This window comes from Chitinophaga silvisoli, from assembly GCF_003412465.1.
Taxonomy (GTDB): domain Bacteria; phylum Bacteroidota; class Bacteroidia; order Chitinophagales; family Chitinophagaceae; genus Chitinophaga; species Chitinophaga silvisoli.
Genome location: NZ_QTJV01000010.1, coordinates 403,699 through 461,369, shown reverse-complemented (window position 1 = coordinate 461,369; position 57,671 = coordinate 403,699). Strand labels below are relative to the sequence as shown.

Genomic DNA, 57,671 nt, shown 5'->3' with positions numbered 1-57,671 from the left:
CCGGTATTGGATCAGTCCAAATTCCCTTCTGCTGAGCATGTAAAGAAAGGTGCTTATGTACTGAAGGATACAGAAGGGGAATTACAATTGATCCTGATCGCTACCGGTTCTGAAGTTTCCCTGGCACTGGCTGCGCAGGAGCAACTGGGCAGGGAAGGGATTTCAAGCAGAGTGGTGAGCATGCCATCCTGGGAACTGTTCGAGGAACAGGATGCGGCTTACAAAGAAAGTGTATTGCCCAAAAAACTTGTAAAAAGAATATCTATCGAAGCCCTTACCCCATTTGGCTGGGATAAGTATGTAGGTACAGAAGGAAAGGTGTTAGGCCTCAATCGTTATGGTGAATCCGGACCGGGAGAAGAAGTGCTGAAGGAACTGGGATTCTCTGTGGAGAATGTAGTCGCTGAGGCAAAGAAACTGATCGGTTAATGGCAAGCATATGAAAAAAAGGGAAGGCATCTTTTAAGAAGGCCTTCCCTTAATTTATTTTATCAAATGCGTACTTCCCCTTTATTTTCCTGTTGAGAAAGATCCCTTTTGACTTCGACGACTTCATTTGCAAATACACTTCTTCAGGCACATCAATATAATCATATATCGCTCCCGATAAAAAGTGAACCCGTAGCCGATGCGCTCCAGGGTCGTAGGTCATATATGCAATAACGGATGAAGGCATGATTTTTTGGGTAAAAAGATTATGCCAAAACCAAAACATAATAATATGGCTACGAAGACCCGAAAAAAGACAAAAGATCTGTCCGCATCCTACAATCGTTTCAAAACGTACGAAGGAAAACAATATACCGGTGTACAAATCGGCAGAGGTCACCACTGGCATTATGACCAGGGTGACTGGAAGGAAACCAAGATCACGCCTGATCTGTGGGAGATCTCCTACGCTGTGACCAAGCGCCGTACCGGCCATGCCCCTGAAGGCTCCGGAGTGCCTGTAGGTACCGGCTATCACTGGTATATCCTGGCACATCAGAATGTAACCAAGCTGAATGCAAACGATTATTCCACCTCCATGACCGGCCTGAAATTCAAGATGGCACACAAAAGAGCTGATAAAGGTAAGTGGAATATCTCCGGCCCCACCCAGCGAAAACACCTGGTTAAATTCCTGAAAGAAATTATCGATCAGTTAGAAAAAGAACCGATTCCTCTTGCATTTGAATACGAAGGTGTCAAATACAAAGGGGAAGGTGTACCCATATCACAAACCTGCGAAAAAGGGATTTGTTATGAGGTGGATATTACCCTGAACGATGAAAACCTGGGGATCCTTCGCTATGCAAAAAGCGGCTGGAAAATGGATCTGGTGGAAGATAAGAAACTGGTGAAAGTCATCGGGGATATTGTAATGGAATATTTTGATGAACTATGAAGCCGGGCAAGATTTACATTGGCACTTCCGGATGGCATTATAAGCATTGGAAGAAACGCTTCTATCCTGACGAAGTAAAGGCGGCAGACTACCTCTCCTACTATGCGCAATTTTTTGCCACTGCTGAAATCAATGCGAGTTTTTACCGGCTTCCATTGGTATCTACCGTGCAGGAATGGGCGAAGACTGTTAATAGCCGTTTCCGTTTCTGTCCTAAGATCAGCCGGTATGTCACACATACCAAGAAGCTCAATGACCCGGCACTCACCCTTCCCCGCTTTTTCGATGTATTTGATGCCGTCATCAAAAGATTGGGACCTGTATTATTACAGCTACCTCCTAATCTGCATTTCCATGAAGAAAGGGTAAAAGCTTTCCTTGATGCACTTACTGCCTACAAAGGCTACCATTTTGCGCTGGAGCCACGTCATGAAAGCTGGATGACACCGGAAGCCATCCAACTCTTAAAGAAATATAAGATTGCCTTTGTCATTGCCCATTCCGGCGGTCGCTTCCCCTCCGGTGAATTTGTTACGGCAAAAGATATTTATATCCGGTTTCACGGGCCAAAAGGTAATTACGCTTCAGGTTACTCAGCATCGTTTTTACAGGAATATGCAGATAAGATCGTACAATGGCAGCAGGCAGGACATCACATCTGGGTATTCTTCAATAACGACGGCAATGCGTATGCTATTAAAAATGCCCTCACACTCATCGATAACATAAAAAAAACGCCACTACCTTGAAAGGTAGCGGCGGTTCATTTTATCAACCAAAATCAAAATCAAAAATTTATATACTAGTACTTTTGATCTACATTTCTTTCATCCACACTGATCCCTTCACTCATCCATCTTGGCATAGGTTTCTTCATCAGGTAATGATCAAAGAAACCTTGCATACGGATAGTAAAATCCTTCTGTGCAGGCAATTCCTCCAGCGTATGATTAGCTCCCTTATAATTTAGTAACCAGGCCGGACGTTTTAATCTTCGCAAACTCAGGAAGAGGTCCAACCCATGCGTAAAAGGTACCGCTCCATCTTTGTCATTATGGAAGATCATTATTGGTGTATGTATCTTATCAGCGTTAAAAATGGCTGAATTATTTATATATCCTTCTTTGTCTTCCCACAGGCTCTTCCCCATCCTGTACTGCTCCGATTCAAACTTAAACAGGGAAGGCGCGCCATTTTGTCTCACCGCTGTGTAGTTATAGGTCATGTTTACCACACCTGCGCCGATGTTCGCACATTTAAACACATCAGTCCTTGTCACCAGGTAAGCGGCCTCATACCCGCCAAAGCTATGTCCCTGTAAGCCAATTGCCTCTTTATCAGCAATTTTTCTTTCAATCAGGGCGTTTACTCCACTTACGACGCAATTGTACACACTTTCTCCCGGTTTTCCAATGATATAATGCACATCCGGACGAAATACTAAATAGCCCCTGCTCACATAAGTACTGATATTGATCGTACTGCTGGTATATTCCGGTACAATATAATCATGCAAATCCTGGCTATGGGTCTCATAAAAGTCCACAATCATCGGGTACACCTTACTGGAATCATACGCTTCCGGCAGGTACAACAAACCTTCGTCATTTTTTCCATCAAAAGTTTTCCATTTCACCACTTTTGCTGATCCCCAATTGTAATCCTTCTGTTGTGGGTTGATATCTGTCAGTTGCTTTGAATTCTTAAAATTAATATCCCCGTACCATACATCCGGGTTGATCTGGTAGTTTTCCTTTGTAAAGATGCAGGAACGGCCATCACCTGATATAGAACTGATCTTTACTGAATAATCAGGATTTTCCACCACTTTTTCCACCCTGGCCAGTGATTGCAGTTTGTACACACCTCTTGCCTTGGTCTCTTCATTGAAGCTACGCAGCAGGAGTGGCTTGCCCAGGTTCATGTTTTCCATGTATTCAGCACCGTGAAGACGCAGTACAAGTTTATGCTGACGGCCATACTGCCCCGTCAGTGAATAAGGCTTACGCTGGCCACTCATATCCACTGCCCACATATCATACCTGTCATAAATCACAGCAGTATTGCCGCCATCCAGCCAGCCTGCCAGTCCGTATGCAGGATTACGCCCCGGCTGGTCCCATTCTTCATCATTCACAGGGAAACCAATCCCCTCAGAGATATTCACAAATTGACCTGTACTCAGATCGATCTTTTCCCAGGCCTTATTTTTATTATCGTAGTAGATCGAAAACTTACCGTTCGGGCTCCAGCTTGGTGTTTCATAACTATCCTTTGCAATCAGCTTTCTTTCTCCACTATGTACATTTACCAGGTAAAGATCTGCATTGCTGTTATAGCGGTAGTCGATATCTACTTTATAAGGTGCCGGATCTAAGGCTATCACATAATCAAATGTTTCGCTGGAGGGGGTTACCAGCTGGCCGGACATCTCCGGGGCTAATTCCACCACTGTCTTTGTATCGATGTTGTAGACGAACTTCGCCTGGTTCATCATGTTCTTGTCATACACCCCCCTGCGTTGCAAACGCTGTGTAACAGGTTCGTTCCACGTCCACAATTCCAGCTGGAAACCTGTATTCTGTGGTTGCGGACGCATGGCAGGTTGCTCTGCGCGCATTACATCCAGTATAAACTGTTTGGTCCCTGGTGTAATCGACAGGGCCTGTTCTGACAATTTATAAGCGGCAGGTACTTTGATATCCCTGTAGTCCAGGAGAAAGGTAGTCTGTCCCGTCTTCAGGGAGTAGTAATACAGTTTCCTATCGGACAGGATCGTTCCACTCCCCTTATCCCTGTTCAGGGAATAGTCATCTACAGGACCATTAAAAAGTACCTTGTGCTTTCCTTTTAAAGGGCCGGCCAGCAGCTGGTTACCTTTGATATAGATTACATTGCCATCAAGGATATTGCACCTTGTCACATCTTTCAAAACAATGCTGTCGCCGGTATTGAGGTCTACTACCACCTGCTTATCCGGTGTATTGTAACTCAGGGTATTGCTATTGTCACTGCTGAGGAAATAACTACTCCTGGTCCAGTACTCCTCATGTCCGTCTTTCAGTCGTCTCAGTATGGTGGAATCATTTCTGGTGTACTTCATCCATTTTCCCTGGCCGATAAACTCAGGACTACCCATATCGCTGAAGGTCGTCGTTTTGCCGCTAGCTGTATTGACCAGGTATTGCAAATGTTCCTCATCTCCGCTGTAGCGATACATCATCCATTGTCCGTCGTAAGACAGGGATGGCGTACCTAATCTTTTCCATTGTGCATACGCTGTCGTATCGATTGTTTTCTTCTGCGCGACGGCCACCTGCATTCCCAGCAGTGCTGCCAGCATTAATTTCCCTTTCATCAATTTTCATTTTTTAACAGGTCAATTACGTAGCTCAGCTCATCCACCAGTTTGCTTGGGCTACCGCCGTAGCCTTCTGAGGTCCAGCGGATCACACCATTCTTCAGCACAACCTTGCGTGGAATACCGGATGATTTGAACACCGGTGCCATAGAACTGAATACCTCATTCTGTGCACCCTTTTCAGTGATTTCATCCAGCAATACATTGAAGCGGAAACCTGATTTGCTAATATAGCTCCTGATTTCCTCTTTATAATTTTTACTTGCAGCCTGCGTAGCAATAAAGTAGAAGGCTACCTTGTTATCTTTCGCATATTTGTCTACCGCCATCTGCATACCAGGGAACGCTGATTTACAAGGCGTACACCAGGTAGCCCAGAAGTCAATTACTACAATTTTATCTTTGAAATCTGTAGCACTATTCACTGTCTTACCATTTAAATCCTTCAGTTTAAAAGGCGTATATGGTGCATTGATCAGACCTGCTTTTACCTGGGCCCTGAATTTCTCCATATCAGCAGCAGGTTTCAGGCTTTCCATGTAAGCATCAAAGCCATCTGCCTTACCATTCTTTGCTACATATTCCTTCTTCAGCCTTTCGATCATGGCAGGTGTAGCTGCATTATTCCTGATACCCATTTCCAGTACCGCTCCTACCTGCGCACCATTGCCTGTATGCTCGAGGATATCGATATGCGCATCGTTCAGTTTAGCATTGGTATAAATGAATGCCGGGGAGATCATCTTCACATAGGTTAGCGCCTCTGCATATTTACCCATCTTAGCCAGCATGCGTGCATGTGCGGCCAGCTTTTTATCCAGTTGGCTCAGGGCAAATTCATCGGCCTGTTGCGGCGTGAAACGGAGATTTTCATTGTAGGAACCATCATGTACCTTCGCAATCGCCTCAGTGATGATAGCCTTACCTAAAGGATAGATACTATCCAGTGGCATGCTGTTCGTCATGAAATGGCGTTCTACATTCCAGCGGTAGATCTCTGCCAGGGAAGCGAAGTCCATTTGTGGCAGCAATGCAATCAGCTTGTCAAATTGTGCTTTTGCCACATAGCCAACTGCCAGTTCCCTGTAGATGCTATAATACATAAATTGCTGTTCTGCACCGGAGTCCCTTCGCATTTCAGCTACGGGAAAGTCCTGCAGGAATTTCTCCATTCTGCCCAGTTTCGCATCGCTCTGTTCACTGGTATAAGCCGCTGTATAAGCCAGGTGGCGTGCCAGGTGACCATGAGGATATTTGGAAAGGATCAGTGCTTTGACAGAATCACCTTTGTGTGTGTCTTTCAGGTCAAACTGGTAAGTGCTATAGATCTGGTAATAGTTGGATTCATCGATGCCGGGTAAGCCTGCCAGGCGAACCAGGTTTCTTTCTACTTTTTCATTGTATTCATCTCCCAGGCTTATTTTCAGCATAGCCAGGTAATCTCCTGAGTAGCGGGGCATGTACTGTCCGTAGATTTTCATTTCCTTACGGATCCACATTTCCAGTGCTTCATCGCTGATATTAAATTTTTCGAAGTATCCCTGCGGTGCGTGACCGAAGGAAGGTTTGCGGAATAAGCCCCACGCCAGTGCTCCACCAGGCAAAGCCATTCCCTGTTTATTGACAGTGGTTTCTACAAAGCCATTATCATTGTTGTTATCATAAGCAGCGATCTGGCCATCCTGCTCTACATAAAACTTAAATGCTATGAACGCACAATTTTCGGGCACATAATATTTAGCATCATAAACGCCATTGTGCAATTGCAGGTTCACATCATTAAGTCCCCATCTGTAGTTACTGAAGGTGTATACCATACCGCGGATGTGATCCTTCCCTGCCAGTGGACCACCAGCGGGGTTGTAATGAATGGTCAGGGTATCGCCGGCTACCGGCACACCACTTCTTTGTAATCTGCTGCTATCTGTCTGGCTAAAGCCCATTGATGGCATTGCCAGCATCATAGCCAGCGCACTGATCCATGTATACTTCATTGTCGGGTTGTTTACAAGGTGGATCGGAGAGAGCTGTGACACTCCCTCCTTCACACCTTATTGTTGGTTGGTTATTGTTATTCTGGATTTTGTTGAATTTCCGGATTAAGCAGAATATACTTGTTGGCAATCGGGAAGACATAACGGTTGCTGTTTGGCAATAAGGTAGTGGTAACACCTTTGAAATCCCGGGTAATGGTGATCTGGTAAGCCGCGTCTTTGTTCAGGCGTTTCTGGTCAAACCATCTGAGACCTGTGCCGAAGAATTCTCTTCTTCTTTCAGCGATCACCAGTTGCATAGCTTCTGCACCATTAGCTGCACTTACAGCTGTATAGTCAGTTGTAGCAAAACGTTTTTCACGGATGGCATTGATCATGCTTACAGCAGTGCCGGCATCGTTGGAACGTGCTGCTGCTTCTGCTACGATCAGCATCATTTCAGGAACGTTTGGTCCCTGGTACATTTTGCTGTACTCACGGGTATAGGTATATCTCCAATAGCCGTAGCCGGTAAAAGCAGGACCAAAAAAGCTGCCCGGTCTTACAAAAAGTTTGTACCGCAGGTCACTGGTACCCAGCAATGTGAGCAGCGCAGTGTCCAGCTGGATGCCCTGGTAATAACCATTGCTTACCTTAGAGAAGATCACTTCAGGATCATTGAGGCGTTGCGGGAAAGAAGCAGTGCTGGTCTGGTAGTTGCGCAGGTCCAGCAGGCCATTTTGCAATGCCAGCGCTTTTTCCGCATAACTGCGGGCTTTGTCAAACTGTCTTACACTGAGGTATACTCTTGCGAGTACCGCATAAGCACCTGCTTTGGAAGGACGTGTGTTATAATCAGGCAGATCAGGCAATGCAGCTACTGCTGCCAGCAGATCGTTCAGGATCAGGTCATAGGCATCCTGTACAGAACCTCTTTTCAGACTTGCATACAGGTTAGTGCTGACAACCATCGGCACACCCAGGTCAGCAGCTGCTGTGGTGCTGTCATATTGTTTAGCATAGGTATTCACGAGCACCCAATAGGTAAATGCGCGGTGTACCTGTGCTTCGGCATAGATCTGTTTTTTATCGGCATCAGTACCTTTTTCGCTGGTCAGCACACCTTCCAGCGTCAGGTTACTGTTATAAATAGTTTTGTACATTTTATCCCAGTCAGCATCAGCCTGTGTATCAGACCAATATTGACTTTTCCACTGGTAAGCATTGTAATTGATATCCGTCATCTGTGTCTGCTTGTTAGCATCCAATACACGGGTATCATCACAGGAATAGATCTGTAAACCAAATACACTTTCCATTTCACCGGTGTTATCCATCAGCGCCCTGTAATCGCTGGTATAGGTCATAGTACGTGTACCAATCTGGTCGATCTCCACGTATTTGCGGCAACCTGTGGCTAACAGTGCAACCGCTATATAGAAAATTACTTTTTTCATTAGAATGATGCATTAATGTTAAACAAATAGCTGGTCACCGGAGGAGCGCTGTAAAACTGGCTGCTGTTATTCAGGTACTGCGGATCATACTTCTCCTTATTCGCCACCCAGATCATGCCCAGGTTGCGCACATTACCACTGATGGAAAGACTCTTGATCACTTTCTTAGGCAGCATAGACTGCGGGAAATGATAGCCCAGGGAAATCTGCTGCAGGCGGATATTATCTCCACTTCTTACCAGTTTATCAGAGAATTGGTAACGGCTGAAGCTATTGTAGTTCAGATTATCCAGACCCGGTACGATGGTATGCGCCTCATCACCTGCAGTACGCCATCTGTGGGCAAAGTCTTCCTGACGACCCAGGGTACCATAGAAAGAAGAGTATTGCGGATAACCATTGATAGAAGGCTTGATGAACTTACCACCAAAGTAATAAGCGATCTGTACCTGCAGGTCAAAGTTTTTATACCTGAAGCTGTTGTTCAAACCACCAAAGTAAGGCGCTGATTTCACACCTACGTATTTCATATCTGCCATACTGAAAGTAGATGGAATTGCTTCTGTACTCTTAATAATTTTATTGTCCTTGTCGAGGATCTGTGTCTGACCGGTTTCGTCCAGACCTGCTGAACGATATACGAACATACCTCCCACCGGGTAATTATTTACGATGGCAGAGCCACCTAACAAATTGTATACAGCGAGATTATCATATCTGCTATCTGTCACTTTATTATTGCTGTATGCAAAATTGAATCCGGTGTTGAAGGTGAAATCTTTCTTATCCAGCCAGGTAGCATTCAGCGCCAGTTCAATACCATGGCTTTGCATTTTGCCGGAGTTAAAGTAGAGATAAGACCAGCCATAAGTACTGTTATAAGGTTGGTTTACAGCGATACCGTTGCTCCATTTATGATATACATCGATGCTCGCAGTAAGGCGGTTATTCCAGAAACCAAGATCCAGCCCACCATTCAGGGTACGGGTAGTTTCCCATGTCAGGCCCTGGTTAGCAGGATTACTGATGGTACCATAAGGCAGGTTGGTATTAGGATCTGTATTGCCCAGGTTCACGATTGCCTTGTTGTAACCTGACAATGGCACCGCACCACCAGTACCCAGTGTAGCTCTCAGGCTCAGGTTGCTCAGCCATGAATAGGGTTGCAGGAAAAATTCCTGTTGTGCATTCCACTTGGCACCTACAGACCAGAAAGGTTTCGCACGTTTACTGCGGTCTATACCTAAGAGGGTATAATCATCGAAACGAACACTACCAGATACATCGTACTTCGATTTGTAGTTATAGGCAACATTACCGAAGTAGGACAGGTAACGGTTTCTTTGCTCTGTAATGCTACTTACGTTATTACCCAGCTGTTGTGTATAACCATACATGGTCATATTATATACAGTAGGATTGACTGCACCAAAAGTATTCGCATCTGCATCATAACCATAGCGGGTCACATTGTCACCCTTCGTATAGGCCTGACGGATTTCAGTACCCGCCAGCGCATTAATATGATGATCCGTATGAATCGCTTTACTGAAGTTCAGTTGACCGCGCAGGGCATATTCGCTGTTTAACTGGTTTGCGAGATAGTAAGTACCACCATAAGGAATGCTATACACGGGTCTGTGTGTAGTAGAAGATATAGTGGTATAGGTGTTCATGAGCATGCGGCCTGCATAACTATCTATTGTATTGATCGTGCTTATTGTGCTGTTAAAGCGCTGGTACTGGCCAGATACAGCTGCATTGAGCCATGGAGTAAGCTGCACATTGATACCTGAGTTGAAACGGGCAGTAGTAGTTCCTGTCCTGGTATTACTATAGTTCAACTCCTGAATAGCGTTATAGGTAAAGGGTAAATAGCCAATATTTGTAAGACTGTCACTGAACTCAGGGCGGAATAAAATACTACGTTTAATCAGGCTACCGTCACTATTTACCAGCATATCGTACGGACGCAGGGAGGTTGTGGTAGCACCCAGTGCATCCATTGCAGCCAGGTTGGTAGTCAAATTACTGATCTGGTATTGGATATTCGTAGTGAGTGTCACCCTGTTGTTCCAGAATTTGTTGGTCAGGTTGGCAGTCAGGTTGGTATTGTTACCATTGTTACTTTTATAGATAGGATTATCCCTGTTATGGTTAACAGCGATGTAGTATGAGTTCACTTCATTTCCACCGGATACAGATAAGTTATACTGTTGGGAAATCGCTTCGCGCAACAGGTATTTCCTGATCTGTCCTTCGTTATTACGTTTAGAGATTTCGTCAATAGCAGCATTTGCTTCTGCCTGTGTTACTTCGCCACGCTGTGCTTTGAAGAGCCATTCCTGTACTTCACTTGGATTTTGGGTATACAAAGGCTGGTAGTAAGGGCTTTGCTTACTATCGGTAATGAATCCTTTATTCACCAGGTCCTTTTCCAGGTCCACATATTCAGCAGTGCTCATCCAGTGTAATTTGGAGAACTTAGGTGCAGAGGCCATACCGACAGTGGTAGAGAAATTCAGTGTAGGTATGCCTCTCTTACCATGTTTTGTTGTGATTACGATTACCCCATTTGCACCCTTAGCACCCCATACGGAGGTCGCTACGGCATCTTTCAGGAAAGTAATCTGATCGATATCCGCAGGATTGATAGAGGACAGGATCGCATTGTTCGACATAAGGGAATTACCTCTTGTAGTCAGTGTCTGCTTGTCGCCGATAGCTACCATTGGGAAACCATCTATTACAATCAGGGGTTCAGAACCGGTAGCATATGTATTGGTACTCCTGATCTGTACAGTACCTGCGTTAGGATCTACCTTTACACCGGCTACTTTACCTTCCAGGCGTTGCAGGATGTCGACAGCAGGTACTTTTGCCAGGTCCTCTGCAGTGGTCACACCATAGGAACCGGTGGCTCTTTCTTTGGAGATGGTCTGATAACCTGTAGATACGCTCACGGTTACTTCATCTACATTGATCACCTGTCTTTTCATGGTGATATCCAGTTTGGTACTGTTGCTAATCTTTACCTCCTGGGGTTCAAAACCCACGAAAGTAACCACCAGTACATCACCCACATTGGCATTCAGGTCGAAATAACCTTTGCTGTTGGTGATTACAGATACAGGACCATTTTTCACTTTTACCGTTGCACCTTCGAGCGGATAGCCATTCTCTGCATGCACAATACCTTCTACAGGTACAGAAGTAATCACTTCAGGTTCACCTGGCAGTTTCACTTTTTTGCTTACAAAGATGGTCTGCTCACGGATCAGGTATTGCAGGGATTGATTTTTGAAGATCTGGTCCAGGAACTGGTTCAGCGGCATATTAGTGGCTGCAACCGATACCGGGGCAGCTTCAGATAATAACTGACGGTCACAGAATACAAGGTATCCTGTTTGAGTACGTATAGTGGAAAATGTTTTCTCCAGCGGAATATTATTGCCGGACATTGTCACTGATTGAGATCGGCCATTTGCATATACCCCCATGAATGCAATGGTCATTAATACGATGGTTAGCTTCATAACTAACATGATTTTGGCAGACAACCGGCTTCCATAAAGCCGGTAAAAAGGCATGACACGGTCGGCCCGGTCACAAAAAGCAATTTTTTGCATACCTTGCATTTGGTTTGGTTGATTGAAAAATTCAGTTGTCCCTAAATAATTGTCTATTCAGTGCATCCAGACCTTAACCGCTCAGAATCCTACCTCTGGGCGGTTTTCAGTTTAGACGGACTTATATTGAAAAACAATTCACATGTTTGTGGTGTTCACGGTAACACGATCAGACGTTTACCCTCAATTTTAAAATGCACTCCTGACAATTTTAATCCTTCCAGTACCTGTGCCAGGCTTAGATTACGACCAATTTCGCCGTAGAACCTGGTGCCTGGAATTCCCTGTTCATAAACGACCTCGATATCATACCATCTGGCCAGCTGGCGCATGACCGCCTCTACTCCCAAATCATCAAAGTTGAAGACCCCATCTTTCCAGGCTGTAACCTGGGCTGTATTTATATGACTGTTCACTGTTATGCCATCGTTGACCTGTGCCTGTTGGCCCGGTTGCAATACAACCGCGGAGGCACCTTTGTTCACCCTGATGCTACCCTGTATCAGCGTGGCGTTGATTTGCTTTTCGTCGGTATAGGCATTGAGATTAAACTGTGTGCCCAGTACCTGTACTTTTAGCTGGTCTGCTACTTCTACCACAAAAGGATGTTCGGCATCTTTTGCTACATCGAAGAAGGCTTCACCGGAAATCGTAACGATTCTTTCCCTGCCATTAAAAGCAGTAGGATACTTGAGGGAACTCCCTGCATTGAGCCATACAGTGGTGCCATCCGGCAATACCAGTTTGAACTGCCTGGCATTGGGCGTACGGATCATATTATAGCTCGTGGCGGCAGCTTTTTCTGCATTGTAACGCAGACTACCGTTTTGTAAGGTTACCGTGGTACCATTCTGGTTGGCAATCACCCCATTGCCGGTGCTGTCGAGGGCTATGACCTGACCATTGGCAAGGGTGAGCACGGCCCCGTTTTTGCCGGGCTGAACATCATTCACTTTTGCAGCTACGATGGGTGGTATGGATCTGCGTTGTGGTTTAAAAACATACCAGGCAGTGGTGCCCAGCAGAATGATGGCCGCAGCGGCAGCGGCACGGCGCAGGATTGGCATTTTCCTGACTACCGCTTTTTTATGTTGTAAACGCTCCTCCAGTGATGAGAGGAATGCCGGCGACGCGGGTACATAATCCACCTCCCCTGCCTGTTGCAGGATACGATGGAACGATGCTGACCCTACCTCAGCATACCAGCTAAAAAAAGCCAGCTCTTCCGTTTCGGTCAGTGTACCGTTCCTGTATTTATGAATCAAATGGATGATCTGCTCGTCGCTCATATACTAGAGACGAACTCGTGAAAGATTCGTATACGCCTTTTTTTGATTTTTTTTTTAGCGCCCCCTGGACCAGAGGATCAGTAGGAAGGTAAAAACGCCACCATGCTCATTCAGGAGCTTTTTGAGGGTATGAAAGGCCGTGTAAAAATGTTTTTTGACGGTCACGACAGCTATGCCACATTGTGCTGCTATTTCTTCAAAACTAAGGCCCTCCTGGGTGCGGAGCAGGAAGATTTCCTTTTTCTGGGGATCGAGGGTATCGATAGCCCGGGTAGCAATGTCGTGGTATTCTTTGTAGACTAACTGGTGGTCGCCCCCGGTGGTGGCAGCATCCTGCTGGTGCACGATGGCATCTATGGCTTTCAGGTGCACTTTTTTCCGTCTTAAATGATCGAAAAGAAGGTTTTTGGCTACCCGGAAGGCGTAGTCTTCGAATGAACGAACCAGTAATAGTTTCTCTTTTGTTTTCCAGATCCGGAGAAAGGTCTCCTGCAGGATTTCGTCACTTTCCTCCCTATCCTGGGTGATGAAGGTAATGGCTACCTGCAGACGGGGGTAATGATGGGTATATAAATAACCATATGCCAGCTGATTACCGTCTGCCGCTTCCCGTACCCATGTTGTGAATTGATCCGTCAAATGAAATATGAAAGAAATTATTGTGCAAGATACATCTAAAATGATTGTTGTAATAATGAAATCATATAGATATCCTGCTCATAAGCCGGGGGTATTCCGCCAATAACCCGCCTCTTTTAGAATGCGGGTCATAGGCGGCTTATAGGCGGATTACCTGCGGGTTATCTGCGGAATATCCCTATTGAAAGGTACAAGGAACGGGCCTTTAGGTCTATCTTTTCCCCGGACTTCCATCAGGCCGGTATTGTACCCAATACCTGTCGATACACCTCATCGAGCGCTGAATTCATTAACTTGCGGATATGAATCAACAACCTGAGCTTAGAACCGTTAGCGTAACAAGATATGTAACGCCGCTTCGGGAAGGCGGCTCTCTCCCCGCCATCGCCGAGGCTGATGATGGCTTTTTATACGTACTGAAATTCCGGGGAGCCGGACAAGGTATTAAAGCCCTGATCGCCGAATTGATAGGAGGAGAAATTGCCCGCGTAATAGGGCTTAAAATGCCGGAAATCGTATTTGCCACCCTGGATAGTGCCTTTGGCCGTACCGAACCTGATGAGGAAATACAGGACCTGCTGAAGGCCAGCGTTGGCCTGAACCTGGGTGTCCATTACCTTTCCGGTTCCGTCACCTACGATCCGGTGGTTACTAAAATAGAACCAGCCCTGGCTTCCCGTATTGTATGGATGGACTGTCTGCTCACCAATGTAGACCGTACCCCCCGCAACACAAATATGCTCATGTGGCACCGGGAGCTTTGGCTCATAGACCATGGCGCATCCCTGTACTTTCACCACAACTGGAGTAACTGGGAGGAGTCAGCCAGGAAACCTTTTGTCCAGGTCAAAGACCATGTACTTTTGCCACAGGCCAGTATGATTGCCGAAGCTGATGCCCAGCTGCGTATCCTGCTCACACCTGAAAAGATCAGGGCTATTGTCAACCTGATCCCTGACGAATGGTTGCAGGAATGGCCTTCCGGCGAATCGCCGGAGCAGGTGAAACAGGTGTATTATCAATTCTTAACCACACGCTTAGCTGCGTCCGAAATATTTGTAAAAGAAGCACAACATGCAAGAGAAGCACTTATATGAGTATGCTGTCATTCGCGTAGTTCCCAGTGTAGTACGCGAGGAGTTCCTCAATATAGGTGTGATCCTGTATTGTAAACAACAGCGTTACCTGCAAACCCTGTATACTGTTAATGAGGAAAAGATCCGATGCCTGGCACCGGAATTTGATATGGAGGAACTGAAGGCCTACCTGGCTGCCTTTGAAAAAATTGCGGCAGGGGTACCTGAAGGAGGCCCTATTGCAAAACTGGACCTGCCCTCCCGGTTCAGGTGGCTCACAGCTACGCGAAGCACTGTCATTCAATCATCTAAAATTCATCCGGGACGCTGTGGAGATCTCCCCGGAACATTGCAGCGCTTGCATGCACAATTAGTTTTATAATAAAAAATTATTTACTACGTTATAATACAGCGGTGGCTGAAAAGTAAATTTATGGGAATATCCTGAGCGTAATTTTGTTTACATCATTCTCAGCTTATCCCCTTTACTTTTGATCCGGCCGCTGTACTGTTTTATTCCATATCTCTTATTGACCTGATATTACAAACCTATCCATGAAACTTTATTGTTTATACTGCATATCGATGCTGATGGCGATCTTGTCTGTACATGCACAGGATACCATTCCCCCTGCACCTGTTGGCAGCACTATTTACCTGGTCAATGATGTCTGGCTCATGTCTGCCGCTGACAAGTATGGTCCTATGAAATGCGATCATACTACCATCAGCGCCTCCGAACAATTTGTAGTTGTAGATGCCGGCGACAGCACTATTGCCCTGCAGGGTAGCAATGGCCGCTATGTGACCGCAACCAGTCCAATGCGCTGTACCAGTACAGTCATAGATCATAATGCCCGCTTTAAATGGGTTGGCCTTGGTACTAATACTGTGGCGCTGCAAAATCTAAAAGGAGAATTTGTGTTCATGGAAAGCAGGCTCCTGAGCCTGAACTGCAGTGGCACTGCAATTAATGCCGGCAGCACCTTTACCTGGAGCGCCGTCTCCATGTCGCCACAGGAAGAGAAATCGGAAACTGCCAACCTGAATGTATTCCCGAATCCCGCTTCCGGCAATGTCAATATCAAATACGCCCTGCCAACGGCAGCCGAAGTATTGATTGAGTTTTACAACAGCAGGGGTGCTTTGGTGAAATCTTTCCTGGGTGGATTACAGGAAGGAACGACCCGGCTAAATGTAGGCATTGCCGACCTGGAAAAGGGCATGTATATCGTACGGCTGACTTCAAAGGGTATTAAAGAAACGAAGAAGTTAATCGTTCAGTGAGCCCTCATACATCACGCCTACACGCAATGCCTTGAGACCGCTCAGCCCCTGAAGGTCTTCCAGCACCAGGTATTCAAGATCATTACAGAGGGTATGTTTTTCCTGCAGGTATTCAATGAAAGGCAGGTAGTCTTCCACATCCTTGTCATCGAAATAGATCAGCACAATTTTATCAGGCTGTGTCAGGCGTTCTTCTGTATTCCTGATGTGCACTTTATCAATCCGTTTCTTGATCATCTGGTAACGGATGTTGTAAGCCCCTTCCACATCAAAGCGTCTTTCGTCTGCCCTGAAACTGATATCGATAGTATGATTATGAACGAAAATGAGCTGGGTGGTGCGTAATACCTTTGGCATTTCCGGCAGCAGGGAACGGGTAATGCGGGCGATGGCTGCCATACTTGACAATTGCCAGAGACGCAGGTTCTTTAAGTGAAAATGATTGAAGGGATGATGTGGCGCTATCGACTGACCAATGTATGCATCGTACTCTACCCCATCTGTCCTGAACTTTTCAAAATAGCAGGGGTACAGACTCTGTAACTGGTTTTTCTCATGTTCAAAATATTCATTGACCGCTTCATTGATCATCTGCATGGATACTTCCAGTGCATACTTTTCGCCGGTAGTGCTGTTGCTGAAAGCATCCAGTACTTTCAGGTATTCATCTACGAGGCGTTTAGTGTCCGGGTGCTGCCCGGCAAGGTGATTGAGGAAAGGGGTCGTTTCCTTTCTCAAAAAAGTATTTAGTTTATCTTCATCATTGGCATACAACTGGTCCGATGCCAGGATCTCCTGCCATTTGCAGCATTTATAAATCATTTCTTCCAGCAGTGAAGACGGATAGCTCTCCTGTAAGGTGGTCAAAGTACCCCTCAGCAATGACAGGTGAGCATCCAGGTCGGCTACAATCGCCTTGTTCCGCTCTATGGTAGAGTTACGGATATCTACGGCTCCATATAATGGATAAACATTGTCAAAATGGATACTGAATTCCTTCTCAGGTAAATGACGTTTTCTATCATGCAGGTATTGCCAGGCCACTTCATTGAATTTCCATTGCACTGCTGGCTGGATAGAAGTGAACTTTTCTTTGATGATGCATTCTATCTCGTAGTTGAACTCATCTATATAAATCTGCAACAAGCGCCCAATGGCTGCCATAGCAGGTTGTAACAATACAACTATCTTCTCATCAAAGCTCGCGTCTTTCCAGGTGTGAATGGCCACGACACCTACCGGTGTATGATTGTGAAAGACCGGTATCAGTGCGAGAGAGCGTACCCCCAATTTGCGAAAGTGATCCAGGTAATCATGTCGTTGTTGCTTTTCCGAAAAAATATCCGGGGAGAAAAAGAAAGATGGATTGGAGAAATATCCTTTAGCCTGCCTGCGGAATACTTCGGGAGATACGCGCCCCTCGCCCCATACTTCGAAGAGGATGCCGGTACCACCTTTGACATAGCCATATACAGGTTCATTGTTGACTCTTACAAAGGGAAAGAGATCAAACTCAATCTGGTTATTTTTCACCAGCGTCTTCAGGGATTTGATGACGTATTTATAGTTCTCATCGTCATTGGCAGGCGTGCGGTTCAGGCGTACTTTCTCAATATTTTCAATTGCCTTTTCGGCAGTAATATCTGTGAGGTTCAGGATACAGATTCCTCTTATTTTAAAGAGGGAAAGGGGCAGCATTTCCAGCAGGATATCATAGCCTTCCCCTTCGCTCATACGCATATAGAGTTCACTGAAATCCAGTTCGGGCAAGGGACCTTTGGCTGTCACTTCCAGGTAATCCATATTGATCCGCATGGCATAATATTGCAGTAGGCCGGTAGAGATATTGACACCGGCATGTACATCGGGCAATTGCGTGGGGGCCTGGAAGTTATACAGCTTCTGCAATAGGAATGAGTATAATAACTTAAGCCGGTCGCGATCATAATCCTCCTGGGTTTTAGTCGTGACGTAGATATCATGGTCATTCCGGCGGTTGCGCATCAGTTCATAAAACAGGGTCGTACCATAAAAGATGACAGGCTGGAAAGGCATATTCATGGCCCATGCCAGCACCTTTTCATCCGTCATGGCGGGCGAAAGGCAGGCGTACACCTGTTCCAGAAAAGGCTCGTATTTATCGATCTCCGCCAGGGGGATCTCTTCCTGTGAGAGGTGGTATTGCTCATAGGTTGCCAGCACCTGCTCATACAGGGCTTTCTTTACCGTTTGTTCGTTGTTGATCCTTTCACGAAGGTGGTTGATAAACGGCTGAAATGAGATGGCAGTATCCAGTTCGATGCTGGTTACCTCAATCCCCGATACATCCAGAGTTATTTTTTCCATTGCACTTTGAAGATAGCGAAAACCTATATACGTATAGCAAATTTGGCACCATACATTCAATCTTTCTTATCTTGCGCATATGAAATCACCTATCCTTCTTATCCTGCTCATAAGCTTATCCTGGCACAGCATCGCCCAATCCAGGCAGGGGTATTTTCCGCCCCGGAGCGAATGGCAGCAAAAGGCACCTAAAACCCTGGGCCTTGACCCGGTAAAACTCGATTCGGCCATTGTTTTTGCGATTCAAAATGAATCAAAGGCACCAAGAGATATGGCGCTGGCACAGGCTATTTCTTTTGGGAAAGAACCATTTAGTGCAGGCATCGGCCCCTTTGCAGAACGCGGCGCAGCAACCGGTATCATTGTTTACAAAGGTTATATCGTGGGTACCTGGGGCGAACCATCCAGGGTAGATATGACGCATAGCGTGACCAAGAGCTTTCTGAATGCGGTGATTGGCGTAGCGGTAGATAAAGGGCTCATCCATAGTGTGAACGATACGGTGGCAGATTACGTCCCTCCTGTCGAGGTGTATGGCAGCGGGGAATTGATCTATCCATTTGCCAGCCCACATAACCGTTCCCTGACGTGGGATGTTATGCTCCGCCAGACGAGTGACTGGGAAGGCACCCTCTGGGAAAAACCTGATTGGGCAGATAGACCGGAAGGGAATTATAGTGAATGGAAAACCAGGGCCAGGCATACCCCCGGCACGGTGTGGAAATATAATGATGTACGAGTGAATGCGCTGGCACTGGCAGCGACGAATGTGTGGCGGCAGCCATTGCCACAGGTCCTGAAGGTACAAATCATGGATCCGATTGGGGCATCAAATACCTGGCGATGGTATGGATACAAAAACTCGTGGATTGTGCTGGATGGAACAGCTGTTCAGTCTGTAAGTGGTGGTGGTCACTGGGGTGGCGGTATGTTTATCAATGCTTATGACATGGCGAGGTTTGGTTTGCTGACCTTACACAGGGGCAACTGGAACGGGCAGCAGTTACTCTCCGAACAATGGGTGAAACAGGCACTGACACCAACGACTGCGAATACAGGATACGGATATATGAACTGGTTCCTGAATACGGATCAGAAAATGTTGCCCAGTGCGCCGGCAAGTGCTTTTGTACATGTGGGGAATGGAAGTAACCTGATTTATGTAGACCCGGAGCATGATCTGGTAGTGGTAATGAGGTGGATAGAGTACAAAGCAATGGATGAAATGGTCAGGAGAGTTTTACTTGCTCTTTAATATTGGTTGTAATATTTCAAGTTGTCCATCTACAGGCGCTTCGATTTTTAAACCTAAGATCTCAGCTACCAGCGGATACACGTGTATATTGGCAAATGTACCAATCCGCTGGTGTGCTTTGAAGGCAGGGCCCCAGGCCATGAACACGGCATTCATGTCAGTCAGGTTATTATCAAATCCATGATGACCGGCATGCTGTTTTTTTATGGTGGGTTGTGCGAAAATATAATAGGGGTCAGGGACTAAAACGATATCACCGATACGGTTATATTTATCTTCAGTACCATAATGCCATCTTGCCTGCATTTCGTTTTTCCTGTATACCCTGAAGTGTTCTTCATGAGATTTGTAGTAGGCATATGCTGCATTTACTTTTGCAGTATCATCGCTATAGAGCATCACCTTCTCCCCTCCCCAGGATATTTTCAATCCCATATCTTTCAGCTGGATCAGGTTTACTGTATCTACAGCAGCCATACCATGGTCAGAAACTATGATATAATTAACCGGCAGCTTCAGTGCACTTACAGCCTTCACCATTTTTCCGATGCTTTCATCTACAAATTGCACCTGTTCTTTTACCTGTGCCGATTCAGGGCCATAGTTGTGCCCGGCGTGATCCACTTCAGGGAAATAGAAAGTGATCAGGTGAGGCCGCTGTGCTTCCGGTAGTTTCAGCCAGTTTACGACAGATTGAATACGACTGTCGATGCCGGTTTTCTCCTGGTAGCGATAAGAATAAGTAGGGCGTATATTTTGAATAGGACTTTCCGAACCTACCCAGAAATAACTGGCGCTTACCATATGTTGCTTCTCTGCCAGCACCCACAGCGGGGTTCCGCCATACCAGGTACCATCCTGCACGGCATCCCTGTTTTTCATTTCGTAGGACTGTTTGCGATTCCTGTCATAAAATGAATTATCCACCAACCCATGATGAGAGGGATATAATCCTGTGACCAGCGTATAGTGATTCGGGAATGTAAGGCTTGGATAGGAAGGCTGCATAGCTGTGGCTTTCACGCCTTCGCCGGAGAGTGCTAATAAATTCTTTGCCTGGTACTTCTCTGCATAATCGTACCTGAAACCATCGATAGAGATCATGACGACATAAGGCTTGGCTTCCTGCTCTTTACTGTTGGCTCGTCCTTGTACAATCTGCTGGGTCGTATCCTGTGCAAAAGCGAACTGCATTGATAACAAAATCAGCATCGCCAGGGCAATGTGTTTCATACTGGTTTAGATTTCCTGAGTTGCAAAGGTCGGGAGAAAATGGTAATTAACCAGTTAAATCAGGTTAAGGTATGTTTATTTTGCATTCGTTTGCAAATTCCCTATTTTTAGAATGACTATACTGAAGAGAACTGCCATAATTATTTGAAAACCTTTAAAAATTCCGGTAAACCTATATCAACTTCAGTCACCCTTAAAATTAACCACATGATCCTACGATCTGCTATTTTGGCGATCAGCGCATGCTGTATTGTCAATAGTTATGTACAAGCGCAAAACAAACCTTTTCCACAGGCAGTCAGCTATGCCAATTGTATTAAACCCAGTAATGTGACGCAGGCTTCGATGAATGCAAGTGTCGCAAGTTATTACGACTATTGGAAATCAAAGTATGTAAAAACATTATCCACGCTTCCCGGCGGCTATTATATCAAGGGAGAGATCAGTGGAGATGCAGACGGCTACACGCCCCTGGGTTCCTCTGAAGGCCAGGGTTATGGTATGGTGATCACCGTACTGATGGCAGGTCATGACCCCAATGCAAAAACCATCTTTGATGGTTTATTTAAAACAGCCAGGGCATTTCACAGTTCTATCAATTCCAATCTCATGGGTTGGGTAGTCGCTGATGCCACAGGGGCACAGGGCCATTTTGACTCTGCTACAGATGGAGATATTGATATCGCGTATTCGCTCATTCTGGCCCATTACCAGTGGGGTAGCAATGGAACGATCAACTACCTCAACGAAGCAAAGAAAATGATCACAAACGGGTTAAAAGTAGCCAATGTAACCAGTACGAACCGGCTGAACCTGGGCGACTGGGATGGCAAGAGTGCACTTAATACCAGGCCGTCTGACTGGATGTTGAGTCACCTGCGGGCCTTTTACCAGGAGACGGGAGACGCTACCTGGCTGAACCTGATCAATAACCTGTATAGCGTGTACAATTCTTTTACAGCTACTTATTCTCCTAATACAGGACTGATCTCTGACTTTGTGGTAAAGAATCCACCGGAACCTGCTCCGCAGAATTATATCGATGAAGGACCGCAGACAAATGAGTACAATTACAATGCATGCCGCGTACCATTGCGGGTAGTGATGGACTATGCGATGTATGGATCTGCCAATGCATATACGCTGGCGAATAAAATGGCTGCATGGATTATTACCAAGACGGGTGGAAGCCCTTCCGCTATCAAGGATGGATATAAATTAAATGGCACTACCACCGGTTCCGACCCTGAGGCTGTTTTTGTAGCGCCATTTGTAGCTGCGTCAGTAGTGAATAGCAGCAATCAGTCTTTTTTGAATAGCGGCTGGACGTTTTTGACGACTAAGAAATCGGGGTACTTCAGTGACTCCTACAGTTTACTTTGCCAGCTGTTTATTTCCGGCAACTGGTGGAAACCTGAGGCTACTGCAGTTACCTGTGTACCTGTAAGTGCAAGTGCGGATGATGGGAATGTAGCAGCGAATGTGCTGGATGGGAGTCTGAATACAAGATGGTCTGCATCAGGCGACGGGCAATATTTACAGTTTTGCCTGGATGCTGCTACCACTGTGACAGGTGCGGATATTGCATTCTACCAGGGGAATACAAGGGTAGCTACTTTTGATCTCCTGACCAGTACTGATGGTAGCACCTGGGCAAATGCGGCTACTGGTCTCAAGAGTAGCGGTACTTCGCTGGCATTGGAGAGTTTTAGTATCACACCGGTAAATGCGAAATATGTTCGTATTCTGGGTCATGGAAATAGTGTGAACGCATGGAATAGTATTACCGAGGTGAAGATTAAAAAAGCCGGCAGTAGCAAGACGCTGGCTGTTGCGAAAAAAGCGGCTGTCACCTCAGAACAATTATCTGTCGTCAATGCCTATCCAAATCCATTTTCTCAGGATATGACGGTACAGTTTACACTGCAGGATGCAGGGCAGACTTCACTGGTCGTGTATGCAATGGATGGACATGCCGTGCAGGTACTTGCAAATGAGATCTTGAGTGCAGGGCAGTATGTACGTACTTTTAACGGAGCGAAGATACCTGCAGGTGTGTACTTATTGAAACTTGTCCATAACGGGAAAATGATCAATAAGAAGATTGTGAAGCATTAAAGATAAACAAGGCTGCTGCACCGGACAGCAGCCTTGTTTTACTACATAGGTACGTAAGGGAATCGATACAAGCCTTCAAAAGGTTCGGTCTCTCCTATTAAACGGTTCGTACCACCCGCTACAGTGTCTGTGAATGGGGTGAATGCCACTCTTTTTACTGTCATGGTCTGGTGATGCCAGGCAGCAGGACCCGCAGATAATTTTTCCGGATCCGTTAACCAAGGCGAATTTGCCAGTGGTGCGGATGGGAAAGATAAACCGAATGAGAACCTGCCGGCGATATCAGGTACGAAAGAATTATTGGTCTGAATCAATACACCATCGATGTAGTATTCCACCCTGTTTGCATACCAATCCATTCTGAATTCATGGTATGCATCGTCCCATACATCTTTGCCAATGGATGCACGCATTTCAAGGAACTCTTCCATGTTAGGTACGCTGACTGGATTTAGCGTAAAGCCCACACCTTCACCCAGTTCACCTTTTGAATTGATGATCTTCAGCTGGTCCCTCCGGGGTTGTTTCAGATACTGGACATCATTACTGAACTTTGTCCAGCTGGTAGCCAGTTTCGGCGATGCAGGTGTATTCAGCTGCCAGGTACCGTTGACCACGTCCGTGTCATTTTGAATGATCACTTTCAGACCGGCGTAAGGATACAAATAAGTAGCCTGGAGGAGCTCACTCATTGTATTAAAAATATACACGGCGTTATTGGCAGGGAGCTCCATGCCAAATTCGTTCTTCTCTCTTACATAGAAGCCCTCTGGGTCCAGGGTAGATCCCTGGCCATGTAAACCATTGCTAAGAGCTGTTTGGTAATAAGGATCCTGGAACCTGGCAGTGGCATGATGATAGAGCCTGAAGAAAGGAGATACACCAGTCAGTTTGGGTAATTTTGCTTCTACTATAAAACGGCCATAACCATAATATTTCTTTGATGTCACAGCAGCGCCTACACGTGTTTTCCAGGATTCGCCCAGCAAGGGATCACCGGGCACCTCATGTTTCTTCGTTGTACCATTCGTATCAAGCCCCTGCACAAGGCCGTTATACCAATCCCCGTGGGCTTCCAGGGTGAGCAGGCCATCTTTGAAATAAACATTTTGAGGCACTACCCCACCATCTGCACCGCCATCCCTGTTTTCACCTAAGGCATTATATTCCGACTGAAATGCATCCACGGGATCATAGGTCTCAGTGGGCTGGGTAAAATCAATATCATAGGCACTGCCGGCTTTGGTCACAGCGTTTACATAGATCTTAACAGGTGCAGTTGTTTCATAATTATTCATTACATAAAAATTATACCCACCTGCAGGCAGTGTTTGTGGCAGTGTAAAGCTTATCTTATTTTCATTTACTGCGATTAGATTTTCGTGTGGTATGGCTAAAATACTTGCCGTATTGCCGGTACTCTGCAAATAACCTACGGGAGCACTTAGGTTATAAAAAGTACCATCTGTGAATGGGCTCACTAAGCCTGCTACATACAGATTTCTGAAAATCCCCTTTCCATTGTAACCTGTCCCTACACTGGCAGCACCGACTGTTAATGGGGATGCCGCACTGAGAGTCGGGAAAAAAATCGCGGCGTTTGTAACGGTATTGGTTATAGTATTACCATTCAGATAATTATAGTACAGGGACGTTGGATTATTGGGGTTTGAGTTTGGATTGGCATAATGTCCTACCAGCACATTGTTCCAGCTATCAGGAACAACGGTTCCTATCGCTGTAACAGTTACTGTTGAAGAATTGTATTTATGCTGGAACACTACTTTTTTGCTGGTATTGTCTACATACACCAACAGGCCATTGCCACTTGCATCCATTGAGGACAGTAAGGGCCATGTGCCGCTTGTGCCCAGATCTGCTGATGCTACATAAAAATAAACACCAAGCCCATAATTATAGGAGGCGTTGTTAGTGACGATGGCAGGTATGTTCAGATCAGGTACAAACATTTTATCCGTCTGGCAATCGATATACATACCTGTATATCCCAGAGCTTTTTTAAGTATAGCATTACCTGCCACCTGGAGATTGCTATGGCTACCCAGCAGATCCCTGAAATCGTTTTCTACCGAATAAAATGCTATACCATCCGGAGGTACCATACCTGTGTAGAAACTTCCTTCTGTTTTGACACCATCTATCCTGGAATTAGGCATGTATTCATTACCGGCAGGGGCAAACACCAATTCATTTGGCGTGTTATACACCACATCCAGCTTCCCTCCAAACACATTCGCGTTTGTTAATCTGAATACATATGGCGTATTATTATCCAGGCCTTTTATAGTTACCGGGTTCACCACCGTACCATTCGTCAGTACAAACAGGCTGTCTGTAACCAGTGTATAGCTATCAGCATTATCCGGCGCATCCTGCTTGCGATAGCTCAGGCTCAGTGTCTGTGGACTACCCGGTGCATTGCCTTCGGCCCACTTCACTTTTTTCAGCTCAATATTCATTTACTAATTTTTAAATTTATACATAGTCATCAATTTCTACATCTTCCATTGCGCCAGGGCTGCCGGTTACCGAAGGTCTGATCATATACAACCTGAACCATGCATTGGTTGTATCGTCATACTTCTCGTACACCTCACCACCCTGCGTAATGGAAGGACATATCACCTGTGTACCTTTGCCTGCGTCAGGGTACTGGGCATTCAAATAATCATCAGACAGGGAAATCGTTACATCCGTTCTCCATATTTTTTTCATGGAGCCTGCTATTTCCAGGAAGCGCTGGTAGAGTGTATTGAAAGCTTCAAAATCAGCCTTATTATCCAGCAGCGTGCGCAAGCCGGCGATATTATCAATGCCGATTGCATCTTCGGATCTGTGAAGGAAGCTGTCCATCCAATCCCAGAACTGATCCTGGGTAGGATAAGCACCTGTCTGAAACCATCCTTTTAGTTTATTACGTTCGCGTATTGCCATGTTATTTTATTTTCATGATGTAGAGAGTAGCGATGTATGGCGGGCGGTTTTCGTGCGGTTGGTCTCCACCTGCAGTAGCCATACCCGCATTATAGTTTCCGGCAAGCGGGAAATAACCTTCTGAGATACTATATATCCTTGTCAGTAAACTTCCGACCTGCTGACCTGTAACACTAAAGTTGTGTGTATGTTTAGGCATTTGCGACTCCGTCAGGGTAATGGTTTCAGCACCACCGGTTTTACCGACAGGACTATAATCTGTCCTGCTGGGGTCGTAACCAACGGGGAATCTACCCATCCTGTTTTTCGTACCATTGTTACCGTTACAGATCGCCCAGCCGTCTCTTTCGTTGATACCTAAACCGGTATTGGTGAAATTCGCTGATATGTATGTTGCATCACAGTCTACTTCAATAATATCCCCTTTCTTCCAGAGGCTGTTCAACTGTTGTGTAAATGATGCCTTCATGTTTGCAATCGTATCGCGCAGGCTTAGCAGGGTTTCTATCCGCTGCAGGTTGCCATAGTCAATACCACCGCTGGCAAAGCGGGCTCTCCTGGTGAAGTATACATTGCGTGTGATCTGATCGGCAAAACGCCTGCTTTCAGTAATTTCTTCTATTATCCAGGTAGACTGTTTCGGTCCTCCTATAAATGGCAGTAACTCCCCTTCATAACTGATCCATCCATCTGCTACATTGTTGCCTACTTCTTCCATGCCTGATACGATCACTCCACTCCCGATCAACCTGGAGATGCCTGCCAGCGAATCGTGGTAGGAAGACTGCATAAAGTCAAGCGTATACTGGGTCATGGGGAAACCACCCAGGTTTGTTAATTGTTCTATTTTGTTCATACTTTTTGAATTTTGTAGGCAATACCAGCCAGCTTATAGGTATCAATCAGTGCCGACATTTCAGCATCATTGTAGGGAACAGTGCCGGGCACCAAAACATAAAAGTCCACAGGTTCGTTGCCAATCTCAGATTCTGTAAAAATGTAAATGGGTTGTGCTTCTGATTCGGTATACAGGAATTTGGGCTTGGATTCCTCCTCCTGGTAGATCAGTGTCACTTCATTACTCACCGCATCTGCAATCCGGATGCCCCTGTTTGAACGGTCATACCTGTCATTCAGCAATTTCTCCATATACACTACCTGCGGTGTAATACTCAACCTGTACAGGTTCGCATCACGGTTACGCCTGTATTGCTGATAGAGCATATTGACAGGATAGGTGAGCGCATGCAACCAGGCAATGTGTACAACCTTCCTCAGGCGGGGTGGCATCAGTAACCTGACCAGCTTGTGATAGTTGATGTCGAAGATACTGCTCATTTGATGGTGCTTTGAGGGATAAAGGTGATGGTGAGGTCTTCTTCTTCCTGTACACGCAGGTAGCCGGCATCGGGGTTATACATCACAGGGATCGCTGAATAAGCCAGTGTACCATATTTGGCCTGTGCCTGTACGATATGTGGGATGACAACACCGTCCACCTGCTGCAGTGCATCGACCAGGTATGCAAGGACCAGCGTACCGTTGAAGGGCAAATTTTTCAGGTAATCCCTGATACGGTTACCTACCGGGTCAGGATTAGTTCCATCCAGCCGGGAGCCGTCACTACCCAATACCAGGGGATTGTAATAGATGATCAGTTCCAGTTTGAGGTTATCAGGCGGTAAGCTTTCCACGACAAGTGGTGTGATGCCGGCATCTTTAATCCTGTTCATGTATGTTTCGAATGATTCCAGCTGCTGGGCTGTAAGGGCATTCAGGTCGCCATCCACGATGCGCGCTACTTTCAAACGTAAGCCTTTGGATTGTTCTACGACTGCGCTGAAAGCAATGATCTTTTGTTCAGCAACCTGGTCGTCAGAGAGTGTTGAGTTATCATAATAATCCTCTTCGTAAGCCAGCTCTGATCCATACTGAAAATCTTTTGCCTTGTTTGCATACCAGCGAAGGCTGTGCGGGGCTTTTTCATTGATCAGGTTTGTCACTTCGGTCTTATGCAGATCAAAGAGATTTTCCAGCGCCCAGATACTTACGGCTACGATATAGGTCCAGAGCCGCCATACGGCTACCCTGCTACTGCTGTTGAGCGTAGAAAGTTCTGCGGTACCCGCTACCCGGCTGATGATATCATCCTGTATTTCGGTGATTGTTCTTGCCATAATAGTTTTAATTTTTTAACTGATGCGGAAGTCCAGCTGTATGCCCATGTAACCGATACCTCCCATTACATATGCAGCATCATCTGCGGTGTAGCCATTGGCGGGTATGATACCGTCTTCCTGTAATTCCTGCCAGGTGCGCATATCAATGATTTCGGTATCGGGGATCAACAAACTTTCTCCTGCTATGAATTCATCTGTAATGCTGCGTCCGTTGGCGACAGCAAAGTCGAAGAGGGCAGCGATACTTCCTTTCTCCTGCATGGAAATGTCCAGCAGGCATTGATGGGGTTTTACATTAACTGTCTTCATAGGTCGCATCAATGTTTAGCTGACCGGAGTCAGTGAGGGTAATTTTTTTAACAGACATACCATCAGCGATGAACTGTGCACGGATCTCAGCGAGCAGGGAATGATAGTCATTGTCCTGTAAGAATCCGAATGCATCTACGCCGACACCAGGTGATTCCTTGAAAGTGGCCCGGTTGTTCATGAGCAGTACCTGCTGGTGTTGCAGATCACTGAAGCCAATAACGAAATCGTTGTTCCGGATGTCGAGATCCAGGTCTGTATTGAATAAGATATCTTTCATTGTAAGGAGCCTTGAAATGTTCCGGATACAGGCCCGCCACCTGTAGCGGTAGCGAGTCCACCGGTATACATGATGGTAGCTGATTTAACATAAGTATCTACCGCTTCGGCCAGTTTGCCGGCTAATGCATCCAGGGTCTGTTCTTCATCGCCATCCGTATCTTTCATATTTTTGAAAGCACTTTTAATAGCCGATTGCAGTGTACTTTTATTAAGTGACATAAGGGTTATTTTAAAAGAGTTGCCAATCGTTGTTTAATATCCATGAAAGCAGATTTATTCATCGGCGCATAGATCGTGATTATTTCATCCAGCAGGTCGTCCAGGCATTTTTTCAGGGATTCATCACCTGCACTGATCTCCAGGCCATCCTTATCCAACTCAAAGAATTTATCTTCCACGAAGTATTGGATCTTATCCACCTTTTCCATACTGATGACCACGAAATTGCTGCTCTCCTGGATCCTCGCCATGAGCACACTACTCCCTTTTTGAGGAAAGATCAGTACGCCATCATTATCTCCTATCACGGAACGCAGTCTTACATCTGCGATTTCCAGGCCGGTAGCAGTTGTAGCCAGGATGGTACCTTCTGCCTCATCAATGTCTTTTACAATTGCCGGAATGATAATGGTATCGGTGTGCACCAGCTTCCGCAGTGTGTCTACCAGTTCACGTTGTTTATTGCTCATGATGATTAAATTTTTATGCCTATTTCAGCAATCCGCCGGCCACCCGACGCACCGAAAGTAACTTCTGTACTTTCGATGCGATAGGTGCCATTACGGGCAGTGAACTTGTCATCGGATATCTTCGCCTTACAACCAGGAAACGCAAAGGGTTGCAGAAAAGCAATCAATTTGCCTTCGTAGCCATCGTATTTCAGTGTTGACAGCTTATTTTCCGCAGCTTTTTGCAAGGCCTTCCGATCTTCAAAGTGAGAGATATGAAGCGTAGTTTCAGCGCCATTTGCATCTCCTGCTTCTGCTGTATGTGGCTGATTCTTTTTATCTATATAGATAGCTTTGACCAACACCTGTGCATCACTGGCTTTCCTGAATTTGAGTTCATCATCTTTGATCACGGTATCACCGATCTTGTAGCTGGCATTGTTTTCAATTGTCCTGTAACTGAGCGGATCAGTGGCTTTGCGGCCACGGGCATACACGCCTGCCTTAGGACTTTGCATATGATCAAAACCTGCATACAGGAGCTTCCCTTCGAAATAGACATTCATATAGAGGTCCTTTTTTAACCAGTCGAGAATATCTGTGCCGGTTTTACCGGTGAAGTAGGCCTGGTTCAGGTTGAGGTCAGGGATTTCATCACTCAGTATAATATCGGTGCCTTCCGTGATCTTTGTGAGCAGCTTTTTCAGCTCGATGGTCTTGTTACTATCCAGCACACCTTTCTGCTGTAGTTGCCAGCTATAGCCCTCGCATTCTATCACACAGGGAGAGGCTGCATTGATTCTTTTTACAAAGCCTTCGAATTCCAGTTGCCTGTCGTCATCGTAGCCCAGCCAGATTTCCACCTTATTGCCTTCTGCAAACTGATCGGCCGAACTGAAAACTGATTTTGTAGGCAGCTTGCCAGTGTAGCGTATTGCTGCTGAAGCCGGAATGGTAATGAAGGCGGTATCAACAAAAGAATGCAGGCTTCGTTTGATTTTCACTTCCTGGACTGAATAGAATGTATAGCTGCCGATCTTAATTTCACATTTCAGGGTAAACATTTATGCTTTGTTTAAGATAAATTTCAAATCGCTGATGAGGTTCATGTCATAAGCCTGTATATTCTGTGTACCTGGTGATGGAGGAAAAGAGAGATCGGTGATGATTACTTTTTCACCTTCGTCAAAGAGCAAGGAGGTGAGGGCACAATTAATAGTCAATGCTTCATTCCTGTTGTACAGTTCCATCAGGTCGCTGATCTCTTCATCGGGATAAGCGTTGTCCTGGCGGACGATGATGCCTTTGATATTTATTTTGTAATCCTCTTTGCTGATCATTTCTTTCACCGTACCGGAGCGGTTGACCAGCGTGGTTTGTACAATGGTCTTCTTGTTGCTGATGCTGATGACGGGGTTATAGAGGTCTAAGCCGCCAAGGGTTACTGACATGAAATAGGACTTGCTATACGCTTCGTTGCCATAGTAACTGGTGCCCCGGCTGTTTACATCGGGTTGCTTCAGGATGGTAAGGGTTTCCGGAGTATAGCCAAAGGTACCGGCGAAGGTGCTGGCGATATCGATGTTGAGTGCCATAGGTTATGCTGTTTTAAGAATGTGGAGTAAGGCATCTGTCACTTGCTGCTCCATGTTGGAGATACCTTCGGAAACGGTATTGGTTGTGATGTTTATGGTATCAAAAAGCTTCTGCATGGTAATATTTACCGTACGTGCACCGCCGTTAGTGATGCCGGTTGCAGTATCTTTGGCGTTGTCCATTGACATTTTTCTGCGGGTAGCATCCGGTGTCCAGGAACCGGAAGCACCTGAACCGGTAAAAACGGGATTAGGATTCCATGAACCCGAAGCGCCGCCACCAGCGAACTTACCAGCACCGGGTCTTATGCTCCATGAACCGGAAGCCCCACCGGGAACAGGTGGTGTGGTCATGGCCGGGCCTTTTGATTCCGTCTGCTTTTTATTCACTTCTGCATGAAAGGCATCGGCGGCTTTGCCACCCATCTCTTTCATATCACCGATCAGTGTCTTTGCAGTATTGTAGCCAGACAGATCTTTGATTGCTTCTTTTCCGGATTCCCAGGCTTTGCTCCAGTCACCTTTGAAGAGGTACATCACAGCCTGGCCCAGGTTGCCGATACCAGAGATCAGCGATTTAATGGGTGCGATAGCGATATCCCAGATCATACCGGCGAAGCCTTTGAGGATTTCCCAGGCACCCAGAATGGCCCCTCTGAACCAGCCAAATGTATTCCATGCATAAATGACTACGCCAATCAGTGCAGCAATAATCGTCACAGCCAGTCCTACTCCACTGCCGGCGACAGCGCCACCCAATAATTCTGCGGCAATGGTCCATGCTTTGTATCCCAGTATTGCAGCGCCTACCACGGTGGTGAGGAACCCTACGGTTTCTGCATTTCTGGAAATCCATTCTGCTGCAGCACTGAGCCAGCCAACCAGGGGTTTGAGTGTATTTTCCAGGAAGTTGCTCACAGTGGGCATGAGTGCATTGCCTATCGTGGCACCGGCTTCACTCATCTTTTCTTTGAGACCATGCCATTGACCGGCGGCTGTTTCACTTTGTTCTCTCATCACACCAAAGAATTCCCCTCCCCTGGAAGTGGCAGCCTGCAAGGCGGCTACTACGCTTTCGGTCGAGATGCCTCCTGCTGCCATACTCGCCTGCAGCTGTTCCATGGTTTGGCCACTATTGGCTGCCATGATTTCAAGCGGCTTGAAGCCGGCATCATTCATAGCTTTCAGTGATTCAGAGGTCAAATGTCCTTCCTGTTGCAGATCACCGAAGGCTTTGGTGAGGGAATCCATTTTGGTTTGATTACCGCCACTGGCATCGCCGAGCATACTGAGCACAGGCATGAGCTTTTCTGCGGCTACTCCGCTTTCCAGCAGGGATGTGGCGTTTTCCTGCAACTTATCATTGTCAAAGAGAGAAGTAGCGGCCATCTGGTGCAGATCTTTGATGATAGCAGCAGCTGCTGTCGAGGAGCCGGTGAGGCGTTGGAAGCTCACTTGTGCGGTTTGTGCCGCCATACCCATCTGAAGCAATGCCGGTGCACCTTCCAGCATTTTATCCACACCTTTATCCAGGACTTTTTTGCCTGCTTCCCCCCAGCCTTTACGGTTTGCGGTATCACTTTGATCCTGGATATCCTTCTTCCGTTCTTCATACCTGATTTTGATATTATCAAGTCTGGTGATCGTCTGGATACTTTTGGTTTTATTTCTCAGGGCTTCTACGCGCTTAAGTCTGTCTTCTATTTCATCGAGGGATGCTGTTAGTTTTCGGTTGGATGCTACAAATATATTGTTGTCATTGATTGTACTTTTCATCCAGTTACCGATCTTACCGAAAGCAGCATCAGCTGCTTTCAGTAAGTCTTTATAGGTATCGGTTGTAATAGTCAGGTCTGCCATTGTTTATTATTTTACACCATGCTATCTTGACAGCAACGGCAATCCTTTCAGTTCCCGTTGCCGGATATCATGCAGTTGTGCAAACTTCTCGGCCCATTGTGAGTCGGATAATTGCGAGGTGTCAACCTGGGGCAGATAATATTCGAACAGCGTTTGAATATAACCGAAAGGGTTGCTATCAAAATCGCCGGACGCCTCGCTTAGAGCTTTTCCACTTCTACTTTTTTCGCTTCCAGCAGTTTATCCAGCTGTCCGCCCAGACCGTAGAGATAGGATTTATCTTCTACGATTTCTTCGTCACCACCTAACCAGGTAGCCCTGAGGATGGTTTCGTGATAAGCCAGTGGATCGCCGGAGATCAGTGTCATGGCATAGCTTACTTCGTCCCTGTTGGGTTTTCTGCAATAGCCAACTTTACCGTCGGCAGCCGTGAGCCTGAATATATCTTTATATTTCTTTTTCCATGCATCAATGTGCTCCTGGCTAACGGCAAGCGATTTTTCTACTGTCATGATATAGGTTTAAATAATTGTGGTGAGTTTAAAAATTAAGCGTTTTGTTTCAGGCCCATGAAGATGATGGGCAGTGTGAGCTCCATGAATTTGGCGCCCTGCTCCCAGCCTTTTTCAAACTCCTTGAACTGGAAGCCCTGAATGATATCAGTGCGGGGTGTGGAGGTAGCATCTTTAACATAGGTAACTACGATCTCAGCGCTGAGGTCGAGGATGTCTCTGCCGCCTGCGTTCTTCACAGCATCGGCGAGAATATCATATTCAAATTTCAGCAGTTTGATTTCACCTTCATAGATACGTTTACCACGCTGGATGCCGATAGGCTCATCGCCGGCACCATGCAGGTGTTCTTTTTCCTGGGTCAGTTTGTATTTAATGCCCCGGATACCGGTCAGTTCTTTACCGAGCAATACTACTTTCATATTTGCCCAGGTCACTTCTTTGGTGTCAAAAATCATATTGATGTCTTTTAAATGTTGGGGTTAACGGCCATTACTGGTTCAGAGCGGGATTGGTGAAGCCCAGTAATACTTCGATGGTTTTGGTATAACCTACAGGTACAATTGTTGCTTTTACCGTAATCTTACCGGTGCTCAGTACATTCTGGTTTGCATCAACATATGCGCTGAATGAACTGATTTCGTCAGCCATCGCTGTGTTGACAGCGGTTTCAATCCTGCTTTGCAGGTACTTGATAACAGGCACACTGAGTTTACCATCTGCATCGATAGCTACTTCATCATTCAGTTCTTCGACATAGGTTTGATAACAGAGTGTGATAGCCTTGTCAATCACGCGGCCTGCTGCCAGCTGACTGTAATCGTCTGAAGCAGGAGCACACATTGGATCGTCATTCAGGTAATAACCGGAGCGGCCAACGAAGGTACGGAAGAAGATGTAGCCTTTAGTGTGCAAGAGTTCGAGAGATGTGAGGTCTTCAACTTTTTTGGTACCGATGTATGCATTTGTAATTGGCAATGCACCATCTTTTACGCGACCCAGGTTACGCTGTACAGGAATAGCTGCGGCACGACCGATTACGAGACCGATAGAAGGGCTATCATAGTAAGTGCCGGCTAAAACAATTCCTACGCGATTTGCGGAGAAGGTGCGCAGGTCTTTCAGCTTTTCAGGATGATCGATGTCGATGGCATTTGCTTCCAGCAAAATACGTACTGGTTTGAACTGATCAGCATAGGCCTGTGCCAGCTGCTGTGCTTTCGGTACAGCATCGAGTACATTGCCGTCCATGCCTTCGCCCTGCGGTGCTACATACAGATCAGCAGGGGTAAAAGTAATACCCAGCAGTCTGACACGTCCCTTTGCAGCATCCAGCAATTTCACAGCACCGTTTGCGTTAGTAACATCCACTATCTGTGGCATTGTTACTGTGTTTTCAACGAGCATGATGTACAGCTCTGCGCCTTCACCTGCAATGTCATAAAACTCCTTGATGTGGCGGTAGGCATAAGTGTTGGTGCCACCATCGGTGATCCCGATTGCTTCTGCATCACTCAGGCTGAAGAGTACTGTAGGTACAGCCAGCGAAAGTTGATTCGTGGCTACACCTGTCAGTACCAGACCAGCAACCCCATCATCAGTTACAACGGTTCTGCCAAGATTGCCGTTGCCTAATGTAATTGCTACTTTTGGTAATCCCATTTTCTAATTTTTAGGTCTATTTAAATTGTGAAAAAAAATTATTTACTGTTGCTGTAGCTTGCCTGGCTAAACAGATCATAAATGTTCTGCTTTTTAGTATTGCCATCCAGCTCACGCAAAATGATGCTCTGCAATTTTTGTAACACAGCATCCTGCAGATCGGGAGATACTGTTGCTAATGCACGGACAAAACAAGCTACCTTTCCTTCCAGTGAAGTTTCATCTTTGCAGGTTACGACAATGCTAAGGGTATCGATACCTGTTTCGAGTGCTGCCAATACTTTATTTTTCAGGATAGTATCTGCATCACCGGGGATGATAGCTTCCAGGAGATCCACCACAGGGCTTTCCAGGGCAGATTTAATAATCCTGGTGACACGCAGCGCTTCTTCAGCATGTGCTGCAATAAAAGCGTCGAATTGTTGTAATGCGTGTTTGATTTTAGTTCCTGTTTTTTTACAGAATGCCATAGGGTATATATTATTTAATGTAAACTCTTTCAGAAAGCGCCCTCTTGACAGAGGGTGCTTTTGTTTTTAAATAGGGGACAATTCTAACGTTTAACGTCTCTCCAGTACGCTTTCCAGGCGCTCCATGACCTTTGTATTATTTTCTATCACTCCCTGCATTTTTTCACGGTCATCATTAAGATATTGTGCGAGGCGATCTTCCAGTTTGATCTGGCGCTTCCACAAAATCCATGCGATGCCAATGAGTACGATTACAGAGAAGGCCTGGTCTCCAAGCCGCTGGAAGAGTACGTTTCCGGGGTTAACATCAATAATTTCATTTAATAGTAACATCTGAGGTTAACAATTTAGGTTTTAAAGGATCTTTCTTCTTTCATGTATGTTGCAAGCGATAACAATACAAAGAAACAGCTTTTATACACGGTGAAAAAATCGTGAAATAATGTTTATTCTTTTATTGTGCATTTAGATTTCACTGTTTGTACAATCATTAATGAAGTGAATTTTAAAGACGCAGAATAGATCGATCTTTACACTGTTGTTAACTCAAAAAAAATAAAAAAAAATGAACAGTCTATTTGCACAACTTTTCACATCCCTGCAAACGCACATTGCCACTACAGTTCCGGAGATAAAAGGAATTCTGCCGGAGATGGGACAAACAGAAATTTACAGCAGCGTACCTGCTATATGGCCATGTGTATTTATCGATTTCAACAATGTGAACTTTACAGAAATACTCAACCAGGGACAACGGGCAAATGGTGAGCTGCAATTGAGATTAGTATATTATGTACTCGCTGCTGATGGGGTTACTTTTGTAGATACAAATACTGTGATGGGATATTATGAAGCAGAAAGAAAATTGCATGAAGCATTGCAGGGTTGGAGTAGTAATGGGATTAATCCGCTGAGTAGAATTAAGGTAAATACGGAGGTGAGATCCGATGCATTCAGGGCAAGGGTGCTGACGTATAGTCTGGATTTTGAAGAGTACCTGGAAGTGAATACAACACAAACAGGGAAACCGCAACTGGAGATTGCCGAAGTTGAAATTTAATTACGGGCATGAAAAAAGCCTGTATCTTATTTGATACAGGCTTTTTTTTCAGGGTTAACAATCGTTGACGTTACCACGTCAACCATGGATAGAGCAGCCGTAGTTGCTTCAGGTCGGGTTGTTCTCTTTTCATAATTTGCTCAAGGCGCTCGCTATTGCACTGCATACGGTAAATAATATTACTGTTCTTAATGTAGAACTCTTTGGATAATTCCTCAATAGCAGAATCATACCGCTTTTGCTGGAGCTTGATGTAGTAATAATACCGGTGCAGCAGGCATTCGTCCCTCAGGGCGATCATATCGGCGGAGCGACCTTTGCGCACTGTTTTGGTGACAGGGTTTTCTATGAAATGATTGAAAAGGGTTTGTTGTCCTCGCATAATCTTTAATACTTTGTTTGTGATTGATTAATAGCCGTGCTGCATGGATGACGGTACCAGGTTATTTTGTTCAGTATCAAAGTTAGCAGCTCACTTACTACTCTTTCTGCGTAGTGAACCCTATGTGGATAAAGTTATCCACATATTTTTTGAACCAAATAATCATTGAAAAACAATCAGTTGTACATTAAAAATGGCGAGGGCATTTTACCTTGTTCATGCTGTTGATGCTGGGGATTGTAATGCCTAAAGAGAGCTCATGTGAACCCCGTTGATAACGTGAAATTCCGCTGGTTGAAAAGTCGTAAGAATAGCCAATTCTGAGGTTGTCATTTGCATAGACTTCCATCAGCACACTAAATGCATTATTAGGGTCTAAATTGGGCTGTAAATTCGTATTCCCGGGGTAATTAAATCCTGTACGGTAAGAGGCACCGATCCACAAGGTCTCCTGCAATAAAACAAAGACATTTACATCCACATTCACAGGTCCTTTAAAATCTCCTTTCACCAGGATGGAGGGTTTTAACTGCACGTCCTGGTTCAGGGGAAATAGGGTACCTGCTGAGAGATAGAGGTGCCTGGATTTGCGCAAAGAAGAATATAATAAACCATTCCCTAAAAAGATCTTGCCGCTGGTGTATGCAGAAAATAAATTTAATACGGACACACCTATATACGAGGTAGCAGAATTGTAATAAAGCCCGACTCTTGCATCGGGCACCAGGGTTGACTGCCGGCCTAATATTACCTCGGGATCATCTGCATCTACATACTTACGATTGCTGCCATCCACACTATAGTTTGTGACACCTACACCCAGACCAAGCGCCAGTCGTTTTTCATCTTCCCAATCCATGGGAATACGGTATGAATAATTTACAAAAAGGGCGGTGGCTGATTGCGGACCAAGTTTTTCGAGAGAAGTCAATACCCCCCATCCTACTCTTTTATCAGCGTAATCTGTAAGGCCGTCTGCGGAGAACGTTCCGGTGACCGGTGCTCCCGGAAACCCGGACCATTGCTGTCGGTAGCTGGTGTGCAGGTAGAGCGCTTCCTTGTATCCTGCATATGCAGGATTGACAGCCAGTCCGTTAAAAATGTACTGACTGAACTGCACCTCCTGCTGGGCATGTGCCTCCAGGCAGGCAAGGAAGAAAATTAATATGGTGATGCTCCTTTTAATCATTTTGCTACCTTGTAATCAGTTCAACATAACCTTTGTACAGCTGTGGTCCTCCAGCCATGTTGATCCTGAGCACGTAATAATAAATACCGGCACTCAGCCCCTCTCCTTTCCAGTTGTTGTTGTAGTTGTCACTCCGGTATACCTGGTTGCCCCAGCGATTATAGATCTCCAGTTTTGAGCCGGGATAGAGGTCCAGCCCTTTGATTACAAACTGGTCATTCTTTCCATCGCCATTAGGCGTAATCACGTTGGGTACAAAGAAAGTTGCACTAATGGCAGGTGTTTCCACCGTGCTTGAATTATTTGAATTGTCGGGATCTGTTTCATTCGAAGAAACATAGGCTGTATTCTTAATCACCCCGGCAGCCGATACACGGGCCTTAAAAGAAAAGGAGGCTGACTTCAGCACACGCAGTGTGTCGATGTTCCAGACTACTTCATTCATCGCTGCGTTGTAAGTGGCATATCCTGTAGAAGGAGAAAGTTCCGTTGCGGCAGACAGGTTGTAAGGAAAATCATCGGTGATGATCAGGGATGTTGCATTGTCCAGTCCCTTATTGTATACCGTGAGCAGGAATGAAATTTCGTCGCCTATTCCAATTTCACCTGTGGTCTCCAATGTCTTTACGATACTTACATCGGCAGTAGGTGCGTCATTGAAATCAACGTAGCGGGTACAGGTAGCTTTGGTGCTTGCATCCGTCACAGTAACATATACACTTCCATTGGGCTGTGGGTTGGCTGAAATGGTGCTGAATTTACCATAGGCATCTGCATGGGTAGCGGCAGAACTGCCATCCGGGAAGTTCACAATGATGGAGGCATTTGGCAGGGTATTGCCTGTGATCACAATTTGTCCGCCTACCTGTTTGACCGGTGCATTGATAACGAATAATGAGATCACTGATACGAGTTTTACCCTGATAGAGGCAGCACAGGTATTGGCATCCCTTACGGTGATGCTGTAAGTACCTTCGGGCAAACGGCCAATCGTACTGGCAGAAGAACCTGTGCTCCAGGTCAGCGTGTAAGGAGCGACCCCGCCTGTGGCAACAGCGGTGAGACTGCCTGTTGCATCGCCGGGGCAGCCCACGGAGATCTGGGACACTGTGATACCGATTACATCAGGCTCGGTGATCACGGCTGTTTGCGCATCTGCGACACAGCCATTGGCTCCTTTTACCGTGATGCTGTATGAACCCGGGCCTAATCCCCTGAATACGGAATCTACCTGCCATGCACCGCCATTAATCGCGTATTGATTGCCGGTACTGTTGGAAGCAACCCTGATGATACCATCTTTAAAGGTATTGCAGGTGACATTCGTGGGCATCAATGTAAAAGCCGGGCTGGCGGCAACATAGATTTTTTTTATAGCAGAGTCTATACAACCGCTGGTATTCAGTTCGTATTTGATGGTAGCTGTTCCACCTGCAATACCATTGACAGTACCACTGCCATCTACAACGGCAACGCTTGTATTATTACTACTCCAGGTGCCACCGGCTACTGATACGCTCAGCGATAAGCGGTTGTTTGCACAAAGGGCGCTGTCGCCCGTGATGGTGACAGGAGTTGTTGCAACTTTATCTTCGTTGGCCACAATATGTACAATTTCTCCGGCCGCCACAGAAATGGCATCAACGGTCAGCGTGGAAGCATCCGGGTCATAAATGGTATACCCGCTTAATTTCCATCCGCAGCGTGTTGTCGCTGCCAGTTGGTAGGTGCCTGCACTAACAGGAATGATCACTGCATTATCATTCGGAGTGGTACGGATCCGTTCTCCATCCAGCCAGCTGCTGGCAGTGCGGCTATAAATAGCATTCGTATTGCTGCTCCATACTGCGCCATCGAAAGCGGTTGTATGACTAAAGTCGGTTCTTGCTGTAGCATCGGCGCTCCAGCTGCTGCCATTGTAATAAACACCATTGGCATAGACCTGGCTCTGGCCGTCAATTGCAATATCGGCATAGGTAGACGGACTGATATTGGCAGCCGTACCCCCGGTGAATGGAATGGTATATACACCATTTGCTATATACACAACGGTGCCGGTGTAAGGCTGAATATCCAATCGGGTAGCCCCGGTACTGCCTCCCAATAGCTGGGCCCAGCTATCGGCATAGGGAGCGGCGGTACTGATATTGGTCAGGATACTTCCGTCAGAACGGGTAATCCCGATACGGCCACCACCATAGGAGATATCTACAGCGGCAATATTGGCATGAAAAGAAGGACGATAGATTGTATTGAGTGTGGTACCATCAAAGAAGTAAGCATTACCTGCGGCATCTACACTCACAAACTGGCCTGCTCCGGCACCATCGATATTGATGGCCTGGTAGCCGGTATTGGTCCACTGGCTGCTTCCTGAAGGGCGACGAAAAATGTTGGTAGTGGTAGCTGCCCAGAGTTCTCCCCTGACACCGGCACCAATGTCGTTGATGGTACCTGAAACGGAAGGCTGGTCATTGAGAATGAAATTTGTGGTCCCATCTAAAGTGAAATGGAAATCGGGCGATGTGACATCATCCTGGCTGTTAACGTGTAAGTAGATATAACCTTGCTGTGGATATGCTGCTTGCACGTAAAGTAAGAATATAAGTGACCATAATGTACTCCAGGCAGGTCGAGGCATAACTATATGGGAAATAAGCGGGATGAAGGGATAGCACCCCCTTTCAAATACACGGTTTTCCAAACAAAGATATATTATTTGATACAATTATACAATATGACTAAATAATAATATTAAATTATACAAGCATGATTAAAAAGAATGTGGGGCAATTGCTTTTACTAAGCTGCCAGGAGGGGATTTTGGAAGGAAAATGAAAATAATTCAGCTGTTAAAAAGGGTGAAATTTACGTACAAATTTCGGTAAATTGCAGGATGGATTTATTAGGTTTTCTCCGTCAGGAATTTGATCTCCCTGCCAACATTTGTTCGGAACTGGAACTGGCTTTCACCTGCGAGACCCTGCCTAAACACCATAAACTGCTGCTGCCTGATGCTTTGTCGAAAAAGGTCTATTTTATTGAATCGGGCATGATACGCAGCTACTATACAAAAGACGATAAAGACATTACTCACTTTTTCTTCACGGAGAATTCGTTTAGCCTTTCGATTGAGAGTGTCTTTTACAACGCTCCCTCGCCACACGGTCTTGAACTGTTAGAAACCTCTACGCTCCGCTGGATCTATTTCAATGATCTTGAGATTTACATCAATAAGTACAATCAGCTGGAAAAACTAATGCGGGTACTCCTGATTGATGTCATGAAAAAAATGTCGGAAAGAATGTATATGATCCAGTTTCAATCGGCACAGGAAAGGTATAAAACCATGCTGGAGAAGCATCCTGATATTCTACTGAGAGCCCCCCTTGGACATATTGCCTCTTACATCGGCATCACCCAGCAGCGGCTGAGTGTGATCAGGAGTCAGAAATAAGCACAACAATTCTCCTATCGGCATGTTTTTTAATATAGATTAAAAATTACTCCGGAATCTTATTGAATTTTTGCCATATAATTAACGTAGTGCTTATGTTACAGAAATCTGTCTGCTGGCTCGCTACTATAGCCATTTTTACCAGCAGCTGTCATACAGGAGGCAAACCATCATCCACCCAGGATACTGCCATTCCCGTGATCACCCAAACCGTTCAAACCTCCACCGCCAGCCATGCTATCAACATCAGCGGAAATATAGAAGGTAGTAAGACCGTACATCTTGGCTTTATGGTAGCCGGGAAGATCAATTATATCGCTGCCGATGAAGGACAAACCATCAGAAGCGGCCAATTGCTGGCCAGCCTGGATCCGCAGAATTATGCCATTGCCAAAGAAATGGCCGATGCCAGTACCAACCAGGCCCAGGACGAATACAATCGCCTGAAGATCATGTACGACCGCAAGAGCATCAGTGAGAGCGATTATAGCAAGATCACCAATACCCTCGCCCAGGCACGCGCCCAGCAGAAACTGCAGGCCAAGAACCTCTCTGACACAAAACTCTATAGCCCTATCAGTGGGGTCTTACTGAAAAAGAGCGCTGAAACCGGTGAGATCACCAGCGCAGGCATGCCCCTCTTCACTGTATCTGATATCCGTACGGTGAAGGTGAATGCATACATTCCCGAGAGCGAACTGAATAATGTAAAATTGGGCCAGGAAGCTGCCGTACTGGTAGGTGCTGTGAACGACACCTTCCATGGTAAAGTCACAGAAGTAGGTGCGGCAGCAGATGCTGCCGCCAGGGCATTTACCGTGAAGATCACGCTGGACAACCCTCAGTTGCTGATCAGACCTGGTATGATTGCTGAAATCAAACTAGCCTCCGGCAATGTCAGCAACATCCTGGCAATTCCTGTAGAAGCTGTCATGCATGACATAGATGGGCAGACTTATGTTTACGTAGTAGATACTCAGCGCCACCAGGCTTTTAAAAGAAAAGTAAGCATCGGCCAGCTCAGTGGCAACCTGATGGAGATTACCACCGGCCTTAATACCGGTGAACAGATTGTGACCGGTGGTCAGCAAAAACTCAATGACGGTGCTGTTGTTTCTCTCTCTAAATGATCTTCATCATGAATCTTGTACAATCTGCTTTAAAATATAAACAGGTGACGTTGTCCGTACTGCTGCTCGTATTTGCAGTAGGTGTCAACTCCCTGCTCACCATGCCAAGAAGGGAAGACCCGAAGATTACGATCAGACAGGGCCTGGTGATTGCCTACTTCCCCGGTGCCAATTCCGCACAGGTGGAAGACCAGGTTACCAAAAAACTGGAACAATACCTTTTCCAGTTTGAAGAAGTAAGAAAAGATAAAACCTACTCTACCTCCCAGGATGGGATGGTCATCGTGAACGTGGAACTGGGAGAAAAGGTGAAAAACCCGGATGTGTTCTGGAGTAAGCTAAGGCACCAGCTCCTGGTCGGTAAATCTATCGACTTTCCCCAGGGGGTACGCGGACCGATTGTAAACTCTGACTTCGGGGACACGGAAGCACTGGTGATCGGTATCGAAAGTGATTCCGCTACCTACACCCAGCTGAAAGAATACGCACAAAAAATGGAAGATGCCATCCGTACAATCAAGGCATCCTCCAAGATCAAACGCATTGGGGAACAGAAAGAACAGATCACTGTTACTTCCAATTCTGAAAAGCTGGCTCAATATGGTATTAATGTGACACAAGTGACCCGCGTGCTGCAATCACAAAATACCATTATGGCAACAGGTGATGTAAAAACGGATGTCACCAAAGCACCACTGTATACCACCGGTTATTATAATACAGAGAATCAAATTGCCAACCAGATTGTAGGCACTACCCGGACAGGGGCTACCGTACGCCTGGGTGATGTAGCTGCTATCAATCGTACGTATACGGATCCCACCTCTCTTATTACTGTTAATGGTCACAAGGCCATGATGCTGACTGTGCAGATGCTGGAAGGTAACAACATTGTGAAATTCGGGGAAGCGGTGCAGCAGAAAATGGATGAGGTATCCAAATTGCTCCCTTCCAATGTACATATCACGACTATTGTGAACCAGCCCATGCTGGTGGATGAAAACGTATCTCACTTTATTAAGGAATTCTTCCTCGCGATTATATCTGTAGTGATTGTGGTGATCTTATTACTACCATTACGTATTGCAGCAGTAGCTGCTATGGCTATTCCGATGACCATTGCTGTGACATTCGCCATCATGCACCTCTTTGGGATAGAGTTGCACCAGGTATCACTGGCGGCCCTCATCGTGGTACTGGGTATGGTCGTCGATGATGCCATTGTAATTGCAGATAACTATGTAGAACTGCTGGATGAAGGGAAAGACAGATGGACGGCGGCCTGGAAGAGTGCAACAGACCTGGTGGTGCCGGTATTGGCGGCTACGGTGACGATCATCGCGTCTTTTATGCCCATGGTAATGATCACCGGGGCTGTCGGTGAGTTCATCGTGGCATTGCCGATTACAGTAGCAGTGGCATTGGGTTCTTCCTTTATCGTGGCGATGGTATTGACACCGCTGTTGTGCTTTACCTTTATCAAAAAGGGTCTGCACAATCCGGAGAAGATAAAGAAGAGAAAGTCATTGCTCGACAGGATGCAAACTGCTTATAACAATGCGCTGGACTGGTGTGTATTACATCCGAAAACGACGATCATCGGAAGCCTGCTCACCATTCCCCTTGCCGGTTTATTGTATACGAAAGGTATCCGGCAGAAGTTCTTCCCCGCAGCTGAGAGAAACCAGTTTGTAATAGAACTGTGGATGCCTACAGGCACCCGGCTGGAGAAAACAGATGATGCTGTGCAGCGGCTCACAGCCCTGATCAGGAACGATCCGCGCGTGACTTCATATGCTACCTTCACAGGTACAAGTGCGCCTCGCTTTTATTACAACTATTCACCGGAAGTACCGGTGAGTAACTACGGACAGATTTTAATCAACACAACTACAGAAGCAACTACCGAAGCACTCTCTATGGAGCTGGAGCGAAAGGTAGCTGCTGCTGTACCGGAAGGTTTGCCACAGGTAAAACTGATGCAACAGGGCTCTGTGCTTAAATCCCCGGTAGAAGTACGTATTATAGGAGATGACATCAGCAGGTTGAAACAGATCGGAGCAGCAGTGCAAAAGATCGTTCAAAACACCAGGGGAAGTTATCTCGTAAGAAGTGATTTCAGGGAAGACTATTATGGCGTAGGCATCCAGCTGAAAGATGAAGCCAACAGGCTGGGCTTCGCGACAGCCAGCATTGCACAATCAGTTTATACAGGTTTTAGTGGTTACCCTGTATCTACAATGTATGAGGGCAATAACCCGATTGACATTGTATTGAGGCTGGATGAAAAAAGCCGTCGCAGTTTTAGTGACCTGGAAAACATGTACCTGGAGTCTCCGGTTACAGGTGCCAGTGTGCCGCTACGTCAGATAGCTTCCCTTACTCCTGAATGGCAGACCGGCAAGATCATGCACCGCAATGGTGTAAGAACACTGACGGTGCTGAGTGAAACGGCAGACAATGTACTGCCTGCAGATCTGCTGAAAGCCATTCAACCGGCTATCAGCCAGCTTACGCTGCCACCGGGATACCAGATTGTGTACGGAGGTGAAGACGCGAATAAGAAAGAGACGTTCAGCCAGATGATGGTCGTGCTGGCGATCAGTCTTGTAGCCATCTTCTTCATCCTGCTTTTCCAGTTCCGCAACCTGAAGGAAGCAACGATTATTATGCTCACCATCCCACTCAGTTTATTCGGGGCTATGGCGGGCCTATATATGACGCATAACAACTTTGGGTTTACGGCATTTGTAGGTTTAATCAGTTTGTCAGGTATCGTGGTGAGGAATGCGATCATTCTTGTAGACCATACCAACGAACTATTAAAGCATGGCATGGATATACGCACGGCGGCTATTGAATCAGGCAAGCGCAGGCTGAGACCTATCTTCCTGACAGCGATGGCTGCCGCAATCGGGGTACTGCCTATGATCCTCTCCGGCTCTCCTATGTGGAGCCCGCTGGCCAGTGTGATTGCCGTGGGGGTAGTATGGTCTATGATCGTAGCCCTGCTCACTGTACCCGTTTTATATATCGTATGGATCAAACCGACTTCCGATGAAAAGTAGATGCCTTCTCACACTCATTATATTCCTGCTCATGGCACCGGTGCTGCACGCGCAGCAACCAATGCCACTGGATTTACAGCAGGCTATTGATCTCGCTTTGCAACATAACAGGGCACTGCACATCAAGAAACTACAACAGTCAGAAAAAGCGGCAAAGCTGCATGAAGATGCTATCAAACAATATCCTGCAGTCACCGTCAGCTCTGCCTATCAATATAACCAGAACCTGGGTGCGCTGAATATCCCTGCCGGCTATTTCGGCGCTCTACCATTGGGGGGTACTACCATTGAACTGCCGAATAAGGATGCTTCTTTTGAACTGGGTAAACACAACAACTTCAATGCCGGTGTAACCGTATACCAACCCATTACCCAGCTGGGCAAGATAAAGGCAGGCATGGAAGTGACGAAGACTGATGTATTGATTGCAGAACAGGAAAGCAGGAAGGCAGCGCTGCAAATCAGGCAGGCAGTGGAAAAGCTCTATTATGGTTTACTGATTAACCAGCAGCAACAGGTTACCGCAAATGCCAACCTTCAACTGGCGCAGATGAAACAGTTTGACGTGGAAAGTGCGCTGATGGCCGGTAAAACCGTGGATGCCAGCAAGGCAGGACTCCAGGCCAATGTTGCGGATGAAGAACAGAACCTGCTGAAGCTACAGATCCAGGCAGATGATTACATGGCAGATCTGCAACAGCTCACGGGCATCACTGCGGACAGTGTGATACTGGCGGAGGTGGATTACACCCCACAACCAATCAGTGACAGCATTTCAGGCGAAAACAACGTAGATATCCGGCTGGCCAATTTAACGAGGGTAAAAACCGAACAGGCGATCAAAGCAGCACAACGCAGTTACCTGCCTGACTTTGGTTTGATGGCTGGCTATACTTACCAGACAGGGAATGTTTTGTATCCAAACAGTAACCCATTTGTGGGAGCATCCTTTAAGTGGAATATCCAGGATATTTTTTCCAATAAACAGGTGATGCACCAGCGTAACTTCCAGCTGCAGCAGTCTACCGAATATGTAGCGAATACGCAGGAGACTGTGAACCATGATATTGCAAAAGCAAAAAGACGGATCAACCAGGCTATTGCCCTGATCGCGGTTGCCCAAAAGGCTGTAAATTACCGGCAGGATGAGCTAAAAATTCAGCAGGATAAACAAGATGCTGGCCTGAATATTGAAGCTGATCTGTTAAACACAAAATCAATGCTGGCGAAAGCGCAGGCAGACCTGCTGAGTGCACAGCTCAATTACAGGATCGCCTTATCTGATCTGCGCATTTTGACCGGCGCTTATTAAAAGTATTCACATGAAAAGGATCGCATTTTTATTAATTACTTTATTGTTTTCGACGCATGTATTGCTGGCACAGGACAAGATACTCGGTAACTGGCTGAGTGAAGAAAAAGACGGCCGCATTGAAATCTATAAAACCGGGGATAAGTATTTCGGTAAGCTGGTATGGGGCAAGGACCTCGTGGAAGCTGACGGGAAAACACCCCGTAAAGACAGAACTGATACCAAAAACAGCGATCCTAAATTAAGGAGCCGTCCGTTGTTGGGGCTTGTACTGCTGACAAACTTCACCTATGATGACGGTGAATGGAGTGGTGGTAAGATCTATGATCCCAAGAGTGGGAAGACGTATAGTTGTACTATGAAAATGAAAGGAGACAAACTGGAAATAAGAGGCTACGTCGGTGTCTCCATGTTTGGCAGGACGACTGTGTGGACCAGGGGGTAAAAGGACTCCTGCTGCGGCAGGTATTTATTAATTACTCCGGTTCCAGCGGTACAATCCAGTCTGCATGGCGGTACGGCTCCCATGGCGTATTGGCCAGGTCCTTTTTCGGATCAACCAGTGGTTGTGGGTGCCGGCCATTCAGACTGACAGCGCTGACAGCGTAAATTGATATATGATGCATTCCTTTTTCAGCACAGCCTTGTTTAAGGTGCCGGGCATACTGCCAGATGAGATCAGGGAATCCTGCCAGGCTATTTAATGTTGCATAATTGAGCCTTTGTTCCGGCTCGTCTATCCATGATTGGTGTGTGTCATTGTTCACCACCCTGAAATAAACCCAGCCACTTTTATTGCGTGACATCATTCTCCAGCTCATTCGAAACCCTTCTTCTGACCAGTAAGGTTGTGTACCAAACAAAAGATAACGCAGGGGCAGAAGCACCTGGATCAGCAGGTAAATACCCATGGCGTATACTGCAAGCTTTTTCCTGCCTGTGAGTGGAGGAATTGTGGGCAAAGGAGCCGGTTCCGGCCAGTGGAACAACTGCCTGACCAGGTTTGGCGGATAAAAGAACAGCATGGCGGATAAGGCCAGGAATGGGAAGATTCCTATGGTAAAGACAATTGCGTTTGTAATATGAAAGATCAGTGCTGCAATCATACCAATGGCACGGGTACGACGGAATAACATACATGGTGTGATCACAAAATCGTAGACGATGCCCAGATAGCAAAGTAAATACCTGATCGGGTTGCTGGTGAGGGTGCTGGCCAGGTAGCGGCCGGAGAGCCAATCAGGATACAACTTTGCAATAGCAGCGTAAGTATAGACAATGCCAAACTGCGCGATAAAGAACCAGCTGCACCACTGCGGACAGAAATCGGACCGGATTCCTGGTTTGCGCCATACATCTACAGAGAGACGGCGGTGTGCAGGCATTATACACATGAATGCACATATAATTATGATGAGGTAATAATGGTTGTTGTAGCCACATTTCTGCATCAGGTAGGTGCCGGTCCAGAGTAGCGTATAGCCGGTCATCGCCAGGCGGTAAAAGGCTCCCAGCATAACCAGGATGGCCAAAAAGCCCATTACCAGAAAATAGCCATACATGCCATTCCCCGGCAATGGTCGCAACCATTCAAATCCAATAAAAGGGAAGGTAAAGGAGGGTTCAACGAACAGGGTACGGACCCTGCCAGAGAGAATATCATTGACAGATTGAAACAGGAGGAGAAATCCAAGCAGGATACGGAAAAGTACCAGCGGTGTATTATCCACTGGCTTCCAAATACGGGAAGGTAAACTGTCGGCATTGAACATAAGGCCGGAAATTAGGCGCTATCTTACATTCATAGCACCAAATTACGACCAAATGGAAAATTTCGTAGGTAAATATTAAAAATTTTATCGTTGCCTGCCTGGCAGGCAACGATAAAAATGGTACTGCCCCAAAGGGGAGTCTACACTCAAAAAGCCAGTGAAGGCTACTTTTTGAAGTTGAAATTCCTGGTGATGTTGAACCCAAAATAGATATCACCTTTACCCCAGCTACCATCGGTCTTAGCCAGATAGTAAGGACCTACCATACCTGAGGCATTGGTAAATACGAGCTGGAATACGTGACCACCGGTTTCAATATCAATACCGCCGGAGATAGCATCATAGACCTTTGTGCTTACTACCTGATTACGCGCCAGGTAATTGTACTCAGCATTGATACTCATTCTCTTTGTGAATTTCAGCCGACCACCTGCAGATACCGCGAAGAGATCATTTTTATCTTCGGGTGTTGGCGTCAGGTTATAATGGATCCAGGATGGCACTACTTCAAAGGAGAAAGCAGGAGTAAACTTTTTAGCAATGATAACCTGGGTCGTATATGCCGTGCGATAGCGGGCATCGAGGTAAGGCTTATCTGTATAACGCTGTGTATAGTTGGTAATCAGGCCATACAGGCTTACAGACACTGGCATACCTGTTTGTTTCTGCTGCAGGAGCTTATACTTCAGGGAACCATCGAAAGTTTTATCGACAGAGCTGCGACCCAGTCCTACTGAGAAGCGGTCTGTGATACCATAATCCAATGCAAAACGAATAGATGCGTTGTCAAGTCCGAATAACTCATAAGCGCCCCCGTTTAGTTTTCCGAAACGGTGCATGATCATGAATTGCAGGCTTTTCTTTCCCGGCGATTCTACGGTAGGCAGGTTTACAATCTGTGTAGCCTTGAAGGTACCAGTTACCACCTGTCCTTGCTGTGATTCGGCTACGGCATCGTCCATCATTTTCATCAGACTGCTGTCCTGCGCCATCATACGGGTGCATACGAGTAATAAAAATATGGTTTGAATGATTCTTCTTTGCATATCCATTATTTTGATAACGCAGTGCAGGCAGCAAGTACCTGTACTGTGATTTCTGAAGCAATTTTATCTTTTACCAGTGCAGGAATTTTAATATCGAAATCGGAAGGTTTCACCTTGAAGTCAGCTTTACCTGTTACTTTGCCATCGGCCACTTCCAGTTCTGCAGGTGCGTTCACTGGTTTGGTTACACCATGCAGGGTAAGGTTGCCGCTGATCTGTACTTTGTAGGTACCGGGACTGGTGCCTACATTGCCGGTGATGGTACCTGTGAACTGTGCTTTCGGGAACTTGTCACTTTCTACATAGTTCTCGTTGTAATGGTCCTGCATCAGTTGCTTTTCAAACAGAAAGTTTTTTTGCAACAGGGTCAGGGCCACGGTCTTTTTACCCAGGTCGATGGCAGCTACTACCTGTCTGTTTTCCGCTTTGATATCTTCAAGCGGGGTTTTGGAATAGAAGTTCACCTTTCCATTGCGCGTCATGAATGTCTGCGCTTTGGCTGGCAGGTATAACAAACTGGCCAGCGCCATTACATACATTGGTTTCATATGTTCCTGTTTTAATTATTTTGAGCACCGCGGGCGATCCAGTCTTTAATGATATTGATATTGCAATCAGAGAGTTTGCTGCCACCCTGGGGCATAGCAGGATAACCACTGGCATGGGTGATGGTACCAATCAGGTTGCCGTTGTTGACCTGTGTTAAAACTTTTGAGTAAGTGTCTAAAGAGATGCCGCCGCTGGCGCTACCGTTGCCATGACAGCCATAGCAATTAGCAGAAAGAATAGGCTGTACATTGGCAGCATACTTCATGTTTACGGTGTCGCAGGTAGTGCCACCACCACCGGTGCCGGTAGTATCTGTGCCATTATTGGTCAGGTCTTTTTCATTGTCTTTGGAACAGGATGTTACCATGGTCAGGCAGTATACGATTGCGATTGCTGACAGAAAGAAGAATACACGTTTCATGATTTGTAATTTTATTTAGTTGTGAGAATGGTTGCGTCTACAAGGCTTACGTCCATGAGAAAGCCGGTGCACTTTCCTTTTACACGGATGGTTTCGCCGCTTTTAGGCAGTGGGTCAGTGTTTTCAGCAAGACTACAGTTGACCCCACCGGAATCAGATTCGCCTGCGGCGAGTAGTACAGAAACTTCCTTACCGTTTTGTTCTACATTCATGACGGTACCTGTTACTTCCAATACCTTGTTTTCATACAGTTTACCTGCAGTTTTTTCATCTTTGGCGAAAGTGCCATACAGTTCTCTGGCAGTCACACTATCATCTGTGTGCGCTTCAGCGGCGGTTGTTCTTGGTTTGTTGTACAAGTAGTAGCCTGTTCCTCCTGCCACAAGGCATAGGAATACCGCTGCGAAAAGGATTGTCTTTTTTCGCGTCATACAATTTTGATTTTAAAGTTGGAAGCCTACACGATTTAACGGATAGATTTCGTAATGCCAATGTTGATGCCCATACTGGTAATAGGCAGGTCTCCGATACCGAGACCTTTGGCAGGTATTTTCAAATATGGTTCTACACGAAGCTTACCTATTGCGCCGAGGTTGTGCTCCAATCCTACTCCCACGTGTATAATAGAGAACCAGTTTTTAGTTGCATTTTTATAAGCCCAGGAGCTGTTCTTCAGTTCTCCTGACATGGTCATATAATTATAAGCATAGTCTTCTTTCTTCATGAGGTAAGAAGACAGTCCTGCGTTGGCGTACCAACTGGTATTCTTACCATTTTTGATAAAGTAGCGAACGTTCACTGGTATTTCGTACATGTTACAATAGCCGTCTACATCCAATATTTTCCAGTTTTGCACATAAGGGATTTTCTTTGTGCTAAAGCTGCTTCCTTCGGAGTAATAGTTTTTGTGATCATAGAGCAGGCCGGTTTCCACAGCGAAGCTGCGGGAGATGCGGTAGCCGAGAATGATACCGGCACCGTAGCCTACCTTGTTTACGCGTTGCATTTTCACGGTGCTGATGTCCGGACTGGCGATGATACCGAAGTAGAGGCCTTTCTGGACTTTGGCAGGTGATTGTTTCTTAACTAAGGGTTCTTCTGTTTTTGGCAGAGGAAGTTCCTTTGGTGTGGCGATAGCTGGCGTTGTCATACTGTCTGCAGGCAGTATTGTTGGTACTGTTGCAAAGGAGATGTTAGAATTTTTCGTTACAACGCCAATAACGGAATCGGATGTATGAATATTGTTTTTGTTTATTGTTTTATCGGTATTAAGTCTATTAATGGTTAACCCGGGATCGGTGGCAAGCGGAATAGGTGTGCTATTACGCGAGATAATATTGTTATTGTTATTAGTAGTATGTGTTAATGGTGTTGTGCTAGTGTTAGTGCTAGTGTTATTATTAGTACTAATATTAGTGTTAGTGTTTGTATTTGTGTTTGTGTTTATGTTTGTCGTACTTTTTGCTGCTATTCCTGTTCCGGTACGCGGCAGCTTACCTGTTTCCAGAGGTGGCGCGTAGATAATAAAAAAAAGCATTGTCAACAGGATGGATACCCCCAGCCATACCCACTTATTACCCCGCACGCTGTCGTCCGCAGGCCCCTGGGGCTGCGCTGACTGCAAACGGCGACTGAGTGCATCCCAGTCTGCACCATCCGTTTTTAAGGGATACTGCGATGCCGCATTGCGGAATAATTCATCCATATCGTCATCTAAAAGCTGCATATATCAAATTCCTGAATGCCGTTATTTAATTTCTTTTTTAAATGTTCTCTTGCTTTTGACAGATTTGATTTTGAAGTACCTAAACTGATATTCAGCTTATCTGCAATTTCCTGGTGGGAAAACCCATCAATTACATACATGTTGAATACAACCTGATAGGAAGGAGGTAATTCTTTGATCAGGATGATCAGTTCTTTGTAATATAACTTTTGTTCTGCGGACTGCCCCATATCGGGCTGTTCCCATACGTATTCCGGGATTCCCCCTATTTCCGGGATCATATTTTTCCGGCGCAGTTCATCGATGGCGGTGTTAACCATGATTTTGCGCATCCACCCCAGGAGCATCTTTTCGAGATTTTCTCCTTCTTCATAGGTAAACCTGTCAAACCGGCTGAAAATTTTTACAAATCCGTCATTAACCACCTCGGTCGCTTTCTCATACCTGTATATATACCTGAACACAATTTTCAGGGCATATGCATAATACCGTTCATACAGAAGCCGCTGGCACCTGGGCTGTGCATGCATACACCCTTCTATTATGGTCTTAAGTTGTTCCAAATGAGTAGCCGTCTGTATTTAATCTATACACTTATTAATACGGAACCTGTCATGTAAAGGTTGCCTGTGAATAGAAATATTTTTTAACAATTGTTTATCAAGTACTTATGTAATATTGAGGAATATTAAACCTAAGAGATGAAATACGGTTCTAAATTAATATGAAATTATCACATGCTATCGGCTACTGCTCCCTGATGCTGGCACTGGGCACTAGTTGTAACAGAAATATAGCTCCGCAGGAGCATTTTCCCGCCAGCCCTGTTGAACCGGATGGCAACGCTTCAGAATGGACCATGCCTTTGCGCTATGCTAACAGCCAATATACGCTGTCTTATAGTATAAGCAATGATGCCCGAAATATTTATGTCTGTGTCATGACCACTGATCCAGAAATGAAACACCGGATCATGAAGGCGGGGATGACGCTTTATTTTGATCCCAAAGGGAAACAAAAGAAAAAAATGGCCCTTGTATACCCGGAAAGGAACATGGATGGCATAAAAGTGCCGACCGTTTACAATACCGAGGGCTTTTTGAATATGGATAACGGGCAGCATAAGCTGACGGATAAAATGGCCGGGATTAAAATCGGGTTAAATCCGATGGCGGATAGCGGTGCCCTGGTATATGAAGTAGCGGTGCCACTTAGCAGGGTGTTGGCCAATGGGCTGTCAGAAAAAGCTCTTAAAAAGAATTTCAGTGTGGGGATTGTGGTCAACCAGTTACCCGGCAAACGGGGCGGTCCTGGAGAAGGACAAGGTCAACGACGTGGGGGTGGCGGTGTGCAGCCCAGGGTCTCTTTTGGCGGAGGTATGGGTATGGGCGGCATGGGCGGTGGCATGGGAATGGGTATGGGAATAGGCATGGGTGGCGGCCGCGGCGGAATGGGGGGTGGTCGTGGTGGTGCACTGCAGGTTCCTGAAGATGCTACCTGGGCCACTTTCAGGTTTTCAGCTCCTGAAAAAAAATAAAATCCCCATCTTTGCGCCATGAAATATGCCGACAAAGAGATTCAGGAACTGGAAGAGTTCTTTAAAACCGCGACTTTACCCGATTCTATAGAGTTATTCCATAGTACAGTTATTACCGATGTAAAGGCTTTTGTACATAGTCATCTGCAAATTATTAAGCTGAGACAGGGTGTGCCAGTTTTCGAAGGTTTCTATGACAGACTGGTTCTCCTCAAAGAAAAACTATCGGCAAATAGCTGAGCCTGATATTTTTAAAAGCGCCTCTGCCTATGGTGGAGGCGCTTTCCTGTTTAGGGAGATTTCCCTTAATTTTACCCCCTTAATTATGAATACGCAGACGCCAATACTGGACATACCATCCACCATAAAATATTATCTGTCACTGGACAAAAAGGTCGCGCAAAGTTTCGGAATGGATAAATATGATGAGCTCCTGCACCCCGATAACTTCGCTATATTAAGTAACGAAGGCAGTGTTAAGAACGGAGCCCCCATTAAAACAGATCATTACGCGCTGATTTTATGTCTCAGGGGAACCTGTACCAAGACAGTAGGACCATTCACCTTCCAGGTGACACCGCAGTCATTGCATATTGTCTCGCCACGCTTTATCAATTCTTTCGAAAATGCATCTGATGACCTCCTGCTTTACATGGTCATGTTTAAAAAAGAATTTATTGCCGATATCTTTATCAAGCAAAGCGTGCTTGACCCATTGATGGACCTGCACCCCGAATGTCCGCCTATCTATAGTCTTTCCGACCACAATTTTCAAAAGATCAAGACACTCTATGAGAAAATAGACCTGGAGTACAAAGAAGAAAATCCTTTCTTCTTACAATTGATCAGATTACAACTGGTAGAATTACTCTATGAGGTGAACAGGACTTTTGAGAAATGCTCTGACAGTCGTACACATTATCAGCTGACCAGACAGTATACACTTTTCATGAACTTCAGGGATCTTGTGGAAGAACATTTTCTCAGCAAAAGAACGGTGCAGGAATATGCGGACCTTTTGCATGTGTCCGCAAAGCATTTAAGTGAGGTGGTAAAACAGGAAACGGGGAAGAATGCATTGCATATAATTCATGCAAGGATATACCTGGAAGCGAGGTTATTGCTCACTACATCTTCGCTGAGTGTAAAGGAAATTTCAGATCAGCTGAACTTTGATACCAGTTCTCACTTCAGCAGGTTCTTTAAGAAGTTTGCGGATGAGAATCCTTCTGCTTATAAGAAAGTATCTACTCCATAAAGGGAGGGTATCATTTTGAATTCATTAGAACCAGGCGTGTAAATTCGTTTGTTTATTTAGGGTATTGAAGTTGAAACACCAGGCATAAAAATAAAATAGTCGCCCGACATGCTACGGACGACTATTTTTACTTAACCATAAACCCTAATACAAACTAAAGCTTAAATGCGTATGCTACTCTGATACCTATTACGTTGTTGGATGATCCACCATCGACAAATTTGGAGTTGCCATCAAACTTCACGGCTGCATCCAGGTAATTGCCTTTGCCCAGTGGAATCAGGTAACCTATCTGCGGTGTATACACGAAAGCTGCTGACTTATCGTTGTACAATCCGGAGCCATTGGTAATGAAGCTTACACCCGCCTGGCCCTGTACATATACATTGTTGTTGCTGAACGGATAATACTTCAAACCTAATTTTACCGGAATTAACTGCAGATCATCGAGGCCTGGGGTATTGTCGGCAAAGATATTGGTGTAACCTGCATTCAGGTTGACGTACAATGTACGTTTTACCAATGCATAATCTGCCTGTACAGAACCTCCCAGGGTCCAGTTGTAATGATCTTTGAGATTACCTAAGGGGATACCAGCTTCGGGGCCTACGCTTAAAAGAAATGCGGGTCTGTCTGTTGTAACCTTATCATCCTTGCTCTGTGCCTTTACGCCTGCTGTTACTGCTAAAAATAATCCTAATGTTACTAATCCTTTCATTACTCTCTTTTTCATCTTCTTTCGTTTTAATCTTTGTCTAATATTTATTGTATCAATCTTAAATTCTTCTTTTATTAATCATGCTGAGTATTAAGTGCACGGTGATTTTTCTTCTATTGCTTTCCTGTTGGATTCTTACACATCAACCAATTACTCTTTTCTAGCGCTCTTTACTTTTTCAAACAGCTGTCAATAGAATTGTTGCTTCTCATCAGCCTTCTACCAGCTGTATATTTGCCTCCAGCCGTACATCCTCTCCCAGCAATAATCCGCCGGCTTCCAATACTGAATTGTAAGTAAGACCAAACTCCCATCTGCTGATATTCCCTTTCACTTCAAAACCCATTTTCTTCCTGCCAAAAGCATCTACAGCCTCACCGCCGTATTCAGCTTCCAGCTCTATAGGACGACTAATGCCTTTCATGGTCAGGGTGCCTGCCAGGCTGTATTTATCATCCTTCATTTTTCTGAAATAAGCAGATTGAAAAGTAATTTGGGGAAAGTGTGCCGCGTCGAAGAAATCGGCGGACTTTAGGTGTGCATCTCTTTGTTCCTGGTTAGTATCTATACTATGTACATCCAGTGAGAAGTGTACTTCTGCATTTTCGATCTGGTGCGGATCGGAGAAGGTTGCTCCACCGTTGAAGTTGTTGAAAGCACCGGTTACATCCGATATTACAAGGTGCTTAATTTTAAACTGAACACCTGAGTGATCAGGGTCAATAATCCATTTCTGTTGATTCATATACTTGCGCGATTTGTCCTTAATTCCACACAAAAGTAGGACCAAAGACAAGCCGTATCAATTCCAAAAAGGCATAAAAAAAGACCAATTTTCCCTGTAGCCGGCGAGGCAGGAAAAATTGGTCATGTATTCCGATTTATTGGTTTCATTCAGTAGACTATCACCGTTTACCTTTGCTGCGCAATTAATAATTGCAGTTTTAACAGTTGTAGGTTTAAGTAATAGCCGTCTCGCCTCTGCGTCATGGCTTTTTTTATTTTATAAACCATCCAGTTGCATCGCCTCCAGGATCTCGCAATGATAGATATAATCATATACTGATGTCACTTCTGTAGGATAGTTCAATCCAAATGGCCAGAAGTGTTGACTATCACCATATAACACCGCTGTAGCATTCCCGGTAAGCGTACGCAGTTTCTGTGTAGCATAGGAACCGGTATACACTCCGCTTACGATCAGGGTATTCCACCATACGCTGCTGGTACCTACGCCGACTGTATGTGCTATTTCATGCAGTGCAGTAGCCAGGTTCATATAATAAGTATTGGATCCGAAACGGATACTACCATTGATATTACCATCGGCAGTTGATACAGAAGGCACATAGGTGACAGTAAGGGCCTTGGTGAAAGTGGTATAATGATTCATATACCATACGGCGCTGTCCATTGCAGCGGTGATGAGGGTATATGCTGCCTGCTCCGTAGAAGTGGGATTGGCGGATTTAACCAGGGTATAAGTCACGTTGCCAGTGACAG

The 57,671-nt window shown here is 45.7% G+C and carries 56 protein-coding genes (2 of these 56 only partly in view); 17 read left to right on the top strand and 39 right to left on the bottom strand.

Features of this window, described 5'->3' with window-relative positions; all coding sequences use genetic code 11:
• Positions 1–429, top strand: partial view of a transketolase gene (tkt, locus tag DXN04_RS26265; protein WP_116856372.1) — the end only. 1,593 nt of this gene lie to the left of the window's left edge; only the last 429 of its 2,022 coding nucleotides appear in the window; its start codon lies off the left edge, out of view; it ends in the stop codon at positions 427–429.
• 49 nt (positions 430–478) lie between these two features.
• Here the strand turns inward: tkt and DXN04_RS26260 are convergent, their stop codons facing one another.
• Complete coding sequence (locus DXN04_RS26260; RefSeq protein WP_116856400.1) at positions 479–676, bottom strand: KTSC domain-containing protein; 198 nt, start codon at positions 674–676, stop codon at positions 479–481.
• Positions 677–721: 45 nt separating this feature from the next.
• Between DXN04_RS26260 and DXN04_RS26255 the strand changes: the two genes are divergently transcribed.
• Together DXN04_RS26255 and DXN04_RS26250 are read left to right on the top strand one after the other, a co-directional pair.
• Positions 722–1,387 (top strand): hypothetical protein, encoded by a 666-nt coding sequence (locus DXN04_RS26255; RefSeq protein ID WP_199415138.1) that lies wholly within the window; start codon positions 722–724, stop codon positions 1,385–1,387.
• On the top strand, positions 1,384–2,136 hold the full coding sequence (locus tag DXN04_RS26250) for a DUF72 domain-containing protein (RefSeq protein ID WP_116856371.1): 753 nt from the start codon (positions 1,384–1,386) through the stop codon (positions 2,134–2,136). The genes DXN04_RS26255 and DXN04_RS26250 overlap by 4 nt, the downstream gene beginning before the upstream one ends.
• 53 nt (positions 2,137–2,189) lie before the next feature.
• Here the strand turns inward: DXN04_RS26250 and DXN04_RS26245 are convergent, their stop codons facing one another.
• The 6 genes from DXN04_RS26245 to DXN04_RS26220 form a co-directional block, all read right to left on the bottom strand.
• Positions 2,190–4,745 carry a S9 family peptidase gene (locus tag DXN04_RS26245; RefSeq protein WP_116856370.1) on the bottom strand — a complete coding sequence of 852 codons (2,556 nt, stop codon included), beginning with the start codon at positions 4,743–4,745 and terminating at the stop codon, positions 2,190–2,192.
• Entirely contained in the window at positions 4,745–6,742 is a 1,998-nt protein-coding gene (locus DXN04_RS26240; protein ID WP_116856369.1) for a TlpA family protein disulfide reductase, read from the bottom strand. The genes DXN04_RS26245 and DXN04_RS26240 overlap by 1 nt, the downstream gene beginning before the upstream one ends.
• A 77-nt stretch (positions 6,743–6,819) precedes the next feature.
• Positions 6,820–8,178: a RagB/SusD family nutrient uptake outer membrane protein gene (locus tag DXN04_RS26235; RefSeq protein ID WP_116856368.1), complete on the bottom strand. Its 1,359-nt coding sequence runs from the start codon at positions 8,176–8,178 to the stop codon at positions 6,820–6,822.
• Positions 8,178–11,714: a SusC/RagA family TonB-linked outer membrane protein gene (locus DXN04_RS26230; RefSeq protein ID WP_158569156.1), complete on the bottom strand. Its 3,537-nt coding sequence runs from the start codon at positions 11,712–11,714 to the stop codon at positions 8,178–8,180. The genes DXN04_RS26235 and DXN04_RS26230 overlap by 1 nt, the downstream gene beginning before the upstream one ends.
• A gap of 248 nt (positions 11,715–11,962) precedes the next feature.
• The gene (locus tag DXN04_RS26225) at positions 11,963–13,096 is read right to left on the bottom strand and encodes a FecR family protein (protein ID WP_116856366.1); all 1,134 of its coding nucleotides are present in this window, start codon (positions 13,094–13,096) and stop codon (positions 11,963–11,965) included.
• A 54-nt stretch (positions 13,097–13,150) separates the two neighbouring features.
• On the bottom strand, positions 13,151–13,735 hold the full coding sequence (locus DXN04_RS26220) for an RNA polymerase sigma factor (protein ID WP_158569154.1): 585 nt from the start codon (positions 13,733–13,735) through the stop codon (positions 13,151–13,153).
• Positions 13,736–14,037: 302 nt separating this feature from the next.
• On the opposite strand from DXN04_RS26220, the gene DXN04_RS26215 reads away from it, so the two are divergent.
• The 3 genes from DXN04_RS26215 (at position 14,038) to DXN04_RS26205 (ending at position 16,098) form a co-directional block, all read left to right on the top strand.
• A complete protein-coding gene (locus tag DXN04_RS26215; RefSeq protein ID WP_116856364.1) occupies positions 14,038–14,832 on the top strand; it encodes a HipA family kinase in 795 nt (264 codons plus the stop codon).
• Positions 14,810–15,193 carry a DUF3037 domain-containing protein gene (locus DXN04_RS26210; protein ID WP_116856363.1) on the top strand — a complete coding sequence of 128 codons (384 nt, stop codon included), beginning with the start codon at positions 14,810–14,812 and terminating at the stop codon, positions 15,191–15,193. Before DXN04_RS26215 ends, DXN04_RS26210 begins: the two co-directional genes overlap by 23 nt.
• A gap of 173 nt (positions 15,194–15,366) precedes the next feature.
• Positions 15,367–16,098 carry a T9SS type A sorting domain-containing protein gene (locus DXN04_RS26205; RefSeq protein ID WP_116856362.1) on the top strand — a complete coding sequence of 244 codons (732 nt, stop codon included), beginning with the start codon at positions 15,367–15,369 and terminating at the stop codon, positions 16,096–16,098.
• Here DXN04_RS26205 and DXN04_RS26200 read toward each other — a convergent pair.
• On the bottom strand, positions 16,084–18,444 hold the full coding sequence (locus DXN04_RS26200) for a GAF domain-containing protein (RefSeq protein ID WP_116856361.1): 2,361 nt from the start codon (positions 18,442–18,444) through the stop codon (positions 16,084–16,086). The genes DXN04_RS26205 and DXN04_RS26200 overlap by 15 nt on opposite strands.
• A gap of 79 nt (positions 18,445–18,523) precedes the next feature.
• On the opposite strand from DXN04_RS26200, the gene DXN04_RS26195 reads away from it, so the two are divergent.
• Positions 18,524–19,699 carry a serine hydrolase domain-containing protein gene (locus DXN04_RS26195; protein ID WP_116856360.1) on the top strand — a complete coding sequence of 392 codons (1,176 nt, stop codon included), beginning with the start codon at positions 18,524–18,526 and terminating at the stop codon, positions 19,697–19,699.
• Here the strand turns inward: DXN04_RS26195 and DXN04_RS26190 are convergent.
• Positions 19,685–20,932, bottom strand: coding sequence for an alkaline phosphatase family protein (locus DXN04_RS26190; RefSeq protein WP_116856359.1), 1,248 nt, complete (start codon positions 20,930–20,932; stop codon positions 19,685–19,687). The genes DXN04_RS26195 and DXN04_RS26190 overlap by 15 nt on opposite strands.
• A gap of 207 nt (positions 20,933–21,139) precedes the next feature.
• Here DXN04_RS26190 and DXN04_RS26185 point away from each other — a divergent pair, with 207 nt between their 5' ends.
• Positions 21,140–23,050 carry a glycosyl hydrolase family 8 gene (locus DXN04_RS26185; protein WP_116856358.1) on the top strand — a complete coding sequence of 637 codons (1,911 nt, stop codon included), beginning with the start codon at positions 21,140–21,142 and terminating at the stop codon, positions 23,048–23,050.
• A gap of 41 nt (positions 23,051–23,091) precedes the next feature.
• Here DXN04_RS26185 and DXN04_RS26180 read toward each other — a convergent pair whose 3' ends face one another.
• The 17 genes from DXN04_RS26180 to DXN04_RS26100 all read right to left on the bottom strand — a co-directional run bounded on the left by DXN04_RS26180 (position 23,092) and on the right by DXN04_RS26100 (position 35,876).
• Positions 23,092–25,530: a LamG domain-containing protein gene (locus DXN04_RS26180; RefSeq protein ID WP_116856357.1), complete on the bottom strand. Its 2,439-nt coding sequence runs from the start codon at positions 25,528–25,530 to the stop codon at positions 23,092–23,094.
• A gap of 16 nt (positions 25,531–25,546) precedes the next feature.
• Positions 25,547–26,005, bottom strand: a complete 459-nt coding sequence (locus DXN04_RS26175; protein ID WP_116856356.1) for a hypothetical protein — start codon at positions 26,003–26,005, stop codon at positions 25,547–25,549.
• Position 26,006: 1 nt separating this feature from the next.
• Positions 26,007–26,861: a phage baseplate protein gene (locus tag DXN04_RS26170; protein ID WP_116856355.1), complete on the bottom strand. Its 855-nt coding sequence runs from the start codon at positions 26,859–26,861 to the stop codon at positions 26,007–26,009.
• Positions 26,858–27,343, bottom strand: coding sequence for a hypothetical protein (locus DXN04_RS26165; RefSeq protein ID WP_116856354.1), 486 nt, complete (start codon positions 27,341–27,343; stop codon positions 26,858–26,860). Before DXN04_RS26165 ends, DXN04_RS26170 begins: the two co-directional genes overlap by 4 nt.
• Positions 27,340–28,182: a nucleotidyltransferase gene (locus tag DXN04_RS26160; protein WP_116856353.1), complete on the bottom strand. Its 843-nt coding sequence runs from the start codon at positions 28,180–28,182 to the stop codon at positions 27,340–27,342. The genes DXN04_RS26165 and DXN04_RS26160 overlap by 4 nt, the downstream gene beginning before the upstream one ends.
• Before the next feature lie 15 nt (positions 28,183–28,197).
• On the bottom strand, positions 28,198–28,494 hold the full coding sequence (locus DXN04_RS26155; protein WP_116856352.1) for a hypothetical protein: 297 nt from the start codon (positions 28,492–28,494) through the stop codon (positions 28,198–28,200).
• Positions 28,481–28,774, bottom strand: coding sequence for a hypothetical protein (locus tag DXN04_RS26150; RefSeq protein WP_116856351.1), 294 nt, complete (start codon positions 28,772–28,774; stop codon positions 28,481–28,483). Before DXN04_RS26150 ends, DXN04_RS26155 begins: the two co-directional genes overlap by 14 nt.
• A complete protein-coding gene (locus DXN04_RS26145; RefSeq protein ID WP_116856350.1) occupies positions 28,771–28,995 on the bottom strand; it encodes a hypothetical protein in 225 nt (74 codons plus the stop codon). Before DXN04_RS26145 ends, DXN04_RS26150 begins: the two co-directional genes overlap by 4 nt.
• A 5-nt stretch (positions 28,996–29,000) precedes the next feature.
• Complete coding sequence (locus DXN04_RS26140) at positions 29,001–29,465, bottom strand: hypothetical protein (RefSeq protein ID WP_116856349.1); 465 nt, start codon at positions 29,463–29,465, stop codon at positions 29,001–29,003.
• A 5-nt stretch (positions 29,466–29,470) separates the two neighbouring features.
• Positions 29,471–30,508, bottom strand: a complete 1,038-nt coding sequence (locus DXN04_RS26135; protein WP_116856348.1) for a hypothetical protein — start codon at positions 30,506–30,508, stop codon at positions 29,471–29,473.
• Entirely contained in the window at positions 30,509–31,039 is a 531-nt protein-coding gene (locus DXN04_RS26130) for a DUF6046 domain-containing protein (protein WP_116856347.1), read from the bottom strand.
• 3 nt (positions 31,040–31,042) lie between these two features.
• Entirely contained in the window at positions 31,043–32,899 is a 1,857-nt protein-coding gene (locus DXN04_RS26125) for a tape measure protein (protein ID WP_116856346.1), read from the bottom strand.
• A gap of 200 nt (positions 32,900–33,099) precedes the next feature.
• The gene (locus DXN04_RS26120) at positions 33,100–33,411 is read right to left on the bottom strand and encodes a hypothetical protein (RefSeq protein ID WP_116856345.1); all 312 of its coding nucleotides are present in this window, start codon (positions 33,409–33,411) and stop codon (positions 33,100–33,102) included.
• A 35-nt stretch (positions 33,412–33,446) separates the two neighbouring features.
• Positions 33,447–33,869 (bottom strand): hypothetical protein, encoded by a 423-nt coding sequence (locus DXN04_RS26115; protein ID WP_116856344.1) that lies wholly within the window; start codon positions 33,867–33,869, stop codon positions 33,447–33,449.
• A gap of 34 nt (positions 33,870–33,903) precedes the next feature.
• On the bottom strand, positions 33,904–35,073 hold the full coding sequence (locus DXN04_RS26110) for a DUF2586 family protein (protein WP_116856343.1): 1,170 nt from the start codon (positions 35,071–35,073) through the stop codon (positions 33,904–33,906).
• 38 nt (positions 35,074–35,111) lie between these two features.
• Positions 35,112–35,543 (bottom strand): hypothetical protein, encoded by a 432-nt coding sequence (locus tag DXN04_RS26105; RefSeq protein WP_116856342.1) that lies wholly within the window; start codon positions 35,541–35,543, stop codon positions 35,112–35,114.
• A gap of 90 nt (positions 35,544–35,633) precedes the next feature.
• The gene (locus DXN04_RS26100; protein WP_116856341.1) at positions 35,634–35,876 is read right to left on the bottom strand and encodes a hypothetical protein; all 243 of its coding nucleotides are present in this window, start codon (positions 35,874–35,876) and stop codon (positions 35,634–35,636) included.
• Between the two features lie 232 nt (positions 35,877–36,108).
• Here DXN04_RS26100 and DXN04_RS26095 point away from each other — a divergent pair, with 232 nt between their 5' ends.
• The gene (locus tag DXN04_RS26095) at positions 36,109–36,603 is read left to right on the top strand and encodes a hypothetical protein (protein ID WP_116856340.1); all 495 of its coding nucleotides are present in this window, start codon (positions 36,109–36,111) and stop codon (positions 36,601–36,603) included.
• Positions 36,604–36,673: 70 nt separating this feature from the next.
• Here the strand turns inward: DXN04_RS26095 and DXN04_RS26090 are convergent, their stop codons facing one another.
• The 3 genes from DXN04_RS26090 to DXN04_RS26080 form a co-directional block, all read right to left on the bottom strand.
• The gene (locus DXN04_RS26090) at positions 36,674–36,985 is read right to left on the bottom strand and encodes a transposase (protein WP_116856339.1); all 312 of its coding nucleotides are present in this window, start codon (positions 36,983–36,985) and stop codon (positions 36,674–36,676) included.
• 187 nt (positions 36,986–37,172) lie between these two features.
• Positions 37,173–38,174 carry a PorP/SprF family type IX secretion system membrane protein gene (locus tag DXN04_RS26085; RefSeq protein ID WP_116856338.1) on the bottom strand — a complete coding sequence of 334 codons (1,002 nt, stop codon included), beginning with the start codon at positions 38,172–38,174 and terminating at the stop codon, positions 37,173–37,175.
• 4 nt (positions 38,175–38,178) lie between these two features.
• Positions 38,179–40,764, bottom strand: coding sequence for a T9SS type B sorting domain-containing protein (locus DXN04_RS26080; protein WP_158569152.1), 2,586 nt, complete (start codon positions 40,762–40,764; stop codon positions 38,179–38,181).
• Between the two features lie 306 nt (positions 40,765–41,070).
• On the opposite strand from DXN04_RS26080, the gene DXN04_RS26075 reads away from it, so the two are divergent.
• From DXN04_RS26075 to DXN04_RS26055, 5 genes are all read left to right on the top strand, one after another.
• Positions 41,071–41,631, top strand: a complete 561-nt coding sequence (locus DXN04_RS26075; protein ID WP_116856336.1) for a Crp/Fnr family transcriptional regulator — start codon at positions 41,071–41,073, stop codon at positions 41,629–41,631.
• A 95-nt stretch (positions 41,632–41,726) separates the two neighbouring features.
• The gene (locus tag DXN04_RS26070) at positions 41,727–42,761 is read left to right on the top strand and encodes an efflux RND transporter periplasmic adaptor subunit (RefSeq protein WP_116856335.1); all 1,035 of its coding nucleotides are present in this window, start codon (positions 41,727–41,729) and stop codon (positions 42,759–42,761) included.
• Positions 42,762–42,769: 8 nt separating this feature from the next.
• Complete coding sequence (locus DXN04_RS26065; protein ID WP_116856398.1) at positions 42,770–45,829, top strand: efflux RND transporter permease subunit; 3,060 nt, start codon at positions 42,770–42,772, stop codon at positions 45,827–45,829.
• A complete protein-coding gene (locus DXN04_RS26060) occupies positions 45,819–47,141 on the top strand; it encodes a TolC family protein (RefSeq protein WP_116856334.1) in 1,323 nt (440 codons plus the stop codon). The genes DXN04_RS26065 and DXN04_RS26060 overlap by 11 nt, the downstream gene beginning before the upstream one ends.
• A gap of 10 nt (positions 47,142–47,151) precedes the next feature.
• A complete protein-coding gene (locus DXN04_RS26055) occupies positions 47,152–47,586 on the top strand; it encodes a DUF2147 domain-containing protein (RefSeq protein ID WP_116856333.1) in 435 nt (144 codons plus the stop codon).
• Positions 47,587–47,617: 31 nt separating this feature from the next.
• On the opposite strand, the gene DXN04_RS26050 is transcribed toward DXN04_RS26055, so the two are convergent.
• The 7 genes from DXN04_RS26050 to DXN04_RS26015 all read right to left on the bottom strand — a co-directional run bounded on the left by DXN04_RS26050 (position 47,618) and on the right by DXN04_RS26015 (position 53,185).
• On the bottom strand, positions 47,618–48,913 hold the full coding sequence (locus DXN04_RS26050; RefSeq protein ID WP_116856332.1) for an HTTM domain-containing protein: 1,296 nt from the start codon (positions 48,911–48,913) through the stop codon (positions 47,618–47,620).
• 164 nt (positions 48,914–49,077) lie between these two features.
• Positions 49,078–49,959, bottom strand: a complete 882-nt coding sequence (locus tag DXN04_RS26045; RefSeq protein WP_147320066.1) for a DUF5777 family beta-barrel protein — start codon at positions 49,957–49,959, stop codon at positions 49,078–49,080.
• 5 nt (positions 49,960–49,964) lie between these two features.
• Positions 49,965–50,507: a YceI family protein gene (locus DXN04_RS26040; RefSeq protein ID WP_116856330.1), complete on the bottom strand. Its 543-nt coding sequence runs from the start codon at positions 50,505–50,507 to the stop codon at positions 49,965–49,967.
• A gap of 11 nt (positions 50,508–50,518) precedes the next feature.
• A complete protein-coding gene (locus DXN04_RS26035) occupies positions 50,519–50,929 on the bottom strand; it encodes a c-type cytochrome (protein WP_116856329.1) in 411 nt (136 codons plus the stop codon).
• A gap of 11 nt (positions 50,930–50,940) precedes the next feature.
• A complete protein-coding gene (locus DXN04_RS26030) occupies positions 50,941–51,360 on the bottom strand; it encodes an OB-fold protein (protein ID WP_116856328.1) in 420 nt (139 codons plus the stop codon).
• Between the two features lie 35 nt (positions 51,361–51,395).
• The gene (locus DXN04_RS34635) at positions 51,396–52,655 is read right to left on the bottom strand and encodes a porin family protein (protein ID WP_147320065.1); all 1,260 of its coding nucleotides are present in this window, start codon (positions 52,653–52,655) and stop codon (positions 51,396–51,398) included.
• On the bottom strand, positions 52,643–53,185 hold the full coding sequence (locus tag DXN04_RS26015; protein WP_233525690.1) for an RNA polymerase sigma factor: 543 nt from the start codon (positions 53,183–53,185) through the stop codon (positions 52,643–52,645). Before DXN04_RS26015 ends, DXN04_RS34635 begins: the two co-directional genes overlap by 13 nt.
• 194 nt (positions 53,186–53,379) lie before the next feature.
• Between DXN04_RS26015 and DXN04_RS35255 the strand changes: the two genes are divergently transcribed.
• The 3 genes from DXN04_RS35255 to DXN04_RS26000 all read left to right on the top strand — a co-directional run bounded on the left by DXN04_RS35255 (position 53,380) and on the right by DXN04_RS26000 (position 55,450).
• Positions 53,380–54,192, top strand: a complete 813-nt coding sequence (locus tag DXN04_RS35255; RefSeq protein ID WP_116856324.1) for a hypothetical protein — start codon at positions 53,380–53,382, stop codon at positions 54,190–54,192.
• An 18-nt stretch (positions 54,193–54,210) separates the two neighbouring features.
• A complete protein-coding gene (locus DXN04_RS26005; protein ID WP_116856323.1) occupies positions 54,211–54,432 on the top strand; it encodes a DUF6965 family protein in 222 nt (73 codons plus the stop codon).
• Positions 54,433–54,517: 85 nt separating this feature from the next.
• Positions 54,518–55,450, top strand: coding sequence for a helix-turn-helix domain-containing protein (locus tag DXN04_RS26000; RefSeq protein WP_158569150.1), 933 nt, complete (start codon positions 54,518–54,520; stop codon positions 55,448–55,450).
• Positions 55,451–55,604: 154 nt separating this feature from the next.
• On the opposite strand, the gene DXN04_RS25995 is transcribed toward DXN04_RS26000, so the two are convergent.
• The 3 genes from DXN04_RS25995 to DXN04_RS25985 all read right to left on the bottom strand — a co-directional run.
• On the bottom strand, positions 55,605–56,183 hold the full coding sequence (locus DXN04_RS25995; RefSeq protein ID WP_116856321.1) for a hypothetical protein: 579 nt from the start codon (positions 56,181–56,183) through the stop codon (positions 55,605–55,607).
• Positions 56,184–56,379: 196 nt separating this feature from the next.
• Entirely contained in the window at positions 56,380–56,913 is a 534-nt protein-coding gene (locus tag DXN04_RS25990; protein WP_116856320.1) for a YceI family protein, read from the bottom strand.
• 258 nt (positions 56,914–57,171) lie between these two features.
• Positions 57,172–57,671, bottom strand: partial view of a hypothetical protein gene (locus DXN04_RS25985; protein ID WP_116856319.1) — the 3' portion only. Its footprint extends 127 nt past the window's final position; the window shows 500 of its 627 coding nt (coding positions 128–627); the start codon falls outside the window, past its right edge; it ends in the stop codon at positions 57,172–57,174.

Coding starts and splice junctions, on each gene's coding strand:
- DXN04_RS26195 (WP_116856360.1), top strand. CDS start 18,524: ATGAAATCACCTATCCTTCTTATCCTGCTCATAAGCTTATCCTGGCAC.
- DXN04_RS26175 (WP_116856356.1), bottom strand. CDS start 26,005: ATGGCAATACGCGAACGTAATAAACTAAAAGGATGGTTTCAGACAGGT.
- DXN04_RS26160 (WP_116856353.1), bottom strand. CDS start 28,182: ATGGCAAGAACAATCACCGAAATACAGGATGATATCATCAGCCGGGTA.
- DXN04_RS26180 (WP_116856357.1), bottom strand. CDS start 25,530: ATGAATATTGAGCTGAAAAAAGTGAAGTGGGCCGAAGGCAATGCACCG.
- DXN04_RS26105 (WP_116856342.1), bottom strand. CDS start 35,543: ATGGCATTCTGTAAAAAAACAGGAACTAAAATCAAACACGCATTACAA.
- DXN04_RS26060 (WP_116856334.1), top strand. CDS start 45,819: ATGAAAAGTAGATGCCTTCTCACACTCATTATATTCCTGCTCATGGCA.
- DXN04_RS26015 (WP_233525690.1), bottom strand. CDS start 53,185: ATGCATGCACAGCCCAGGTGCCAGCGGCTTCTGTATGAACGGTATTAT.
- DXN04_RS26190 (WP_116856359.1), bottom strand. CDS start 20,932: ATGAAACACATTGCCCTGGCGATGCTGATTTTGTTATCAATGCAGTTC.
- DXN04_RS26255 (WP_199415138.1), top strand. CDS start 722: ATGGCTACGAAGACCCGAAAAAAGACAAAAGATCTGTCCGCATCCTAC.
- DXN04_RS26125 (WP_116856346.1), bottom strand. CDS start 32,899: ATGGCAGACCTGACTATTACAACCGATACCTATAAAGACTTACTGAAA.
- DXN04_RS26075 (WP_116856336.1), top strand. CDS start 41,071: ATGGATTTATTAGGTTTTCTCCGTCAGGAATTTGATCTCCCTGCCAAC.
- DXN04_RS26185 (WP_116856358.1), top strand. CDS start 21,140: ATGATCCTACGATCTGCTATTTTGGCGATCAGCGCATGCTGTATTGTC.
- DXN04_RS26155 (WP_116856352.1), bottom strand. CDS start 28,494: ATGAAGACAGTTAATGTAAAACCCCATCAATGCCTGCTGGACATTTCC.
- DXN04_RS26115 (WP_116856344.1), bottom strand. CDS start 33,869: ATGATTTTTGACACCAAAGAAGTGACCTGGGCAAATATGAAAGTAGTA.
- DXN04_RS26245 (WP_116856370.1), bottom strand. CDS start 4,745: ATGAAAGGGAAATTAATGCTGGCAGCACTGCTGGGAATGCAGGTGGCC.
- DXN04_RS26170 (WP_116856355.1), bottom strand. CDS start 26,861: ATGAACAAAATAGAACAATTAACAAACCTGGGTGGTTTCCCCATGACC.
- DXN04_RS26085 (WP_116856338.1), bottom strand. CDS start 38,174: ATGATTAAAAGGAGCATCACCATATTAATTTTCTTCCTTGCCTGCCTG.
- DXN04_RS26000 (WP_158569150.1), top strand. CDS start 54,518: ATGAATACGCAGACGCCAATACTGGACATACCATCCACCATAAAATAT.
- DXN04_RS26260 (WP_116856400.1), bottom strand. CDS start 676: ATGCCTTCATCCGTTATTGCATATATGACCTACGACCCTGGAGCGCAT.
- DXN04_RS26055 (WP_116856333.1), top strand. CDS start 47,152: ATGAAAAGGATCGCATTTTTATTAATTACTTTATTGTTTTCGACGCAT.
- DXN04_RS26230 (WP_158569156.1), bottom strand. CDS start 11,714: ATGAAGCTAACCATCGTATTAATGACCATTGCATTCATGGGGGTATAT.
- DXN04_RS26005 (WP_116856323.1), top strand. CDS start 54,211: ATGAAATATGCCGACAAAGAGATTCAGGAACTGGAAGAGTTCTTTAAA.
- DXN04_RS26065 (WP_116856398.1), top strand. CDS start 42,770: ATGAATCTTGTACAATCTGCTTTAAAATATAAACAGGTGACGTTGTCC.
- DXN04_RS26050 (WP_116856332.1), bottom strand. CDS start 48,913: ATGTTCAATGCCGACAGTTTACCTTCCCGTATTTGGAAGCCAGTGGAT.
- DXN04_RS35255 (WP_116856324.1), top strand. CDS start 53,380: ATGAAATTATCACATGCTATCGGCTACTGCTCCCTGATGCTGGCACTG.
- DXN04_RS26070 (WP_116856335.1), top strand. CDS start 41,727: ATGTTACAGAAATCTGTCTGCTGGCTCGCTACTATAGCCATTTTTACC.
- DXN04_RS34635 (WP_147320065.1), bottom strand. CDS start 52,655: ATGCAGCTTTTAGATGACGATATGGATGAATTATTCCGCAATGCGGCA.
- DXN04_RS26130 (WP_116856347.1), bottom strand. CDS start 31,039: ATGGCACTCAACATCGATATCGCCAGCACCTTCGCCGGTACCTTTGGC.
- DXN04_RS26110 (WP_116856343.1), bottom strand. CDS start 35,073: ATGGGATTACCAAAAGTAGCAATTACATTAGGCAACGGCAATCTTGGC.
- DXN04_RS26135 (WP_116856348.1), bottom strand. CDS start 30,508: ATGTTTACCCTGAAATGTGAAATTAAGATCGGCAGCTATACATTCTAT.
- DXN04_RS25995 (WP_116856321.1), bottom strand. CDS start 56,183: ATGAAAAAGAGAGTAATGAAAGGATTAGTAACATTAGGATTATTTTTA.
- DXN04_RS26090 (WP_116856339.1), bottom strand. CDS start 36,985: ATGCGAGGACAACAAACCCTTTTCAATCATTTCATAGAAAACCCTGTC.
- DXN04_RS26140 (WP_116856349.1), bottom strand. CDS start 29,465: ATGAGCAATAAACAACGTGAACTGGTAGACACACTGCGGAAGCTGGTG.
- DXN04_RS26210 (WP_116856363.1), top strand. CDS start 14,810: ATGCAAGAGAAGCACTTATATGAGTATGCTGTCATTCGCGTAGTTCCC.
- DXN04_RS25990 (WP_116856320.1), bottom strand. CDS start 56,913: ATGAATCAACAGAAATGGATTATTGACCCTGATCACTCAGGTGTTCAG.
- DXN04_RS26150 (WP_116856351.1), bottom strand. CDS start 28,774: ATGAAAGATATCTTATTCAATACAGACCTGGATCTCGACATCCGGAAC.
- DXN04_RS26235 (WP_116856368.1), bottom strand. CDS start 8,178: ATGAAAAAAGTAATTTTCTATATAGCGGTTGCACTGTTAGCCACAGGT.
- DXN04_RS26040 (WP_116856330.1), bottom strand. CDS start 50,507: ATGAAACCAATGTATGTAATGGCGCTGGCCAGTTTGTTATACCTGCCA.
- DXN04_RS26145 (WP_116856350.1), bottom strand. CDS start 28,995: ATGTCACTTAATAAAAGTACACTGCAATCGGCTATTAAAAGTGCTTTC.
- DXN04_RS26200 (WP_116856361.1), bottom strand. CDS start 18,444: ATGGAAAAAATAACTCTGGATGTATCGGGGATTGAGGTAACCAGCATC.
- DXN04_RS26030 (WP_116856328.1), bottom strand. CDS start 51,360: ATGACGCGAAAAAAGACAATCCTTTTCGCAGCGGTATTCCTATGCCTT.
- DXN04_RS26205 (WP_116856362.1), top strand. CDS start 15,367: ATGAAACTTTATTGTTTATACTGCATATCGATGCTGATGGCGATCTTG.
- DXN04_RS26240 (WP_116856369.1), bottom strand. CDS start 6,742: ATGAAGTATACATGGATCAGTGCGCTGGCTATGATGCTGGCAATGCCA.
- DXN04_RS26250 (WP_116856371.1), top strand. CDS start 1,384: ATGAAGCCGGGCAAGATTTACATTGGCACTTCCGGATGGCATTATAAG.
- DXN04_RS26100 (WP_116856341.1), bottom strand. CDS start 35,876: ATGTTACTATTAAATGAAATTATTGATGTTAACCCCGGAAACGTACTC.
- DXN04_RS26165 (WP_116856354.1), bottom strand. CDS start 27,343: ATGAGCAGTATCTTCGACATCAACTATCACAAGCTGGTCAGGTTACTG.
- DXN04_RS26045 (WP_147320066.1), bottom strand. CDS start 49,959: ATGCAAAGAAGAATCATTCAAACCATATTTTTATTACTCGTATGCACC.
- DXN04_RS26035 (WP_116856329.1), bottom strand. CDS start 50,929: ATGAAACGTGTATTCTTCTTTCTGTCAGCAATCGCAATCGTATACTGC.
- DXN04_RS26120 (WP_116856345.1), bottom strand. CDS start 33,411: ATGACAGTAGAAAAATCGCTTGCCGTTAGCCAGGAGCACATTGATGCA.
- DXN04_RS26215 (WP_116856364.1), top strand. CDS start 14,038: ATGAATCAACAACCTGAGCTTAGAACCGTTAGCGTAACAAGATATGTA.
- DXN04_RS26095 (WP_116856340.1), top strand. CDS start 36,109: ATGAACAGTCTATTTGCACAACTTTTCACATCCCTGCAAACGCACATT.
- DXN04_RS26225 (WP_116856366.1), bottom strand. CDS start 13,096: ATGAGCGACGAGCAGATCATCCATTTGATTCATAAATACAGGAACGGT.